Annotated in this window: 60 protein-coding genes (2 of these 60 only partly in view); 32 read left to right on the top strand and 28 right to left on the bottom strand. The window is 64.9% G+C overall.

All coding sequences use genetic code 11. The features are described 5' to 3' along the window. The 11 genes from B5D62_RS26880 to B5D62_RS26930 all read left to right on the top strand — a co-directional run. Positions 1 to 351 carry the 3' portion of a thiolase family protein gene (locus B5D62_RS26880; RefSeq protein ID WP_085937142.1) on the top strand. The gene continues 810 nt to the left of window position 1, outside the view, so 351 of the gene's 1161 nt are visible here — the last part of the coding sequence; its start codon lies off the left edge, out of view; it ends in the stop codon at positions 349 to 351. Then, positions 348 to 773 carry a Zn-ribbon domain-containing OB-fold protein gene (locus B5D62_RS26885; RefSeq protein ID WP_085937143.1) on the top strand — a complete coding sequence of 142 codons (426 nt, stop codon included), beginning with the start codon at positions 348 to 350 and terminating at the stop codon, positions 771 to 773. The genes B5D62_RS26880 and B5D62_RS26885 overlap by 4 nt, the downstream gene beginning before the upstream one ends. A gap of 163 nt (positions 774 to 936) precedes the next feature. After that, complete coding sequence (gene soxA, locus B5D62_RS26890; protein WP_218191332.1) at positions 937 to 2187, top strand: sulfur oxidation c-type cytochrome SoxA; 1251 nt, start codon at positions 937 to 939, stop codon at positions 2185 to 2187. Between the two features lie 36 nt (positions 2188 to 2223). After that, on the top strand, positions 2224 to 2658 hold the full coding sequence (gene soxY / locus B5D62_RS26895; RefSeq protein ID WP_419188821.1) for a thiosulfate oxidation carrier protein SoxY: 435 nt from the start codon (positions 2224 to 2226) through the stop codon (positions 2656 to 2658). A gap of 13 nt (positions 2659 to 2671) precedes the next feature. Next, positions 2672 to 3001, top strand: coding sequence for a thiosulfate oxidation carrier complex protein SoxZ (gene soxZ / locus B5D62_RS26900; RefSeq protein WP_085937145.1), 330 nt, complete (start codon positions 2672 to 2674; stop codon positions 2999 to 3001). Between the two features lie 4 nt (positions 3002 to 3005). Beyond that, positions 3006 to 4715 carry a thiosulfohydrolase SoxB gene (soxB, locus tag B5D62_RS26905; RefSeq protein WP_085937146.1) on the top strand — a complete coding sequence of 570 codons (1710 nt, stop codon included), beginning with the start codon at positions 3006 to 3008 and terminating at the stop codon, positions 4713 to 4715. A 345-nt stretch (positions 4716 to 5060) separates the two neighbouring features. Next, the gene (locus B5D62_RS26910; protein WP_085937147.1) at positions 5061 to 5942 is read left to right on the top strand and encodes an ABC transporter permease; all 882 of its coding nucleotides are present in this window, start codon (positions 5061 to 5063) and stop codon (positions 5940 to 5942) included. After that, positions 5939 to 6754, top strand: coding sequence for an ABC transporter permease (locus tag B5D62_RS26915; RefSeq protein ID WP_085937148.1), 816 nt, complete (start codon positions 5939 to 5941; stop codon positions 6752 to 6754). The genes B5D62_RS26910 and B5D62_RS26915 overlap by 4 nt, the downstream gene beginning before the upstream one ends. Before the next feature lie 24 nt (positions 6755 to 6778). Beyond that, on the top strand, positions 6779 to 7825 hold the full coding sequence (locus B5D62_RS26920; RefSeq protein ID WP_218191333.1) for an ABC transporter substrate-binding protein: 1047 nt from the start codon (positions 6779 to 6781) through the stop codon (positions 7823 to 7825). Between the two features lie 91 nt (positions 7826 to 7916). Next, complete coding sequence (locus tag B5D62_RS26925) at positions 7917 to 8894, top strand: ABC transporter ATP-binding protein (protein ID WP_085937150.1); 978 nt, start codon at positions 7917 to 7919, stop codon at positions 8892 to 8894. A 9-nt stretch (positions 8895 to 8903) separates the two neighbouring features. Further along, on the top strand, positions 8904 to 9575 hold the full coding sequence (locus B5D62_RS26930; RefSeq protein ID WP_085937151.1) for an AroM family protein: 672 nt from the start codon (positions 8904 to 8906) through the stop codon (positions 9573 to 9575). 27 nt (positions 9576 to 9602) lie between these two features. Here the strand turns inward: B5D62_RS26930 and B5D62_RS26935 are convergent, their stop codons facing one another. After that, the gene (locus B5D62_RS26935; protein ID WP_085937152.1) at positions 9603 to 10172 is read right to left on the bottom strand and encodes an NADPH-dependent FMN reductase; all 570 of its coding nucleotides are present in this window, start codon (positions 10170 to 10172) and stop codon (positions 9603 to 9605) included. An 87-nt stretch (positions 10173 to 10259) separates the two neighbouring features. Here B5D62_RS26935 and B5D62_RS26940 point away from each other — a divergent pair, with 87 nt between their 5' ends. From B5D62_RS26940 to B5D62_RS26950, 3 genes are read left to right on the top strand one after another with little or no spacing between them, the layout of a single operon-like run. Next, complete coding sequence (locus B5D62_RS26940; RefSeq protein ID WP_085937153.1) at positions 10260 to 11339, top strand: DUF917 domain-containing protein; 1080 nt, start codon at positions 10260 to 10262, stop codon at positions 11337 to 11339. A gap of 10 nt (positions 11340 to 11349) precedes the next feature. Then, positions 11350 to 12432: a DUF917 domain-containing protein gene (locus B5D62_RS26945; protein ID WP_218191336.1), complete on the top strand. Its 1083-nt coding sequence runs from the start codon at positions 11350 to 11352 to the stop codon at positions 12430 to 12432. Continuing rightward, the gene (locus B5D62_RS26950) at positions 12429 to 13967 is read left to right on the top strand and encodes a hydantoinase/oxoprolinase N-terminal domain-containing protein (RefSeq protein ID WP_085937155.1); all 1539 of its coding nucleotides are present in this window, start codon (positions 12429 to 12431) and stop codon (positions 13965 to 13967) included. The genes B5D62_RS26945 and B5D62_RS26950 overlap by 4 nt, the downstream gene beginning before the upstream one ends. A gap of 12 nt (positions 13968 to 13979) precedes the next feature. Here the strand turns inward: B5D62_RS26950 and B5D62_RS26955 are convergent, their stop codons facing one another. Then, on the bottom strand, positions 13980 to 14948 hold the full coding sequence (locus B5D62_RS26955) for a cation diffusion facilitator family transporter (RefSeq protein WP_085937156.1): 969 nt from the start codon (positions 14946 to 14948) through the stop codon (positions 13980 to 13982). A 233-nt stretch (positions 14949 to 15181) separates the two neighbouring features. Here B5D62_RS26955 and B5D62_RS26960 point away from each other — a divergent pair, with 233 nt between their 5' ends. Beyond that, positions 15182 to 15616: a CHRD domain-containing protein gene (locus B5D62_RS26960; protein WP_085937157.1), complete on the top strand. Its 435-nt coding sequence runs from the start codon at positions 15182 to 15184 to the stop codon at positions 15614 to 15616. A 16-nt stretch (positions 15617 to 15632) separates the two neighbouring features. On the opposite strand, the gene B5D62_RS26965 is transcribed toward B5D62_RS26960, so the two are convergent. From B5D62_RS26965 to B5D62_RS27000, 8 genes are all read right to left on the bottom strand, one after another. Continuing rightward, positions 15633 to 16733, bottom strand: coding sequence for an ABC transporter permease (locus B5D62_RS26965; RefSeq protein ID WP_085937158.1), 1101 nt, complete (start codon positions 16731 to 16733; stop codon positions 15633 to 15635). A gap of 4 nt (positions 16734 to 16737) precedes the next feature. Then, on the bottom strand, positions 16738 to 17856 hold the full coding sequence (locus B5D62_RS26970; protein ID WP_085937159.1) for an ABC transporter permease: 1119 nt from the start codon (positions 17854 to 17856) through the stop codon (positions 16738 to 16740). After that, complete coding sequence (locus B5D62_RS26975) at positions 17853 to 19598, bottom strand: ATP-binding cassette domain-containing protein (RefSeq protein WP_085937160.1); 1746 nt, start codon at positions 19596 to 19598, stop codon at positions 17853 to 17855. Before B5D62_RS26975 ends, B5D62_RS26970 begins: the two co-directional genes overlap by 4 nt. A gap of 4 nt (positions 19599 to 19602) precedes the next feature. Continuing rightward, complete coding sequence (locus tag B5D62_RS26980) at positions 19603 to 20601, bottom strand: HlyD family secretion protein (protein ID WP_085937161.1); 999 nt, start codon at positions 20599 to 20601, stop codon at positions 19603 to 19605. Positions 20602 to 20745: 144 nt separating this feature from the next. Next, positions 20746 to 21165, bottom strand: coding sequence for a eukaryotic release factor 1 family protein (locus tag B5D62_RS26985; protein WP_085937162.1), 420 nt, complete (start codon positions 21163 to 21165; stop codon positions 20746 to 20748). Between the two features lie 86 nt (positions 21166 to 21251). Beyond that, a complete protein-coding gene (locus B5D62_RS26990; protein ID WP_085937163.1) occupies positions 21252 to 21653 on the bottom strand; it encodes a GNAT family N-acetyltransferase in 402 nt (133 codons plus the stop codon). Then, positions 21650 to 22348 (bottom strand): alpha/beta fold hydrolase, encoded by a 699-nt coding sequence (locus tag B5D62_RS26995; protein WP_085937164.1) that lies wholly within the window; start codon positions 22346 to 22348, stop codon positions 21650 to 21652. The genes B5D62_RS26990 and B5D62_RS26995 overlap by 4 nt, the downstream gene beginning before the upstream one ends. 1 nt (position 22349) lies before the next feature. Continuing rightward, entirely contained in the window at positions 22350 to 24212 is a 1863-nt protein-coding gene (locus B5D62_RS27000; RefSeq protein WP_231714959.1) for a potassium transporter Kup, read from the bottom strand. A gap of 379 nt (positions 24213 to 24591) precedes the next feature. Between B5D62_RS27000 and B5D62_RS27005 the strand changes: the two genes are divergently transcribed. Both B5D62_RS27005 and B5D62_RS27010 read left to right on the top strand, forming a co-directional pair. Beyond that, on the top strand, positions 24592 to 25218 hold the full coding sequence (locus B5D62_RS27005) for a glutathione S-transferase family protein (RefSeq protein ID WP_085937166.1): 627 nt from the start codon (positions 24592 to 24594) through the stop codon (positions 25216 to 25218). Between the two features lie 46 nt (positions 25219 to 25264). Next, positions 25265 to 26245: an NAD(P)H-dependent flavin oxidoreductase gene (locus B5D62_RS27010; RefSeq protein WP_085937167.1), complete on the top strand. Its 981-nt coding sequence runs from the start codon at positions 25265 to 25267 to the stop codon at positions 26243 to 26245. Here the strand turns inward: B5D62_RS27010 and B5D62_RS27015 are convergent. Continuing rightward, entirely contained in the window at positions 26228 to 26494 is a 267-nt protein-coding gene (locus B5D62_RS27015) for an usg protein (RefSeq protein WP_085937168.1), read from the bottom strand. The genes B5D62_RS27010 and B5D62_RS27015 overlap by 18 nt on opposite strands. A gap of 280 nt (positions 26495 to 26774) precedes the next feature. On the opposite strand from B5D62_RS27015, the gene groES reads away from it, so the two are divergent. The 3 genes from groES to B5D62_RS27030 all read left to right on the top strand — a co-directional run bounded on the left by groES (position 26775) and on the right by B5D62_RS27030 (position 29309). Continuing rightward, the gene (groES, locus tag B5D62_RS27020) at positions 26775 to 27092 is read left to right on the top strand and encodes a co-chaperone GroES (RefSeq protein ID WP_085937169.1); all 318 of its coding nucleotides are present in this window, start codon (positions 26775 to 26777) and stop codon (positions 27090 to 27092) included. Positions 27093 to 27145: 53 nt separating this feature from the next. Continuing rightward, positions 27146 to 28786: a chaperonin GroEL gene (groL, locus tag B5D62_RS27025; RefSeq protein ID WP_085937170.1), complete on the top strand. Its 1641-nt coding sequence runs from the start codon at positions 27146 to 27148 to the stop codon at positions 28784 to 28786. Between the two features lie 100 nt (positions 28787 to 28886). Continuing rightward, the gene (locus B5D62_RS27030) at positions 28887 to 29309 is read left to right on the top strand and encodes an NUDIX hydrolase (RefSeq protein WP_139374113.1); all 423 of its coding nucleotides are present in this window, start codon (positions 28887 to 28889) and stop codon (positions 29307 to 29309) included. Here B5D62_RS27030 and B5D62_RS27035 read toward each other — a convergent pair. From B5D62_RS27035 to B5D62_RS27050, 4 genes are all read right to left on the bottom strand, one after another. Then, complete coding sequence (locus B5D62_RS27035; RefSeq protein WP_085937172.1) at positions 29246 to 30316, bottom strand: hypothetical protein; 1071 nt, start codon at positions 30314 to 30316, stop codon at positions 29246 to 29248. The two genes, B5D62_RS27030 and B5D62_RS27035, sit on opposite strands and share 64 nt — an antisense overlap. Further along, positions 30300 to 30593 (bottom strand): DUF1330 domain-containing protein, encoded by a 294-nt coding sequence (locus B5D62_RS27040; protein WP_085937173.1) that lies wholly within the window; start codon positions 30591 to 30593, stop codon positions 30300 to 30302. The genes B5D62_RS27035 and B5D62_RS27040 overlap by 17 nt, the downstream gene beginning before the upstream one ends. Positions 30594 to 30606: 13 nt before the next feature. Further along, positions 30607 to 31470 carry a sulfurtransferase gene (locus B5D62_RS27045; RefSeq protein ID WP_085937174.1) on the bottom strand — a complete coding sequence of 288 codons (864 nt, stop codon included), beginning with the start codon at positions 31468 to 31470 and terminating at the stop codon, positions 30607 to 30609. 73 nt (positions 31471 to 31543) lie between these two features. Next, the gene (locus tag B5D62_RS27050; RefSeq protein ID WP_085937175.1) at positions 31544 to 31918 is read right to left on the bottom strand and encodes a hypothetical protein; all 375 of its coding nucleotides are present in this window, start codon (positions 31916 to 31918) and stop codon (positions 31544 to 31546) included. Positions 31919 to 32037: 119 nt separating this feature from the next. Between B5D62_RS27050 and B5D62_RS27055 the strand changes: the two genes are divergently transcribed. Both B5D62_RS27055 and mscL read left to right on the top strand, forming a co-directional pair. Beyond that, complete coding sequence (locus tag B5D62_RS27055; protein WP_085937176.1) at positions 32038 to 32982, top strand: AEC family transporter; 945 nt, start codon at positions 32038 to 32040, stop codon at positions 32980 to 32982. Positions 32983 to 32997: 15 nt separating this feature from the next. Continuing rightward, positions 32998 to 33420, top strand: coding sequence for a large conductance mechanosensitive channel protein MscL (mscL, locus tag B5D62_RS27060; RefSeq protein ID WP_085937177.1), 423 nt, complete (start codon positions 32998 to 33000; stop codon positions 33418 to 33420). Here the strand turns inward: mscL and B5D62_RS27065 are convergent. Both B5D62_RS27065 and dapA read right to left on the bottom strand, forming a co-directional pair. Continuing rightward, complete coding sequence (locus tag B5D62_RS27065; RefSeq protein WP_139374114.1) at positions 33417 to 33878, bottom strand: GNAT family N-acetyltransferase; 462 nt, start codon at positions 33876 to 33878, stop codon at positions 33417 to 33419. The two genes, mscL and B5D62_RS27065, sit on opposite strands and share 4 nt — an antisense overlap. After that, entirely contained in the window at positions 33875 to 34759 is an 885-nt protein-coding gene (gene dapA, locus B5D62_RS27070) for a 4-hydroxy-tetrahydrodipicolinate synthase (RefSeq protein ID WP_085937179.1), read from the bottom strand. The genes B5D62_RS27065 and dapA overlap by 4 nt, the downstream gene beginning before the upstream one ends. An 82-nt stretch (positions 34760 to 34841) precedes the next feature. Between dapA and B5D62_RS27075 the strand changes: the two genes are divergently transcribed. After that, positions 34842 to 35729, top strand: a complete 888-nt coding sequence (locus B5D62_RS27075) for a LysR family transcriptional regulator (RefSeq protein ID WP_170921158.1) — start codon at positions 34842 to 34844, stop codon at positions 35727 to 35729. Between the two features lie 65 nt (positions 35730 to 35794). Then, complete coding sequence (locus tag B5D62_RS27080) at positions 35795 to 36007, top strand: hypothetical protein (RefSeq protein WP_085937181.1); 213 nt, start codon at positions 35795 to 35797, stop codon at positions 36005 to 36007. A gap of 72 nt (positions 36008 to 36079) precedes the next feature. Here the strand turns inward: B5D62_RS27080 and B5D62_RS27085 are convergent, their stop codons facing one another. Further along, positions 36080 to 36847, bottom strand: a complete 768-nt coding sequence (locus B5D62_RS27085; protein ID WP_085937182.1) for a fumarylacetoacetate hydrolase family protein — start codon at positions 36845 to 36847, stop codon at positions 36080 to 36082. A 94-nt stretch (positions 36848 to 36941) separates the two neighbouring features. Between B5D62_RS27085 and B5D62_RS27090 the strand changes: the two genes are divergently transcribed. Next, a complete protein-coding gene (locus B5D62_RS27090; protein WP_170921159.1) occupies positions 36942 to 37421 on the top strand; it encodes an invasion associated locus B family protein in 480 nt (159 codons plus the stop codon). 39 nt (positions 37422 to 37460) lie between these two features. Continuing rightward, complete coding sequence (locus B5D62_RS27095) at positions 37461 to 38990, top strand: CYTH and CHAD domain-containing protein (RefSeq protein ID WP_085937184.1); 1530 nt, start codon at positions 37461 to 37463, stop codon at positions 38988 to 38990. Positions 38991 to 39035: 45 nt separating this feature from the next. On the opposite strand, the gene B5D62_RS27100 is transcribed toward B5D62_RS27095, so the two are convergent. The 9 genes from B5D62_RS27100 to B5D62_RS27140 form a co-directional block, all read right to left on the bottom strand. Beyond that, on the bottom strand, positions 39036 to 40367 hold the full coding sequence (locus tag B5D62_RS27100; RefSeq protein WP_085937185.1) for an MFS transporter: 1332 nt from the start codon (positions 40365 to 40367) through the stop codon (positions 39036 to 39038). 88 nt (positions 40368 to 40455) lie between these two features. After that, a complete protein-coding gene (locus tag B5D62_RS27105) occupies positions 40456 to 42120 on the bottom strand; it encodes a SulP family inorganic anion transporter (protein WP_085937186.1) in 1665 nt (554 codons plus the stop codon). A 24-nt stretch (positions 42121 to 42144) separates the two neighbouring features. Further along, complete coding sequence (locus tag B5D62_RS27110) at positions 42145 to 42576, bottom strand: GNAT family N-acetyltransferase (RefSeq protein ID WP_231714960.1); 432 nt, start codon at positions 42574 to 42576, stop codon at positions 42145 to 42147. Positions 42577 to 42578: 2 nt separating this feature from the next. After that, a complete protein-coding gene (locus B5D62_RS27115) occupies positions 42579 to 42779 on the bottom strand; it encodes a hypothetical protein (protein ID WP_085937188.1) in 201 nt (66 codons plus the stop codon). 62 nt (positions 42780 to 42841) lie between these two features. Continuing rightward, the gene (locus B5D62_RS27120; protein WP_085937189.1) at positions 42842 to 43177 is read right to left on the bottom strand and encodes a hypothetical protein; all 336 of its coding nucleotides are present in this window, start codon (positions 43175 to 43177) and stop codon (positions 42842 to 42844) included. A 107-nt stretch (positions 43178 to 43284) separates the two neighbouring features. Beyond that, positions 43285 to 44424, bottom strand: coding sequence for an FAD-dependent monooxygenase (locus B5D62_RS27125; RefSeq protein WP_085937256.1), 1140 nt, complete (start codon positions 44422 to 44424; stop codon positions 43285 to 43287). Positions 44425 to 44472: 48 nt separating this feature from the next. Further along, a complete protein-coding gene (locus B5D62_RS27130; protein ID WP_170921161.1) occupies positions 44473 to 46725 on the bottom strand; it encodes an exo-beta-N-acetylmuramidase NamZ domain-containing protein in 2253 nt (750 codons plus the stop codon). Positions 46726 to 46753: 28 nt separating this feature from the next. Next, positions 46754 to 48013 (bottom strand): putative glycoside hydrolase, encoded by a 1260-nt coding sequence (locus B5D62_RS27135; protein WP_085937191.1) that lies wholly within the window; start codon positions 48011 to 48013, stop codon positions 46754 to 46756. Beyond that, the gene (locus tag B5D62_RS27140; protein WP_085937192.1) at positions 48010 to 48831 is read right to left on the bottom strand and encodes a polysaccharide deacetylase family protein; all 822 of its coding nucleotides are present in this window, start codon (positions 48829 to 48831) and stop codon (positions 48010 to 48012) included. The genes B5D62_RS27135 and B5D62_RS27140 overlap by 4 nt, the downstream gene beginning before the upstream one ends. 124 nt (positions 48832 to 48955) lie before the next feature. Between B5D62_RS27140 and trhA the strand changes: the two genes are divergently transcribed. The 5 genes from trhA (at position 48956) to B5D62_RS27165 (ending at position 53214) form a co-directional block, all read left to right on the top strand. Continuing rightward, positions 48956 to 49597: a PAQR family membrane homeostasis protein TrhA gene (gene trhA, locus B5D62_RS27145; RefSeq protein ID WP_218191340.1), complete on the top strand. Its 642-nt coding sequence runs from the start codon at positions 48956 to 48958 to the stop codon at positions 49595 to 49597. Between the two features lie 254 nt (positions 49598 to 49851). Beyond that, positions 49852 to 50616 carry a hypothetical protein gene (locus B5D62_RS33530; RefSeq protein ID WP_218191341.1) on the top strand — a complete coding sequence of 255 codons (765 nt, stop codon included), beginning with the start codon at positions 49852 to 49854 and terminating at the stop codon, positions 50614 to 50616. A gap of 161 nt (positions 50617 to 50777) precedes the next feature. Then, positions 50778 to 51593 (top strand): energy transducer TonB family protein, encoded by an 816-nt coding sequence (locus tag B5D62_RS27155; RefSeq protein WP_139374116.1) that lies wholly within the window; start codon positions 50778 to 50780, stop codon positions 51591 to 51593. Positions 51594 to 51656: 63 nt separating this feature from the next. Continuing rightward, positions 51657 to 52046: a hypothetical protein gene (locus B5D62_RS27160; RefSeq protein ID WP_085937195.1), complete on the top strand. Its 390-nt coding sequence runs from the start codon at positions 51657 to 51659 to the stop codon at positions 52044 to 52046. A gap of 118 nt (positions 52047 to 52164) precedes the next feature. After that, positions 52165 to 53214 (top strand): LLM class flavin-dependent oxidoreductase, encoded by a 1050-nt coding sequence (locus tag B5D62_RS27165; protein WP_085937196.1) that lies wholly within the window; start codon positions 52165 to 52167, stop codon positions 53212 to 53214. Positions 53215 to 53269: 55 nt separating this feature from the next. Here the strand turns inward: B5D62_RS27165 and B5D62_RS27170 are convergent, their stop codons facing one another. Then, complete coding sequence (locus B5D62_RS27170) at positions 53270 to 53623, bottom strand: hypothetical protein (RefSeq protein WP_085937197.1); 354 nt, start codon at positions 53621 to 53623, stop codon at positions 53270 to 53272. A 248-nt stretch (positions 53624 to 53871) separates the two neighbouring features. Between B5D62_RS27170 and B5D62_RS27175 the strand changes: the two genes are divergently transcribed. Then, a protein-coding gene (locus tag B5D62_RS27175; RefSeq protein WP_085937198.1) for an SGNH/GDSL hydrolase family protein crosses the window boundary here: on the top strand, positions 53872 to 54224 show its start. 748 nt of this gene lie beyond the right edge of the window; 353 of the gene's 1101 nt are visible here — the first part of the coding sequence; its start codon is at positions 53872 to 53874; its stop codon lies beyond the right edge, outside the window.

Here is a 54224-nt window from a genome sequence, read left to right on the forward strand (position 1 = left end):
TATGCGATGGCGGGCGTCGGACCGGGCGACATCGATGTCGCCGAGATCTACGACTGCTTCACCTTTACGGTCATCAACCAGCTCGAGCTGCTGGGCTTCTGCAAGCGCGGAGAGGGCGGACCGTTCGTGATGGACGGACGCATCGCGCTCGGCGGCGAGCTGCCGATCAACACGCATGGCGGGCTGCTGAGCCAGGGCCATGTCGTCGGCCTCAACCATGTGATCGAACTGACGCGCCAACTGCGCCGCGAGGCGGGCAAGGCGCAGGTCGCCGATGCGGAGGTGGGGCTGGTCACCGGTTACGGCGACATGGGCGATGGATCGCTGGCGATCCTGAGGAGGGCGGCATGAGCACGACCGCGGTTCCACCGGCCCCGGAAAGGCCGCTGCCCACGCCGACGCGCGAAAGCCAGCCATACTGGGACGGGCTGCGCGAGGGCCGCTTCATGCTGCAGCATTGCTCCGCCTGCGGAAAGGTCCGGCACTATCCACGGCCGGTTTGCCCGCATTGTTTCTCGATGGAGAGCGACTGGCGGGAGACGTCGCCGGAGGGCACGGTCCATAGCTGGACCGTCTGCCACCATCCGTTCAATTTCTTCTTCAAGCAGATGACGCCCTACACCGTGGTTCTTGTCGACATGGCGGCCGGTGTGCGGGTGAATGCGCCGCTGCGTGGCATTGCCGCCGAGGATCTCCGGATCGGCACACGCCTGCGGTTGGCCTTCGACCCCGTAAGCAAGGAAGTGACGCTCCCCTATTTCGTGCCGGCCTGATCGCGAGATCGTTACGGGCGCCGGAGGCGCATTTGGTGGAATAATTTGCTCTGCTCTACGAGTTCGGCAATGGCTTCCTGCTGCCGATGGAAATTCGCTTGAAACCCGGCGGAGGCTCGGCCATGTCGCGCTGCCCCTCGGGCGGAAAGGGATGCAGCGTCGGATGAAAGCGATACTTCTGGGCTTTGCGCTGAGCGCCATGGCTGCGCAGGCATTTGCCCAGACGCCCGCTCCTGAGACGCCCGCTCCCCGGGCACTGGCACCGCTGCAGCTCGAGGGCTCCGCAGCACCGCAGCCGTGGCAGCGCTATCGCGACTGGAACCAGGCGCATTGGGACAGCTACAACAGTCTTGCGAGGCCCAACGTGACCCCGCCGGCCGGCGGCGAGATCGAAGTCAAGGAAGTCACTGGCGACGCTGTGACCGGCCGCAAGCTCGCCTTCGATCGCAGTCGTGGCGGCGGATGTCTTGCCTGCCATGTCATGGGATCCAGTACGCAGGAAGTGCCGGGCAATGTCGGGCCCGATTTGTCGGAGATCGGCAAGGCGGGCCGCAGCGACCAATGGCTGTTCAATTACGTATTCGATCCGCGAGTCTACAATCCGCAATCGGTTATGCCGCCGTGGGGCAAGCACGGCTTCTACAACGAGGCCGAGATCCGCGACATTGTCGCCTTCCTCAAGACGCTCAAGACGCCCGCCACGTTTGCCGATCCCCTGGATAATCCCGCGACGCGGCCCCGCCCGGTCGAGGATCGCGATTTCCTCGATCCTTTCGTCAATCCCGCTGCCGATCACATCGACAGCGGCAGCGCGCTGTTCAAGAAGCCGGGGCCGAACGGCAAGGCATGCAGCGACTGTCATGCCGCGCCCGCCACCAGCTTCAAGCGCTGGGCGGCCGAGATGCCGAAGTGGGAGCCACGCCTCAACAAGGTGCTCGGCGCCGAGGAGTTCATCGCCCGCCATGCCAAGGCTACGATGAATGCCGACTATCTGATGCAGTCCGCCGCGAATACCGACCTGTCGATCTACCTGCACAGTCTGGCCAACGGCGAACCGATCAAGGTCGATCTGTCGTTGCCGGCAGCGCAGGCGGCCTACGATCGCGGCGTGAAGCTTTCCCAGCTCAAGATCGGCCAGTTCGACTTTTCCTGCGCCGATTGCCACGGCCAGGGCGCCAACAAGTGGCTGCGCGGCCAGTGGCTGGGCGAGCCGCGGGGCCAATTCGATCATTTCCCGGTCTGGCGCACCAGCCGCAACGAGATCTGGGATATCCGCAAGCGCTTCCAATGGTGCAACGTGCAAGTGCGTGCCGACGAGCTTCCGCCCGATGCCGTTGAATATGGCGAGCTCGAACTCTATTTGCGCAAGATGAACGAGGGGCTGAAAATGGCCGCTCCCAACATCCGGCACTGAAGGCAGGGCAGGGAAAGAGAGAAATCGATGACGGAGATTGCTTCCCTGACCCGCCGGTCGGCGCTTCTGGCGATTGCCGGCGCGATCGTCGCGCGCAACGCCTGGGCGACGCCGGATGCCACGCGCGATTGGCTGGCATCCCAGGCCAAGGGCACGTCCAAGGAAGGCAAGATCACCCTGAAAGCGCCGGAGATCGCCGAGAACGGCAATGCCGTTCCCGTCACGGTGTCCGTCGAGAGCGCCATGACCGAGCAGTCCTACGTGAAGGCGCTTTACGTCGCCGCCGACGGCAATCCCAATCCTGGCGTCATCACCTTCGAGTTCACGCCTGCGAGCGGCAAGGCCGAGGTTCAGTTCCGCACCCGACTGGCGCAGACGCAGAAGCTGGTCGCCGTGGCGGAGATGAACGATGGCTCGCTCTACATGGCGAGCCGAGAGGTGAAGGTCACCATCGGCGGCTGCGGCGGCTGAGCAGGAGAGTTCCATGTCCGACGACATCAAGCCGCGCCTGCGGGTGCCGGCCACCGCCAAGAAAGGCGAGGTGGTCGAGGTCAAGACGCTGATCACCCACCCGATGGAGAACGGCCAGCGCAAGGGCCCCGACGGCAAGATCGTGCCGCGCCTGATCGTCAACTCGTTGAAGGTCACCTACAACGACAAGCCGGTCCTGAACGTGAAGCTGGAGCCGGCCATTGCGGCCAATCCGTTCCTGTCGTTCTTCGTGCGCGTGGAGGAGAGCGGCACGCTGAAATTCACCTGGACCGACGACGAGAACCAGTCCTGGACCGCCGAGAGCAAGATCGAGGTCGCGTGACGTCATGACCGGCCTCGGCCGCCGCGAGCTGCTCCAGGTCGCCACGGCCATGGCGGCACTGGCGGCGACGCGCCCCGGCCTGGCGCAGACCGCCTTCCCGCGCCAGGACGACCTGCTGCGGTTCGACGCCGTCGGGCAGGTGACGCTGCTTAACTTCACCGACCTGCATGCGCAGCTCGTGCCGATCTATTTTCGTGAGCCCTCGGCCAATATCGGTGTCGGCGCGGCGCGCGGACTGCCGCCTCATCTCGTCGGCGAAAGACTGCTCGCCACTTACAACATCACGCGCGGCAGCTACGATGCCTATGCGCTGGCCTGTACCGACTTCGAGGCGCTCGGCCGCACTTTCGGCCGCATGGGCGGACTCGATCGAATGGCAACTTTGATCAAGGCGATCCGGGCGGAGCGCCCTGGCAAGGTGTTGCTGCTCGATGGCGGCGACACCTGGCAAGGCAGCTACACGGCGTTGCAGAACAAGGGCGCCGACATGGTGCGCCTGATGAATGCACTGCAGGTCGATGCCATGACCGCGCATTGGGAATTCACCTACGGCCAGGACCGCGTCCAGGAGCTGATCAAGCAGCTCAATTTTCCGTTCCTGGCGGGGAACGTGAAGGACGCGACGTGGGGCGATCCGGTGTTCAAGCCCTATACGGTGTTCGAGCGCGGCGGCGTGCGGATCGGCGTGATCGGGCAAGCCTTCCCCTATACGCCGATCGCCAATCCCCGCTACATGATCCCGGACTGGTCGTTCGGCATAGAAGAAGAGAAGCTCGCGACCCACATCGCAAAACTGCGCGATGACGGCGTCGATCTCGTGGTCCTGTTGAGCCACAATGGTTTCGATGTCGATCGCAAGCTGGCCGGCCGGGTGAAGGGCATCGACGTGATCCTGACCGGCCATACGCACGATGCGCTTCCCGCGCCCGTGAAGGTCGGCGACACGCTGCTGGTCGCGGCCGGCAGCCACGGCAAGTTCCTGGCCCGGCTCGATCTCGAAATCCGCGACAAGCGCATCCAGAATTACGCCTTCCGCCTGATCCCGGTGCTGGCCGACGTGATCGACCCGGATCCCGATATGGCCGGCCTAATCCGCGAGGTGCGCGCGCCGCACAGCGCCGCGCTGGAGAAAGTGGTCGGCTATACCGAATCCCTTCTCTATCGCCGCGGCAATTTCAACGGCACCTTCGACGATCTGATCTGCCAGGCGCTCATGGCGGAGCGCGATGTCGAGATCGCCCTATCGCCCGGCTTTCGCTGGGGCGCCACCCTGCTGCCCGAGCAGGAGATCAGCGGCGACGATATCTTCAACCAGACCGCCATCACCTATCCGGCGGCATACCGCACCGAGATGACCGGCGCGGCCCTCAAGGAGGTCATGGAGGACGTCGCCGACAATCTCTTCAATCCCGATCCCTACTACCAGCAGGGCGGCGACATGGTGCGTGCCGGTGGCCTCTCCTACACGATCGACATAGGCAAGCCGGCCGGGCAGCGCATTTCCGACCTGACGCTCCTGCGCACGGGCGAAAAGATCGACGTCGGCAAGAAATACACAGTGAGCGGCTGGGCCTCGGTCAACGAGGGTGTCGAGGGGCCTCCCGTCTACGACGTCGTGACCAAGTATGTGGAAGCGGTCAAACGCGTACGGCTCGAACCCAATCGCCAGGTGAAGGTTTTAGGCGCCGATCCTTCGGGCTACGAGCCGCGCTGAAGGGGCTGCGGGCCGTCCTCGCCAGTAGTGACCGGAATCGCGGTGCCGAGCATCGAGGCGGTAAACTCGGCCCCGTTATAGCGGTGCGTTCTGTGCGATTTGGAGGGGTAGTTACCTGGTGGTAATGCTTTAATTTCCGTTTTTTAATGGAGACCCGGCCTTCGCCGCGAATGTCAATATGATCATCGGTGTACCTCGGCGGGAGCGAGGCGATGTGAAGAGAGCCATGGCGCCTCGACGATGGGCCGGCAAATTCGATGCCATCGAGGGAAGCGCGTTCGCGCCTGCTTCACGATGTCCAGCGGGTGGATTTGGACATCGGCTTGCGCCACGATAGGAACGCCTATGTCTTCCGTCGCTTCTCATCGTCCGTCGCCGATTGCCTGGTTGATCGCGCCGGCCCTGCTGCTTTTCCTTCTGTTCTTCATCCTGCCATTCGCCGTGATGGTGGTGATGTCGTTCTTTTCGGGAAATCCCATCAGCAACCCGAATGCCGTTCTGACGACGCGCCATTACCAGCGTTTCATCGAGGATTCGGCAGGCATTTTCCACGATGCGCTCTGGGAAACGCTGCGGATCGGGCTGGTGACGACGGTCGTGTCGCTGCTGATCGGCTATCCGCTGGCGCATTGGATGGCGCGCATGCAGTCGCGGCTGGGCCACGCGCTGGCCCTGATGGCGGTGATCGCGCCGCTGCTCACGGGGATCGTCGTCCGCACCTTTGCCTGGATGACCATCCTGCAGGACAAGGGCGTCATCAATACGACGCTGATCTCCTGGGGCCTGATCAGCAAGCCCTTGCCGCTGATGTACAACGAGTTCGGCACGGTCGTGGCTCTCGTGCACATCTATGTGCCGTTCATGGTGCTGACGCTGATCGGTGTGATCGCGCGCATCGACGAGCGGCTGGAACAGGCGGCGCGCAGTCTTGGCGCCGGCCGCTTCCGGGCCTTCCTCGAGGTGACCTTGCCGCTTAGCCTGCCTGGCATCCTGGCCGGTTCGCTGCTGGTATTCGCCTTGTCGATCAGCGCCTATGTGACGCCGTCGCTGATGGGCGGAACGGACGTTCTGACCTTGCCGATGCTGATCGCCCAGCAGCTCGGCACCAGCTTCAATCCGAGCTTTGCCGGCGCGCTGGGCGTGATCCTGCTGGCGGTCTGCCTGGTGATCGTGATCGCCTACAACGCCATCCTGGGGCGCCTGTCCGGCGAGCAGGGGCTGGCATGAGCGCCGCCGTGAACAAGAAGCCCTTCGACCTGGGCAGGACCGCCTATCTTGGCCTGAATCTGGTGCTGCTGGCGTTCCTGTTGGTGCCGATCGCGATCGTCCTGGTCTTCGCCCTCAATCCGACTCCGTACATCTCGTTCCCGCCGGTCGGCGTGAGTCTGCGCTGGTTCGTGAAGTTCTTCGAGGGCGGCGATTTCATGCGCGCGCTGTGGCTATCGCTGTGGGTGGCCGCCTGCGTGCTGGTCCTGTCGGTCGTGATCGGAGGGGCCTGCGCGCTGGCGCTGGCGCGTGGCAACCTGCCCGGCCGGGCCTTTCTGACGGCCTTCTTCATGTCGCCGCTGATGCTGCCGGCGATCCTGACCGGTCTGGCGCTGTTCCAGGCCTATCTCCTAGCCGGCATCGGCCGCCCCGTCTGGGGGCTGATCATGGCCCATACCCTGGTCGCGGTGCCCTATGTGCTACGGACAACCCTGGCCGTCCTGCACAATTTCGACCGTCGGATCGAGGAGGCGGCCTCCGTGCTGGGGGCCAGCCCGACCCGCGTCTTCTTCGAGGTGACGCTGCCGCTGATCCGGCCCGGCGTCTTCGCGGGCGGCGTATTCGCCTTCATCGTCTCCTTCGATCAGTTCCCGGTATCGCTGTTCCTGGTCGTTCCCAAGGGCGAAACCCTGCCGGTGGTGCTGTTCAACTACATGAAGTTCGACCTCGACGGCGCCATTGCCGCCGCCTCGATGGTCTCGATCTTGCTGGCCCTGGCCGTCGTGGTCGCGCTGGAAAGGCTGATCGGGCTCAAAGCCTACGTTAAGCTGTGATGGGGAATACAGATGGGGTTGATCATGATTTCACGTCGTAAAGCCTTGCGGGCCGGAGCCGGCCTGGCTGCGGCCGCCACGATCGGTGCGCCCGCCATCCTTCATGCCGAGACCAAGACGCTCAAGATCACGACCTGGGGCGGCAAGTGGGGCGACATCATGAAGGACACGCTCCTGCCCATGTTCGAGAAGGAGCACGACTGCAAGGTCTCGGCCGACCAGGCCTTCCCGTTCCTGCCCAAGCTGCAGGCCAGTTCCAAGAACGATCCGCTCTACGACGTCTTCCACACCAACTCGAACGAGCAGTGGAGCGCGGTCGAGCAGGGGCTGGTGTTGGACAAGATCACGGCCAAGGAAGTGCCGAACATTGCCGATGTCTATCCCTGGGCCAACAGCGACAAGATCGTCGGCGTCGCGATCTTCACCAGTGCGATCGGCCTCGGCTACCGCACCGACAAGGGCATCACGCCGCCGAAGTCTTGGAAGGATCTCGCCGATCCCAAGCTGGCCGGTGCCCGGGGTGGCTACCTCATTCCCGTCAACAGCCTCGGCCAGTGTCATCTGATGATGCTGGGCAAGGTGTACGGCAAGGGACTCCAGGATCTCGACGCCGCCTACAAGGCGCTCGAGCAGCTCAAGCCGATCAAGCTGGTCGACTTCACCGGCCAGATGGAAAAGATGCTGCTGTCGGGCGAGGTGAGTGAAGGCGTCATCCATGATTCCGGCGTCTATCGCTATGAAGGCGCCAATCGTCAGCCGGTCGACTTCTGCAGCCCGACGGAAGGGGTGATGGCGCTGGAGCAGGTGCTCAACGTGACTCCGGGGTCGAAGGTAAAGGAACTGGCCTTCGCCTTCGTGAACTTCATGCTCCGTCCCGAGGTGCAGAAGCTCCTGGCCGAAGGCGTGTGGTATTCGCCTGCCAACAAGAAGGTGAAGCTCGACGCCAAGTACGACGCCAAGCTGCTGACGACACCGGAAAAGGTCGCAACGCTGATCCAGCCGGATTGGAAGTGGTACAACGCCCGCAAGGACGATATCGACGCGCGGGTTACGAAGATCCTGAAGGGCTGAAGCGAACGATGTCACCCAAGGGTGGTGCGGGACCTTTCAAGATGCAGGAAAGGTCCGTCGGCGACCGAGCTTGGGATGACAAGGTGCGTGTATGACATCCGCTTCCATCAAACTCGAGTCCGTCACCAAGTCGTTCGACGGTAAGGTCGTTGCCGTCGATGGCGTGACCCTGGAGATCAAGGCCGGCGAGTTCTTCTCGCTCCTGGGCCCATCGGGCTGCGGCAAGACGACGTCGCTGCGCATGATTGCGGGCTTCGAGAGCCCGGATTCTGGCCGCGTCCATGTCGGCGGCCAGGACATCACCGACGTGCCCGTGCACCACCGAGACATGGGCATGGTGTTCCAGTCCTATGCGCTCTTCCCGCACCGGACCGTGGCCGAGAACGTAGCCTTCGGCTTGCGCATGCGGGGCGTGTCCAGATCCGAGATCGACCGTCGCGTCGCCGCGGCGCTGGCCCAGGTGGCGCTGACCGGGTTCGAGCATCGTCGTCCGGCACAGCTTTCCGGCGGCCAGCAGCAGCGCGTCGCACTCGCCCGCGCCATCGTGATCGAGCCGCGTGTGCTCCTGTGCGACGAGCCGCTGGGTGCGCTCGATCGCAAGCTGCGCCAGCAGATGCAGTTCGAGCTGAAGGAATTGCAGCAGCGCTTGGGCGTGACCCTGGTGTTCGTGACGCACGACCAGGAAGAGGCGCTGGCGATGAGCGATCGCATCGCCGTCATGAACAGAGGCAAGGTCGAACAGGTCGGCTCACCGACCGAGATCTACGAGCGTCCGCGCACCCGCTTCGTTGCCGACTTCATCGGTGAGATCAATCTGCTGGACGACGGATCGAAGCCGCGGGCGCTGCGGCCGGAGAAAATTCGTCTCGTGCCGACGGCGCAGGCGCGGCTGGCCGGTACCGTCGAGACCGCCAACTTCCTTGGCGGCGCCACGCTCTATCGCGTGAGCGCCGGTGGGCGCACATATCTCGCGCGCGAAACCCATTCGGGCGAGCGCAGTCCGAGAGCGGCCGGCGATGCCGTCGGTCTGGCGTGGAACGACACCGATATCGTTACCTTGGAATCCTAGGAGCGTGCCATGGCTCGCACTCTTGGCGTCATCACCATCGGCCAGTCGCCCCGCAACGATATTGCCGCCCTCTTTGCCCAGCATGCTCCGCCGGGGACCAAGGTCGTTCTGCGGGGCGCGCTCGACGGGCTGAGCGACGCGGAGGTCGATAGGCTCACGCCGGAAAGCGGCGCCGATACGCTCTACACCCGCCTGCGCGGCGAGCGCGACGTGAAGATTTCAAAGAAGGCCGTGATCGCCCGCTCGCCGGAGACCATCGCCAAGCTGCGGGCCGACGGCTGTGATGCCATCGTCTATGCCTGCACCGGCGACTTCCCGCCGATGGAAGGCGATGAAGGCATCCTGTTTCCATCGCGCGTCCTGAACGGCCTTGCGACGGGCCTGTTGCCGCGCGGCAGGCTGGGCCTGCTGATTCCCCTGATCGAGCAGGCGGAAAAGCTCACGTCGAAGTGGGTCCGGCCCGGCCTCGAGATCGTGGCAGAGGCCCTGGCGCCCAGTGCGGATGCCGGGGAGGCCGAGGCGGCGGCGCGTCGGTTGGCGGCGCGCCAGCCTGACCTGGTGGCCATGGACTGCATGAGCTACACGCCGTTGACCAAGCAGCACGTAAAGCCGGCACTCGGCGTGCCGACGCTGCTCGCGATCACCGCGACCGGCCGCGTGCTGCGCGAGATGCTCGACTGAAGACGCGGCCCGGCTGGAATGATCCGTTTACTTCACCGCAGCGGCGGCCTTGGCCTGTCGCACCGCAAGGGCCAGCGCCGCGCCGAGATCGGTCAGCATCTTGCTGGTCGCTTCGTCGGTCAGCTTGCCGTCGGTGAAGCGGTTCTGCGCCTGGCCGATCATGACCTCGGGCTTGTTCAGCGGGCGTCCGTCGAGGAACACCAGCGTCTGACGCAACTGGTACTGCGCCCGCGCCGTGCCCAGCAGGCCCATCGACGCACCGAACAGCGCGATCGGCTTGGCGGCAAACGGCTGCGGCGTCATGCGCGACAGCCAGTCGATGGCGTTCTTCAACACGCCCGAGATGCCGTAATTGTATTCCGGGCTCACCAGGACGAGGCCGTCGGCCGCAAGCATCGTCTTCTGCGCGGCCTGGATCTTGTCGGGAAATCCCTTGGCCTGAATGTCGGCATCGTAGAGCGGCCAGTCGCCGATCTCGATCGTCTCCACCGTCACCCCGGCCGGCACGCGTTCGATGAACGCATTGAGCGACAGGCGATTGAACGACGCTTTACGCAGACTGCCGCAGAACGCGGCCAGCTTGATCGGCTCGGACATTGCGTATGGTCTCCCTTGAGGGCCGTTCCTTTGTCAGGCGGCAGGCAGACGGCTACATAGAAGGCGCTGAAGGAGTTGGCAAACGCAATGCCGCTACGCGACATCACACTCGACGACATCGAATCGCTCGCCGTGGGCGCCTGGGTGCTGGGAACCGGCGGCGGCGGCAGCCCGTATCTCGGCCTGCTCAACATGCGTGCCCTCTACAAGGAGGGCCATCGCGTCCAACTGATGCCGGCGTCGGAGCTGGCCGATGACGATTGGGTTGCGGCCGTGTCCAACATGGGCGCGCCCCTGGTGGGACAGGAGCGCCTGACGGACAGCCGCACGATCGCGCGCGCGGTCGACCTGATGGAACGTCACACCGGCCACAAATTCCGCGGCATCATGGCGCTCGAGATCGGCGGCGGCAATTCGATCCAGCCGTTGATGGCGGCGGCGCATCTCAAGCGCCCCGTGATCGATTCAGACATGATGGGCCGCGCCTATCCCGAGGCGCAGATGACGTCGGTGGCCGTGGGCGATCTGCAGCCTTGTCCACTGACCACCGTCGACGTGCGCGGCCTCGAGTCAGTGGTCGAGAAAGTGCCGACCTGGAAATGGATGGAACGGGTCAGCCGCAAGATCTGCGTCGAATACGGATCGATCGCCTCGACCTGCAAGGCGCCGCGCACCGGCGCCGAGGTGAAGAAGTGGGGCATCCACGGCACCACGACCAAGGCGATCGCGATCGGCCATGCCGTGCGCGAGGCGCAGCGCAAGCACGAGGATCCGGTGGCAGCGATCCTCGTGGTCGAGCCGGGCAAGATCCTGTTCCGCGGCAAGGTGGTCGATGTCGAGCGTCGCGCCACCGAGGGCTTCCTGCGCGGACGGACCCGGTTCGAGGGCATGGACGAGGATCGCGGTTCCAGCCTCGAGATCAACTTCCAGAATGAATGGATTGTCGCCTGGCGCGACGGCAAGCCGGTGGCAATGTCGCCGGATCTCATCTGCGTGCTCGATTCCGTGGCAGGAGAAGCGGTCGGTACCGAGACGATCCGCTACGGCCAGCGCGTGACCGTGATCGCCCTGCCGCCGCCGCCGGTGTTCCTGAGCGAGAAGGGCCTGCAGCATGTCGGGCCGCGCGCCTTCGGCTACGACATCGACTTCAAGAGCGTCTTTGCGTGAGGAGTTGGGCGTGAGCCGGCGTGAGATCACCGAAGACGACGTCGAATCGCTGGCCGTCGGCGCCTGGGTGCTGGGCACGGGCGGCGGCGGCAATCCGTATCTGTCGCTGCTGAACATGCGCCTGCTTCACCGTGAGGGAAAGCGGGTGCATCTCATCGACGCCGAGGACCTGGCCGATGACGCCTATGTCGCGGTGATCGCCGGCATGGGGGCGCCGCTGGTGGGCATCGAGCGCCTGACCGACCATCGTGTCTTCGCCCGCGCGGCGCGGCTGATGGAGGAGCACACCGGACGCAAGTTCGATGCCGTCATGGGCATGGAGATCGGCGGCGGCAACGGCGTGCGTCCGCTGCTGGTGGCCGCCAATCTTGGCATCCCCGTGGTCGACAGCGACACGATGGGCCGCGCCTACCCGGAGGCGCAGATGACCTCGGTGGCAGTCGGCGGACTGAAACCCTGTCCGATGACGGTCGTCGACGTACGCGGGCTGGAGTCCGTTGTCGAGACGGTGCCGACCTGGAAATGGGCCGAGCGCGTCGGCCGCAAGATCGTGGTCGAATACGGCTCGACCGCTTCCACCTGTCAGCCGCCGCGTACCGGCGCCGAGGTGAAGAAGTGGGGCATTCACGGCACCACCAGCAAGGCCATCGCGATCGGCCGCGCGGTGCGCGAGGCACAGCGCACGCACGCCGATCCCATCGTGGCCATCCTCGCGGTCGAGCCCGGCAAGCTGCTGTTCCGCGGCAAGGTGATGGATGTGGCGCGCCGCGTCACAGAAGGCTACCTGCGTGGCATCACGCGCTTCGACGGGCTCGACGACTATTCCGGCTCGACGCTGACCATCGATTTCCAGAACGAATGGATCATCGCCTCGCGCGACGGCAAGCCGCTAGCCATGACTCCCGATCTGATCTGCGTGCTCGACTCGGTGTCGGGCGAAGCGGTGGGCAGCGAGACGATCCGCTATGGCCAGCGCGTGACCGTGATCGCACTGCCGCCGCCGGACGTTTTCTTGACGCCGAAGGGCCTGGAGCATGTCGGCCCGCGCGCCTTCGGCTACGACCTCGATTACAGGAGCGTGTTTTCGTCATGAGACGTATCGGCATCGACGTGGGCGGCACAAATACCGACGCTGTCCTGATCGAAGAAGGCAAGGTAATCCGCGCGGTCAAAGCGCCTACCAGCGAGGACGTGACGACCGGCATCCTGGACTCGCTCAGGAGCCTCGGCTCGACTGGCGCCTTGAAGGACAAGAAGATCGATGGCGTGATGATCGGCACCACGCACTTCATCAATGCGGTGGTGCAGCGGCGTCATCTCACCAAGGTCGGGGCGCTGCGGCTTGGCATGCCGGCCGCAGCGTCGCTGCCGCCGTTCTGCGACTGGCCAGACGATCTCGCGGCGCTGGTGCGCGGCGGCGTCTGGATGGTCGAGGGCGGTCATGAGTATGACGGCCGTCCCTTCATGCTGCTCGACGAGGCGGCAGTCCTCAAGGCGGCGGAAGAGATGAAGGCGGCCGGACTGAAGTCGGTCGGAATCTCGGCGATCTTCTCGCCGCTCGATCCCAGCCACGAGAAGCGGGCGGCGGAGCTGGTGGCGAAGGTGCTGCCGGACGCCTCGATCACCTGCTCGTCCGATCTCGGCCGTATCGGTCTCCTGGAGCGCGAGAATGCGGGGCTGCTCAACGCGGCGCTGGCCGATCTGGCGCGGGATACGATCGCTGCCTTCGAGAAGGCCATCCACGATTCGGGCATCGATGCACCGCTCTTCATCACTCAGAACGACGGCACCGTTGCCGAAGCAAGCCAGGCGCGGCGGCTGCCGGTCTACAGCTTCGCCTCCGGCGCCACCAACTCGATGCGCGGTGCGGCCTATCTCTCCGGGCTGAGCGACGCGATGGTGGTCGATGTCGGCGGCACGACCACCGATGTCGGGCAGCTCAAGCACGGCTTCCCGCGCGAGGCGAACTCGGTGGTCCAGGTCGGCGGCGTGCGCACGTTGTTCCGCATGCCCGATCTGCTGTCGATCGGCCTCGGCGGCGGCAGTCACGTGCAGCTCGATCCGCTCAAGGTCGGGCCGGTGTCGGTGGGCTACCGGCTGCTGAAGGAAGGCATTGCCTTTGGCGGCAGCCAGTTGACCACGACCGATATCGCCATTGCCGCCGGCGTTCTGAAGCTGGGCGACAAGTCGAAGGTCGCCAACATCGACGCAGCCACCTGCAAGAGGGTCTTCGCAGAGGCGGCGAAGATGGCCGAGGAGGCGATCGACCGCATGAAGACCGAGGCTGGCGATGTGCCCCTGATCGCGGTCGGTGGCGGCGCCTTCCTGATCCCGGAGAAACTCGCGGGCGTCTCCAAGGTGATCCATGTCGAGCACGGCGATTGCGCCAATGCGGTCGGCGCGGCAATCGCGCAGGTCTCGGGCGAATGCGATCAGATCTTCAAGGATATGACGCGGACCGAAGCCTTGGCGGCGGCTCAAGGCATTGCGAACGATCGTGCCGTGGCGGCCGGCGCCGACCGCACGACGCTCAAGACCATCGAGAGTGAGGACATGCCGCTCGCCTACCTGCCGGGCAACTCCGTGCGCGTGCGGGTGCGCGTCGTGGGCGACGTCGCTGCAAGCTGAGCTGTCGGCCGGTCAGACCACCTCGGCCGGCGCGAGCTGGCAGGGGTGGTTGGGATCGCCCGATTCGATCTGGATGGTGCTGTGGACGATGCCGAAGCGGTCGGCCAGCTCCCGCGCGACGCGGCCAAGTAGGCCATCGTCGAGCGGCGCGCCTGGTCGCACCAGATGTGCGGTGAGGGCGACCTCGGTCGTGCTCATGCCCCAGATGTGCAGATCATGCACTTCGGTCACGTCTGGCAGGCTCGCGAGATAGGTCTCGATCGCTGGTCGGTCGATCGTATCGGGCACGGCATCGAGGGCGAGGTTGAGCGATCCGGTCAGCAGCGACCAGGTGCCCAGCGTGATCACGATCGCGATCGCGATGCTGACCACCGGATCGAGCCATAGCCACCCCGTGGCCATGACCGCGAGGGCGGCGATCACCACGCCGAGCGACACTGCGGCATCCGCCGCCATGTGCAGGAATGCACCCCGGATATTGATGTCGTTCTTGCCGCCGCGCATGAACATCAGGGCCGTGGCGGTGTTGATGACGATGCCGACGATCGCCACCCACAGCACCGTGATCTCGGCCACCGGCTCAGGCCGGCTCAGGCGCTGCACGGCTTCCATGACAATCATGCCGACGGCGACCAGCAGCAGGATCGCGTTGGCGAGCGAGGCCAGGATCGAACTCCGCTTCAGGCCATAGGTGTGCCGTGCGGTCGGACGGCGCTTGACCAAAGCGGCGGCACCCCAGGCGAGAAGCAGGCCCAGCACGTCGCCGAGATTGTGGCCGGCATCGGCCAGCAGGGCGAGGGAGTTGGCGACGAAACCGTAAGCGGCCTCGATGACGACGAAGCCGGTATTCAACGCCACGCCGACCGCGAAGGCACGATTGAAGTCGCGCGGCGCATGGGTGTGACCATGATCGTGGCCGTGGCTGCCATGGTTGGGGCCGCCATGGTCGTGGTCATGGGCGTGAGAGTGGTGGTCGTGCATGGGCGTCACGCAGCGTTATAATGTTCCGTGGGTTCGGACATTCGAATGATCGTTTGACTGCATAGGCGGCGCGGACGCGACGGTAAAGGGCCGGAACAGGCGCGCCTCAATCCTTTGTGAGCCTGTCGAAGCAGGCTTCATTTCACGCCCAAGCTGCTACAGTCACCAAGGCCGTCGCCCGAGCGGGGGCCGACAATGTGCTGCCATTGTGTCATTTGGACAGGAGGATCGCCATGATCACTTTGCCTTCCCGCGTTGCGAGCTTGAGCGTCATTGCCATGCTGGCTTTCACATCAGCGGCATTTGCCGAATCCCAGCATTATTCTGCCGATCTGAAGGCGTCCTCGGAAGTGCCCGCCAACGACAGCAAGGGGACTGGCAAGCTCGATGCAACCTATGACACGTCGAGCAAGAAGCTGACCTACACGGTGACCTATATGGGCCTGACCGGGCCAGCGACAGCGGCTCATTTCCATGGTCCGGCCGAACCGGGCGCCAATGCCGGCGTGCTGATTCCCATCAAGGACGTCCATACACCGATCAAGGACCAGGCGACGCTGACCGATGCGCAGGCGGCCGACCTGCAGGCCGGCAAGATGTACTTCAACGTTCACACGGCGGCTCATCCGGGCGGAGAGATCCGCGGCCAGGTGACGAAGGCGCCGTAGAAGCCGCCCGTAGCGCTCACTGCAGCTTGCGCGCGAACAGCCAGGTCGAATAGGCCTGGGTGACGATGCCGATCACCAGCATCGGCCAGAGCTGATCCCAAGCGAGGGACCAGCTCACATCCTGAAGGAAAATGCCGCGCGTCAACCTGATCATGTAGGCGATCGGGTTGATGCGCGTGAGTTCCTGGCTCCATTGCGGCATGTTGGCGATCGGCGTGGCGAAGCCGGACAGCACGATCGCCGGTGCCAGGAAGATGAAGACACCCAGGATCGCCTGTTGCTGGGTGCGGGCGATCGACGAGATCACCATGCCGATCCCGATCGTCGAAACAGCGAATGCGGCGACCGCAACATGGAACAGCAGGATGTTGCCGATGAAGGGAACGCCGTAGAAGACGACCGCGATGGTCGCGATCACGTTCGCCTCGACGAAGCCGATGCAAGTCGGCGGGATCGCCTTGCCGAGCAGGATTTCCATCGGTCGCAGCGGCGTCACCAGCAGCTGCTCGAAAGTGCCGAGCTCGCGCTCCCGTGCAACCGACAGCGCCGTGATCAGGATCGTCGCCACTGCCGTCAGCAGCACCGTGAGTCCCGGCAGGATGAACCACTGGCTGTCGTAGTTGGGATTGAACCAGGCGCGCGTCTCGAGTTGCAGGCCGGCCTCGGGCCGGATCGAGCGCTGGCGCTGGAAGCTCTCGAGGATAGTGGCGGCGTAGTTCTGGACGATGAGCGCGGTGTTGGAGCGCCGGCCATCGAGCAGGAGCTGCACCTTTGCCGGTCGACCGGCGAGAACATCGGCGGAGAAGGTCTGACCAAGATGCAGGATCGCCTTCACGCGCTGCGCCGACAGTGCTCGCTCGACGTCGCCGGGATTGTCGAAATGCGCGACGACATCGAATGCCGTCGATCCCTCGAAGCGGCTCACCAGTTCGCGCGCGGGATGCGCGCTGTCCTCGACCCACAGGCCGAGAGCGACGTGGTTTACGTCGAAGGTGGCGGCGTTGGCGAATAGCACCAGCTGGATCAACGGTGGCGCGATGATCACGAACCGGCTCTTGGGATCCTTCCAGAGTGTCAGGAACTCCTTGATGATCAAGGAGAGGATGCGACGCAACATGACGCTACTCCAGGCTGCGGCGCGTACGGGCGATGGCCGCCGCAAGGAGAACGGCCGCGAAGACGGCCAGTATCAGGACATTGGGCAGCAGGATCTCGTGCACCGTTCCTGCCAGGAACAGCGTCTGCAGGCAGGAGACGTAGTAGCGGGCCGGGAAGATGAAGGTGATGGCCCTGACCCAGACCGGCGTGCTCTCGATGTCGAACAGCAGCCCCGACAGGATGAGGGCGGGCATGAAGGTGACGAGGAAGGCGAGCTGGGCGGCGACGAACTGGTTGCGCGCCACGGTCGAGATCAGCAATCCCATGGCCAGAGCCACGACGAGGAAGACCGCCGAGATGCCGATCAGCGCCGCCGGCGAGCCGCGGAACGGGACCTGGAACAGGAAGATGGCGAGACCCATCGAAACCGCCAGGCTGCCCATGCCGAGCACGAAGTAGGCCGCGAGCTTGCCGACGATGATCTCGGCCATGCTGGCCGGCGAAACCATCATCGCTTCCATGGTGCCGCGTTCCCATTCGCGCGCGACGACCAGCGCGGTCAGCAGGGCGCCGATCATCGTCATGATCAGCGCAATGAGGCCGGGCACGATGAAGTTGGTGCTGCGGATCTCGGGGTTGAACCAGTAGCGATTCTCTAGGGTGACGGCACCGGGTGCGACCAGGGCGCGCTCGGCCCGTCGTCCATTCGCCCAGACGGCCACGGCGCCTTGGGCATAGCCGCTGACGATGCGGGCGTTGTTGGCATCGACGCCGTTGACCACGATCGCGATGCGCACGGCGTGACCTGGACTTGCCAGCTCGCGGGAGAAGTTGGACCGCAATACCGCGAAGCCCATGATATCGCCCCGCATCAGGGCCGCCTCGGCCTGGCGGCTGTCGACGAAATCCGTCGGCTTGAAGTAGGGCGTGGTCGCGAAAGCCTCGAAGAATCCCGCCGATTCGACGCTGCGGCTTTCGTCTACGACACCGAAGGTGACGCCGCGGGCATCGAGCGACACGCCATAGCCGATCAGCACCAGCAGCACGATCGGCATCACCAGGGCGATGGCGATCGACGAGGGATCGCGGATGATCTGCAGGAATTCCTTGCGCAGCAGGCCGAGAAGGCGCGTTCTCCTCATGGCGCCGCCTTTGTGCCCTGGGTCTCGATCAGCGCCACGAATGCATCCTCGAGTGTCGGATCGGGCAGGGTGTCGCTGACGAAGCGTCGCTTGAGATCGTCGGGGCTGCCCATGGCGATCATCCGGCCGCCATAGACGATGGCCAGACGATCGCAGTACTCCGCTTCGTCCATGAAGTGCGAGGTGACCAGCACGGTGACGCGCTGCTCGGCGAGGGCGCCGATGCGGGCCCAGAATTCGCGCCGCATCAGCGGATCGACACCCGAGGTCGGTTCATCGAGGAACAGCACGCGCGGCTCGTGAAGCAGGGCGCAGGAAAGCGCCAGCCGTTGCTTGAAGCCGAGCGGCAGGCTCCCCGAAGTTTGCCGGGCGACCGGTCCGAGCTCGAAACTCTCTAGGGCCCAATCGATGCGTTGCCGGCGCCGCGTGCTGCTCAGGCCGTAGACGCCGCTGAAGAAGTCGAGATTGTCGCGCACCGAAAGCTCGCCATAGAGCGAGAAGCGTTGCGACATGTAGCCGATGCGCTCGCGTGCGGCTGCCCGCGCCGTGCCGAGATCGACGCCCGCCACGCGCGCGCTGCCGGCGCTCGGCTCCAGCAGGCCGCACAGCATGCGGAAGGTCGTCGATTTGCCGGCGCCGTTGGGGCCGAGCAGGCCGAAGACCTCACCCGGTGCGACGGTGAAGGTGACATTATCGACGGCCCGGAACGCGCCGAAGTCACGCGTGAGATCGTGCGCTTCGATGGCCGCGCCGTCGGTGACGGCGGTGCTTGTCGACTCTTCGGGGACGGCCGGGCTCGACCGAGGGGCCGTGCGTCCATGCAGCAGGCTGACGAAGGCATCCTCGAAGCGCGGTCGTACCGGCTGCGGCAAGCCTGTTCCGCCGAGCACGGCCGCATCGGGAAGCGTTGCGCCGTCGTTCAGGACGATGCGGATCCGCTCGCCCTGGATGATGGCATCGGCAATAGCGGGATCGGCGGCGGCGCGCCGTTGTACACGGTGCTTGTGGCCCGGCGGCACCGTGATCAGGAACGTGCGGCCGTCGACCCTGCGGCTGAAATCGGTTGGCGATCCAGAGGCGAGCAGCCGCCCATTGGCGAAGAGCAGAAAGGAGTCGCACCGTTCCGCTTCGTCCAGGTAAGCCGTGCTCCAGATCACCGCGACACCTTCGCCGGCCATGGTCCGCACGATGCGCCACAATTCGCGACGCGAGGCAGGATCCACGCCGGCGCTCGGCTCGTCGAGCAGCAGGAGCTTGGGCCGGGAGAGAAGCGCGCAGGCAAGTCCGAGTTTCTGCTTCATGCCGCCGGAAAGCTTGCCGGCGAGGCGCTCGACGAACGGGGTAAGGGCGGTAAAGGCCAGGAGCGAGGCAAAGCGCTCCTGCCGCACGGTCCCGTCGAGTTCGTGCATGTCGGCGTAGAGGTCGAGGTTCTCCGCGACCGTGAGATCTTCATAGAGGCCGAAGCGCTGCGGCATATAGCCGATGTCGTGCTGGACCGTCGTGACGGCGGTGACGCTGTCCTGGCCGAGGACGGTGATCTTGCCTTCGTTCGGTTTGAGCAGGCCGGCAATCAGGCGGAGCAGCGTCGTCTTGCCGGCGCCGTCCGGCCCGACCAAGCCGGTGATCTGACCGGGGCGGATCTCGGCCGATACGTGGTCGAGCGCAATGGTCGCCTGCGGTCCCTTGCCGAAGCGCTTGGTGACGGCGTCGACGACGACGATAGGCGGCGCGGCGGGCGCCATGGCCCTAAGGCCCGAGCGCGATATGCACGGTCACCGGCATACCCTGACGCAAGCGCTCGTCCGGATTGCGGATGAAGACCCTGAGCCGGTAGACGAGCTGGGTACGAAGTTCCGTCGTCTCGACCGTCTTGGGCGTGAACTCGGCGGTCGGCGAGACGAATCCGACCCAACCGTCGTACAGGCGACCAGGGTCGCCGTCGCTGCTGACCTTCACTTCGAGGCCCGGATGGACGCGGCCGAGGTCGGGCTCGCCGATATAGGCGCGCACCCAGACCTTGTCGGTCAGCGACAGCGTGTAGACCGGATTGGTCGCGCTCGCCATGGTCCCGGGTTCGACGATGCGGCTCAGGATGATGCCGTTTGCTGGCGCCTTGAGTTCCGTCTCGGCCAGACGCCGTTGCGCCAACGCCAGGAGGGACTCCTCGGCACGCAACGTGGCCTTGGCCTCGTCGATATCTTCCTGGCGCGGGCCGATATCGGTGAGGCGCGAGACTTGCGTGGCGACCTTGAGGCGCGCCCGCGCCATGTCGTCGGCCGCCTTGGTCTCCTCGTAGATCTCGCGTGATACGCCGCCGCTTTTCAGCAGTTCGGTTCGGCGCGTCAGGAGAAGATCGGCATTGACCAGATCGGCTTGGGCCGACTCGACAGAGGCGCGATCGCGGGCGATCTCCTCGGGCCGGCTGCCGGTGACAAGGCGTTGCACCGCCGCGCGCTGGGCATCGACGCGGGCTTGGCTGAGCGAAACGAGATCGGCGTAGGTCTGCGGTTCGATGCGCGCCAGGAGCTCGCCCGTCGTGACATGGTCGCCTTCTTCCTTGCGCATCTCGATGACGCGGCCGATGTCGTTGAAGGCGAGGTCGACCTGGCGGATATCGATGTTGCCGTAGAGCGTCAGGACAGTGGGCGGTTGCCGAGGCCATTCACGCCAGGCGACAGCCGCAACGGCCGCGAGCACGAGGAGGCTCAGGAACAGCGTGCCCCAACGACGTTGCGTCTTCGTCATACCCGGTACTCACTTGCAGGATGGGTTGTGCAAAGCTATGCAAGCACACGACCGCCTGCATTGACCAGCGTCAATCCAGGCGGAGGTATGGTCGCCCGCACTGCTTCGCCGGCAACAGCGCGATCAAGGGGGCGCGCGGAACCGCTAGCGCAAGGGCTGGCCGGGAGCCGGCGGCGAGTTTGGCAGCATGCGGTCTGCGGCCTTGAAAAAGCAGCGCGCGCTTTCGATGAGCTCGCCGTCCGTCGGATGATCCATCGGTTCGACCGCGACGAGACTGTCCTTGAGCGCGGGCTCGTGCGCCTCGACATGATGCAGGAAGTCGTTCTTGGCATAACCTGGCCCGACCAGAAGCCACTCGGTCGCGCCATCGAGCACCTGGGCGATCTCCTTGAAGAAGTCCTGGTCGGAGTGCGCATGTCCAGCCCCGATGGCACCGGCCTTGTGGTGGACCTTGCGATAGGGATTGTGCGCCCGGATACGCTCATGGTGCACGTCGTCGGGGTCGAAGCGGAAGATGTGCGCTTCCTTGAAATCAAGCCAGACAACGGCATGGCTATGCGGCATCGAACTCTCCTGACCAGGTTCAGCAGCAGCTAAAGTCCTTTGCTGACGCTTGCGGAGCATTGATTCAGGTCAAGGTACCAGGGCGCCTATCTTTCCCGTCGGTACAGGAAGCAGTTGTCAGCGCGCGGCATCTCGATGCGATCGTAGAAACTGACCGCTGTCGGCGCCGCCAGAAGCAGCGTCGTGGTCAGTGCTCCACCGGCCTGGGTCCGCGTTTCCTCGATCAGGCGCTTGCCGATGCCTTGTCCCTGACAGGCCTTGTCGACAGCCAGATCGGAAAGGTAGCAGCAGTAACAGAAGTCGGTCAGCGAGCGGGCGAAACCGACCAGCCGGCCGTCCTGCCGCGCCGTCACGATGAGATTGGCGTGGGCAAGCATGCGCTCGATGCGACCACGATCCGCGATCGGCCGGTTGAGGCCGGACTTCCTGACGATGTCGATATAGTCGTCCGCGGCGAGGTAATCCTCGCGGGCATAGACCGTGGTCATGAGGTCAACCATCTCCTGAGCACCTGATTCAATTCGTCCGGTTTCTCGAGCGGCGACATGTGTCCGCATTGCTCGAGGACGACCAGGCGTGCGTTGGCAATGTCCGCCGCCATTTCCTGGGAGCGCGACAGCGGTGTCATCTGGTCCTGACGGCCGACGACCACCACGGTCGGAATGTCGATTTGCGCCAGCAGCGGCCGGCTGTCGGGGCGCGCCATGATGGCCGTTTGCTCGCGCACGAATCCTTCGGCCCCCACCTCCTGAGCCATGTCGAGGATCGGCTGCACGACATCCATGTCCTTGAGACGCGCCGGATGTACGATCATCGGCAGCAGCGAGGGTTGTACGCCGCGAAAGCGACCGATCCTGGTCTGGTCGATGAAGCCGCGGCGGCGAGCCGTGGCGTCGGGCGAATCCGGCGAGGCCTGGGTATCGATCAGGGCCAACCTCTCCACACGCTCCCGTGCTTGCCGAAGGATCTCAAAGGCGACATAGCCGCCCATCGAGAAACCCGCCACGGCGAAGCGCTGCGGCGTCAGGGCCAATGCTGCCTGTGCCATTGCCGGGATGGAATCGTAGAGGTGGAGTTCCGGCACCACGATGTCCGCAACGTCTCCGAGGTCGGCGATCTGGCGCTCGAACAGGCGGGCCGTATTCAGCAGCCCCGGCAGCAGCACAAGAGTCGGACGCGGCATCTCAGACCTGGATCTGGTTGCCGAGCTCGATGGCGCGGTTGGGCGGGATGCGGAAGAAGGTCTTGGATGCCGAGGCGGTGTGCGAGAGCGAGATGAAGAAGTCGCGACGCCAGCGACCAAGCCTGGAGCGCTGGGCCGGCACCAGGGTCTCGCGACCCAGGAAAAAGCTGGTTTCCATTTCGTCGTAGGCGATGCCATGCGGCCGGCAGGCGCGCAAGGCCGCCGGCACGTCCGGCTGCTCCATGAAGCCGTAGCGCGCCTTGACCGAGTAGAAGCCCTTGCCCAACCGTTCGACTTCGACGCGCTTGCTGTCGGGAACGCGCGGCACGTCCATCGTATCGACCTCGAGAACGATGACACGCTCGTGCAGGATCTTGTTGTGCTTGAGGTTGTGCAGGAAGGCAGGAGGTGTCGTGGAGGCATCGGCGGTAAGGAATACGGCGGTGCCGGCGACGCGATCCGGCACCCGTTCCATCCGATCGAGGAACTGGTCGAGCGGCAGCGCGCTTTCCACCAATTCGGCGCCAACCAGTTCGCGGCCACGGCGCCACGTGGTGATCGTGTAGAAGATGAGGCCCGCGACCAGCAGGGGCAGCCATCCACCTTCAGGAATCTTGAGCGCATTGGCGACGAAGAAGGCCAGATCGGGTATGGCCAGAGCGCCGAATACCAGGGCGGCAACAGGCCAGCGCCAACGCCATACGAGTATCGCCACCACCAGGGCGAGGGTGGCGTCCACCAGCATGGCGCCGGTGACGGCAAGGCCATAGGCACCGGCCAGCCGATCCGATGAACCGAAACCGATCACGAGGGCCACGATCGCAGCCATCAGCAGCCAGTTCACGCGCGGCAGGTAGATCTGGCCGATTTCCGTCTCCGATGTGTGCTTGATCTCCATGCGCGGCAGATAGCCGAGCTGGATGGCCTGTCGCGTCAGCGAGAACACACCGGAGATGACGGCTTGCGAGGCGATCACCGTGGCCAATGCCGACAACGCCACCAGGGCGACGATCATGTCCTGCGGCACCAGCTTGAAGAAGACTTGCTTGACGACGCTGGGGTCGTCGAGGATCAGGGCTCCCTGCCCGAAATAATTGAGCATGAGACCGGGAAGCACGATCGCAAGCCACGCCAGGCGGATCGGCCTGCGGCCGAAGTGACCCATGTCCGCGTAGAGCGCTTCGGCACCGGTGACGGCCAGAACGATGGAGCCGAACGCCCAGAAGATCCCCAGTCCACGATCGGCGATCAGCTCGAGGCCGTAGATCGGATTGAGGGCCAACAGGACGGCAGGATGCCGAATGATCTGCCAGAGTCCCAGCACGCCCAGCACGCCGAACCAGATCAGCATGACGGGGCCGAACAATCGTCCCACGCCGGCCGTGCCGCGCGCTTGAAGAATGAACAACAGGACGAGAATGAGCAGCGAGAGTGGAACGACGTAGGCGCTGAACCCAGGCTCGACGGCGGAAAGGCCTTCGACCGCGCTCATGACGGATATGGCTGGCGTGATCACCGCATCGCCATAGAACAGCGACAGGCCGATCACGGCCACCGCCGTGATCAGGCGACGGAGCCGCCGTGTGCCGCCTTCGATGTTAACGTTGCGGCCAGCCAGTCCTTGCGAGGCGAGTGTCGCAAGGGCGAGCACACCGCCTTCGCCTTTGTTGTCGGCGCGCATGATCAGCGTCACGTACTTGATGGTGACGGTGAGGGTGACCGCCCAGAACAGGATCGACAGGACCCCCAGCACATGCTCGGCCGAGGGGCGCATGCCGGAGCCGTGCACGAAGGTTTCGCGCAGCGTGTAGAGCGGACTTGTGCCGATGTCCCCGAAGACCACGCCGAGCGCGCCCACGACCATGGCGGCTGCAGCGCCTTTGGGAGCTGGCGGTGACAGCGATACACCGTTCGAATCGGCTGCAGGCGCTGATGGCGGCAGGCCGGACGGTGGCGAAGGACGAGGATCGTCGGGCGTCATGATGCAACCCTCCGCTCTTGTCAGCGCCAGCCCAGGGCCGTCAACGCCGTCGTGTAAAGGCGGTTGCTGCTGCTCGTCCCGACCTCGACAGGCGGTTCGACCGGCTCCGTGCCTGCTCCGGCAAGTCGTTCGCTGTGCACGTCGAAGAAACCTCAATCGCGGTGGTGGCTTTGTCCGGGACGCCGGTGTCGTTGTTGCAGCACGGAGAGAGACACACTAGCGTTCGCCGTCCGCGTAGAAAACTTTTTCAAGGGAGTGAGCAATGAAGCTCTATTACATGCCGGGTGCCTGCTCGATCGGCATCCATGTTCTTCTCGAGGAGATCGGCAAGCCGTACGACGTGTATAAGGTCGATGGGCAGAAGCAGGAGCAGTACGGGCCCGATTTCGTGAAGATCAATCCGAAATCCAAGGTGCCGACGCTGGTACGTGACGACGGCTCGGTCCTGACCGAATTCCCGGCGATTGCGACATGGCTCGCCCGCAAGAACCCGGACAAGGCGCTGCTGCCTGCCGATGCGGATGCCGAGGCACGCGTGCTCGAGGCGATGGATTACGTCGTCTCGACCATGCACATGCAGGGCTTCTCGCGCATGTTCCGTCCTGGCAATTATGCGCCGAGCGAAGCTGACCACGACAAGGTCAAGGCACGGGGCAAGGAGATCATGGAGAAGGGCCTCGCGCTGATGGACAAGGCGCTCGAGGGCAAGGAGTACGTCGCGGGCAAGTTCTCGATCGCCGATGCGGCGCTCTTCTATGTCGAGTTCTGGGCGGCCGCGCGCATGAAGATGACACTGCCCAAGAATTGCGCCGCGCATTATGAGCGGATGAAGGCTCGGCCTGCCGTGAAGCGGGTTCTGGAGCAGGAGGGATTGGCTCAAGCCGCCTAGCATTTCGGTCGGGATCGCGGACCTTTCGGTCCGCGATCCAGAACCCATGGCACTTCCCGCTGCTCTCAGGTCGCGGCTGCGACTTCCCTTGATCGCCGCGCCGATGTTTCTGGTATCGGGGCCGGCGCTGGTGAAGGCGGCATGTCGCGCCCGCATCATCGGTTCGTTTCCGACCGCCAACTGCCGTACGGTCGAAGAGCTCGACCGTTGGCTGGCCGAGATGCAAGAGGACCAGAACCGGGCTGCCGATGAGACTGGGGCCATGCCGGCGCCGTTCTGTCCCAATCTGATCGTGCATCGCTCCAATCCGCGCCTGGCCGACGACCTCGCCGCCGTGTTGCGCGCAAGGGCCGAACTGGTGATCACCAGCGTCGGTTCGCCCGAACCCGTCGTGAAGCCGCTGAAGGAAGCCGGTTGCCTCGTGCTGGCCGATGTGGCGTCGGTGCGACATGCGGAGCGTGCCGTCGCCGCCGGCGTCGACGGGCTGGTGTTGCTGACGGCTGGCGCCGGGGGCCAGACGGGCTGGGCCAATCCCTTTGCCTTCGTCCGTGCCGTCAGGGCTTTCTGGAAGGGCATCGTGGTCATGGCTGGCGGCATGTCGGACGGTCATGCGATCGCCGCCGCCGAGACGCTGGGCTGCGATCTCGCTTACATGGGCACCAAGTTCATCGCCACGACCGAAAGCCTGGCGAAGGATGCCTACAAGACCATGCTGGTGAACAGCCGACTGGATGACGTGCTGCTGACGCGCGCCTTCACCGGCCTCGAAACCAATATGCTCCGGCCGTCGATCGTCGCTGCCGGTCTCGATCCCGAGCATCTGCCGGTGCGCGGCGCCATCGATATCGCCAAGGATATCAATGCCGCCGAACGCGCGAAGCCAGAGGCGAAGCGCTGGCGAGACATCTGGAGCGCGGGCCATACGGTTTCCGGCGTGGCCGATGTGCCATCGGTTGCCACGCTGGTCGAGCGCACGGCCCGCGAATACGAGGCGGCGAAGCGGCCGGGATCAGTGCAGGTGATATAGGCCGCAGGCGAAGCCGAATTCTGCCGGCTTGATGAGCTGCGCGCTGGCGACCCGGACGCGGTGGAGCTTGCCTTCGAGGTTGCGCTCCCAAAAGTCGAGGAATTTGCTCAGGTTTGGAAAGCGGGGAGCAAGATCGAGGTTCTGCCAGATATAGCTCTGCAGAACGTGCTTATGATCGGGCATCCAGTAGAGAATTTCGGCGGTCGTTATGCGGTAGTTGTTAAGCTGCGCGACGAAAGAACGATCCATCGAGTCACTCCTTGACACGACAAACACAACACAATAGTCACGCGTTCTTAACGAAAAACCAATAAAAATCGTTCCATATCAATGGATTAGCAGCAATCACATGAGATTGCTGCTAGTGCGAAACGACTTTCGGAACCTTTTTGCCTTCGCCTTGACTCGAACAACCCACGATCCTAAATCCGGTGCGCCGTTGGCACTCACCACATGAGAGTGCTGATAGGTCGAATTCGCGGTCGTTGCTCGACCGTGTAAGCGAAACCAGGGATATGGAGGCAACAGCATGAAGTTCCGTCCGCTTCACGATCGCGTCGTGGTCAAGCGCGTCGCGGAGGAAGAGAAGACCAAGGGCGGCATCATTATTCCGGACACGGCCAAGGAAAAGCCGATGGAAGGCGAAGTCATCGCCGTCGGTCCGGGTGCCCGCGACGAGAAGGGCACGCTCGTCCCGCTCGACGTCAAGGCTGGCGACCGCATCCTCTTCGGCAAGTGGTCCGGCACTGAGATCAAGCTCGACGGCGTCGAGTATCTGATCATGAAGGAAAGCGACATCATGGGAATCGTCGAAGGTTCCCCGGCAGCCAGCAAGAAGGCCGCCTGATCGCTTCCCGTCATCGACACAATCAAACACATCCATCCAAGAGGGATTGAACAATGGCAGCCAAGGAAGTCCGCTTTAGCGGCGACGCCCGCCAGCGCATGCTGCGCGGTGTCGACATTCTCGCCGACGCGGTCAAGGTGACCCTGGGCCCGAAGGGCCGTAACGTCGTGCTCGACAAGAGCTTCGGCGCCCCGCGCATCACCAAGGACGGCGTGACCGTCGCCAAGGAGATCGAGCTCTCCGACAAGTTCGAGAACATGGGCGCCCAGATGGTGCGCGAAGTGGCCTCGAAGACCAACGACATCGCCGGTGACGGCACGACGACGGCGACCGTGCTCGCCCAGGCGATCGTGCGCGAGGGCGTGAAGTCGGTCGCGGCCGGCATGAACCCGATGGACCTCAAGCGCGGCATCGACCTCGCGGTCGAGGCGGCTGTCGAGGAGATCAAGGGCCGGGCCAAGAAGATCACCGGCACCGACGAGGTCGCGCAGGTCGGCACCATCTCGGCCAACGGCGACAAGTCGATCGGCAAGATGATCGCCGAGGCGATGAAGAAGGTCGGCAACGAGGGCGTGATCACGGTCGAAGAGGCCAAGAGCCTCGAGACCGAGCTGGATGTCGTGGAAGGCATGCAGTTCGATCGCGGCTATCTCTCGCCGTACTTCATCACCAACGCCGACAAGATGATCGCCGAGCTCGACAGCCCGTACATCCTGCTGTTCGAGAAGAAGCTCTCGGGCCTGCAGGCGATGCTGCCGGTTCTCGAGGCGGTCGTGCAGTCGGGCAAGCCGCTGCTGATCATCGCCGAGGACGTCGAGGGCGAGGCCCTGGCGACCCTGGTCGTGAACAAGCTGCGTGGCGGCCTCAAGATCGCTGCCGTCAAGGCGCCGGGCTTCGGTGATCGCCGCAAGGCGATGCTCGAGGACATGGCGATCCTGACCGGCGGTCAGCTGATCTCCGAGGACCTCGGCATCAAGCTCGAGAACGTGACGCTCGACATGCTCGGCAAGGCCAAGAAGGTCATCGTCGAGAAGGAGAACACCACGATCGTCGACGGCGCTGGCAAGAAGGCGGACCTCGAGGGCCGCATCAGCCAGATCCGCGCGCAGATCGAGGAGACCACCTCGGACTACGACCGTGAAAAGCTCCAGGAGCGCCTGGCCAAGCTCGCGGGCGGTGTTGCGATCATCAAGGTCGGCGGCGCCACCGAGGTCGAGGTGAAGGAGAAGAAGGATCGCGTTGATGACGCGATGCACGCCACCAAGGCGGCCGTGGAAGAGGGCATCGTCGCCGGCGGCGGCTCTGCTCTGCTCTACGCCACCCGTGCGCTCGACAAGATCCGCACCGCCAACGACGACCAGAAGGTCGGTGTCGAGATCGTGCGTCGCGCGCTGCAGGCGCCGGTCCGTCAGATCGCCGAGAACGCCGGCTTCGACGGCGCGGTGGTCGCGGGCAAGATGCTCGACCAGAAGGACGCCAGCTTCGGCTTCGACGCCCAGAAGGGCGACTATGTCGACATGGTGAAGGCGGGCATCATCGACCCCGTCAAGGTCGTGCGCACCGCGCTGCAGGATGCCGCTTCGGTGGCTGGCCTGCTGGTGACCACCGAGGCGATGGTTGCCGAGAAGCCGGAGAAGAAGGCGCCGATGATGCCGCCGGGCGGCGATGGCGGAATGGGCGGCATGGACTTCTAAGTCCGTCCGTTTTCGAAAATGCGGAAAGGCCGGGAGCGATCCCGGCCTTTTCTTTTTGCTTCTTTCCAGGCCATCCTTGGCGTCCGGGACGATGGGGAAAATGACGGCCTATCCAGTTTCGATCAAAGGCGTGCTGATCGACGGCGGCTGCGTGCTGCTGCTGCGCAACGCGCGCGGCGAGTGGGATCTGCCGGGTGGGCGGCCCGATACCGGGGAGGATTTCCCGGCGGCCTTGAAGCGGGAAGTGTGCGAGGAGACCGGGCTCGATGTCGAGGTCGGGCCAAAGGTCGACGAGCATCTTTTCGAGGTGATACCTGGCGCCGTCGTGCGCATCGTCGCCTACGCCTGCCGGCTGACCAGTGGCCCTGCGATGCGGCTCAGCCATGAGCATCTCGAGGCGCGCTGGATCCCTGTTGCCGAGCTGGGAGAGAGGATCGCCGGCTACAGGCTGCCGGCGGGCTATCTTGGCGCTATACGCCAGGCGATTTCCCAACCGCCTGTACCCAGCGACCGCGTGGTCTGAACCTTCAGGAAGCGGTCGCAGGCGGCGGCCGCGCCCAGCCACAGCTCGTTCCAGGCGTCGAACGCTTTCAACGGATCGGCAAGCAGGAGCTCGCGCGCAATGCGCCATCCCGTGGCTTTCACTGTGACAGCGTCATCCGCATCGATCACCTCGATCTCCTCACCCTGTGCGACCAAGATGGTGGCGAGCCAGCGCGCAAACAGACGGGCGCTCTGCAGGTCGCCGCGTTCGAGGTCGGTCGGCAGGTCCATGTCGCGCGCCGTTTCCTCGTGGAATTGCAACCCCACCAGATGCGCGACGCGGCCGAGTTCCTTCCGGGCGTCGTCCGGCCCCAGCAAGTCCTGCAGTGTCGGTAGAATGGTGCGCAGATACTCGACCGCGTAGGCGCGGAACGTCTTGAGTCGTCGTTCCTCGGGCCAGCTTGCCGTCTCGAGCTTGGGCTGGCTGGCCCAGTCGATGCGCGGCATTCGCTCCTCGCCATAAGCGAAGCGCACCCGCTCTTCCTGCTTCAGCGGGCGATCGTACTCGTAGTAATAGCCTTCGAGGCCCGGCAGGCCGTCCACCGTCATGCCGGTGCAGACGAAGCCGAGATTAGGCTTTCCCAGTGACTGGCCGTTATGGCCGTGCCAGCCGTGCAGCATCGCCGCCGATACCGAATGGGGAATGGCGGCAATAGCCGTCCCGCGCCAGATCCAGCGAGGCGGCGGATAGCGCACCCAGGCCTTGCGATCACTCTCGCGCAGATAGCCAGTCTTCACGCCGCCGAGCGCATTGGAGTGATAATGATACAATGCGCAGGCTGGGGCCGGCGGCTCGTCCGCCAGGCCGAGCTTCTTCAGGCCGGGCAGGAACTTCTCCAAATGCTGACGGCGGAAATGCCGGAACACATAGTCCCGCGCCGTCTCTTCGCCACGCCGGGTCACGAGGCCCAGCACCAGCGACGTCATCAGCGCGTTGTAGAGCGTTCCGACGGCCCGGTAGGCGGCGAGCTCAGCCGTTGTGGCCATCGACCAGGATCGCCTTCGACTTCCCGGCTTTCAGGCGCATGTCGAGAAGCGGCTTGTAGTGGTCGGAATGGTAGAATTCCTCCGCCTTCTCGAAACTCGGAAATTCGATCACCACGACTCGCGACGGGGTCCAGCCACCCTCGAGCGTCCTGGTCTTGCCGCCGCGGACGATGAACTTGCCGCCGAACTTGGCGATCGCGCCCGGCGTGTGCTTGCGGTATTCGGTCATCAGCGCCTCGTCGGTCGTTTCGACTTCGACGATCATATAGGCGGCCATCGCTTCCTCCTCGTTAGCCGGTTTCCATCGGCAGGCTTTCGTCGTTCGACCATTCCTGCATGGAGTTGTCGTACACCGAGACGTTCTTGTGGCCGAGAATCGCTGTCAGCACAAACGCATCGAGCGTGGCGGCGATGCCGCCGCCGCAATAGACCAGCAGCCGCTTGTCCGGTGCGGCGCCGATGCCCTCGAACGCGGTGCGCAGCGCGGCGATCGGCTTCAGGGTCTTGTCCGGGCCGAACAGGCTCGCCGCCGGCACGCAGGAGGATCCGGCGATGCGGCCGGGCCGGCCATAGGTGACGCCGCCACTGCCTTTGTGCTGTTCCTGGCTCAGCGCGTTGATGGTGAGGGTGTCCGGCCTGCCGATCGCGGCCTTCACCTCTTCCTTGCCGACGAAGATCTCCGGCCGGGCACGCAATGTCAGTGTCGCTGGCGGATAGACGGACGGCGTGTCCGACAGCGGGCGGTTCTCCGCTCGCCATTTGTCGAGACCGCCATCGAGGATGACGGCATCATCGAAGCCGATGGTGCGCAGCATCCACCAGATGCGCGTCGCCCAGACCGGCGAAGCGTGGCTGTAGAGCACCACGAACGTGCCGTGCCCGATGCCCTTGGCAGCGAAGGCGCGGGTCAGCTCCTCGAGTGGAGGCAGCGTGAAGCGCAGCGGCGATTTCTTGTCGGACAGGTCGGCGGCGAGGTCGAGATAGGCCGCCCCTGGAACATGGCCGTTGTCGTAATTGGCGCGTCCGCTCTCGGCGATATAGCGCCCATCAGGCCCGGGTTTCAGGTAGGTCGTGCAATCGAAGATCCGAAGCGCGGGCGCGCCCAGGCGGCGCGCGAGGTCTTCGGTGGAGATCAGGGCAGCGGAATCTGTCATCAGGCTCTCCCGGAGGCGGGGGAGCCGAGACTAGCCGGTGACGCGCGTCACCGCGACGATCACGCGATGCGGATCAGATCGTCTTCTGCGGCAGCGGCGGGACCGCAACCGACTGGGACTGCGACGCGCCGCTGGCCGCAGGCGCCGGTTCGGAGGCGGGGGCCAACTGCTGCGAAGAGCTCGGCTGCTTGGCCGCGGCGACCTTCTTCGTCGGCTTGTGGGGAGTCTTGGTGGCGTGCGCCGTATGGGTGGCGCGCTTCTGGCAGGCCGCCTTGGCGCTATCGCTCTTCAGCGCGCTGCAGGAGCTGGCCGTGCTCTTGTGCTTGGTGGTCTTCGTGGCGGGCGTCGGCGTTGCCGTGGGGGCTGCCGCCGGATCATCCTGGGCGAAGGACGGGGCGGCGAACGCGACCGCAGTCACCGCCATCAGGCTGGCGAACAATAGACGCATGCGAACATCTCCTGGGCCGCTTCGGATAGGGGGAGCGGTGCGGCCTCGTTTGGACAAAAAATATTATTTTATTTACGTCTGTTGTGTCAAATTCTTAATCTTCTACGAAAAGTACGCAGTTGCAGGCTATCCTTGACGTCGCCGCGCCGATCTTCGCGGTCATTCTCGCCGGTTACCTCGCCGGGCGCTTCCGCCTGCTCGGTCCGGAAGCGACGACGGCATTGAATGCCTTCGTCAGCATCTTCGCGCTGCCCCTTCTTTTCTTCGGGACGCTGGCGCGCACGCCGGTCGGGTCGGTCCTGAATCCTGCCTTGCTCGCCGGCTTCGGTCTGGTCGTGCTGGCGACCTTCGCGCTGGGCATGCTGTCGACCCGCATGGCGAGCCGGGGACGGGCCGGCCTGGCGGGCATGAGCCTGCAGGGGATCGCGGCCTCCTGGGGCAATGTCGGTTATATGGGCGTGCCTCTCTGCCTTGCTGCTTTCGGGGAGGCTGGTCTGCCGCCGGCCATGCTCTCTGTCATCGTCACGGCCATCATCTCGATGGTGTTCGGTGTGATGATGATCGAACTCGAGGTGGCGGCCGGCCATGGACCAGTAAAGACCTTCCTGCGTGCGGCCTGGAACGTCGCCCGCAATCCGCTGCCGCTGTCGATTGGACTTGGCCTCGTCGCTTCCGCAGTCGACCTGCCGATCCCGGTGCCGGCCGCGAAGTTCGTCGATCTCCTGGGCGCTGCTGCGGCACCCTGTGCCTTGTTCGCCATCGGGCTGTTCCTGGCCGACAAGTCGATCAAGCAGGGACTGCTCGAGGCGGGACTGGCGACGCTGATCAAGCTCCTGCTCCAGCCGCTGCTGGCCGCCTTGCTGCTGCCCTTCTTCGTCGATCTGCAGTCGGTTCCCGGCAAGGTGGCGCTCATGATGGCGGCGCTGCCGACAGCGGCCAATGCTTTCGTGCTCGCCAAGCAGTTCGACATCTCTGTTGAGCAGAACACGGCGGCCGTGTTGTTATCGACCGCCTTCTCAGTGTTCACGGTATCGGCCGTGTTGGTTTGGCTGCGGGTCACCTGACCGAGGAGAGGATAGATGCTCCAGGAATTCAAGAAGTTCGCGATGCGCGGCAATGTCGTCGATCTCGCCATCGGCGTGATCATCGGTGCGGCCTTCGGCAAGATCGTCGACTCGCTGGTGAACGACGTCATCATGCCAGTGATCGGCCGCATCTTTGGCGGACTCGACTTCACCAACTACTTCATCGGTCTCACTCCGGCGTCGAGTCAGGCGTCGACCTACGACGCGGCCAGGAAGGCAGGTGCCACGCTCGGCTACGGCACCTTCATCACCGTGACGGTGAACTTCGTCATCATCGCCTGGGTGATGTTCCTGGTGGTGCGCGGCATGAATCGGCTGTTCAAGAAAGAGGAAGCCGCGCCTGCGCCGCCGGCTCCGCCAACCAGGCAGGAAGAGCTGCTGACGGAGATCCGCGATCTGTTGAAGGCGCGTGCCTAGCTCAAGAGGCGCTGTAGGTAGCGCACCGTCTTGGTGCCGCCCGGCAGCGTCGCCGCGCCGACCTCGGCGAATCCCAGCGTGGCATGGAAAGCGTCCGAGGCTGGGTTCGGCGGCTCGGCGTTCACTTCGCAGACGATCCGATCGTGGCCCGCCCGCGCGGCCTGGTCGAAAAGGTCGGCATAAAGACGCCGCGCATGGCCATGGCCGCGCGCCTCCGGCGCTACGACGATGCGGTCGACATAGACGAAGCGGCTGTAGCGTGCGCGGAACCACAGGAAGTTCGGGTTGTCGTAGTCGGCATCCTGGTCGAAGGCGAGCAGGAAGGCGTCGATATCGCCGATGCTGCGCGTGAAGAAAGCGCATGCCAGCAGCTTCTTCAGGCGCGCGGCATCGAGCCAGGAAAGTTCCACGGCGTGGGCGTTGTTCAATTCAAGAAGACGTCCGTGATCGAGTTTCATGCGGCAAGTCTGTCGAGCGATAGCGCGTCGAGCCGGTGTGCCAGCGTCTCCGAAATGCGCGTGAGAGGCAGGCGGCATTCCGGCGACGTGATCAATCCCTGTCGCCACAAACAGTACTTGATCGGCATCGGGTTGGCCTCGGCGAAGAGCAACGGCACAAAGGAGGCGAGCGGTGCCCAGGCCCGGCGCGCACCGTCGAGATCGTTGCCGGCGAAGCATCGGCCGACCTCCACGAAGCGCTCGGTCATGAGATGGCTCGCCGCCAGGATACCGCCATCCGCCCCATTGGCCATCATGGTGAAGTAGAGTGCGTCTTCTCCGGTCAGGACCGAAAATCCCGCTGGCTTGCGTGCCAGCAGGTCGAGCGATTGGGCGATGCTGCCGCTGCTGTCCTTGACGCCGACGATGTTCGGCACCTTCGCCAGTTCGAGCAGCGAGTCGTTGGAGAGATTGACCGCGGTTCGATAGGGGATGTTGTAGATCAGCACGTCGCGATCGGTGGCCTCGGCGATGGCGCGGAAATGCGCGATCAGGCCGTCCTGGCTCGGCCGATTGTAGTAGGGGCAGACCGAGACGATGCCCTCGAACGGCAACCGCCTGAGCCGTTCCAGTGTCCGTTCGACCTTGCGCGTAGCATTGCCGCCGATGCCCACAAAGACCGGCACTCGACCGGCCGCAATGGCCAGCGTGCGCTCGATCAACGCCTCGACCTCGTCTTCGTCCAGTGTTGGCGATTCGCCCGTGGTTCCGAGCGGAAAAAGCCCGTCGGCACCGCAGGCGATGTAGTGCGCGACCAGGCGCTCGTAACTGGCAAAGTCGACGGCGCCATCCTTGAACGGCGTCACCAGAGGGACCCACAGGCCCGAGATCCTTGTGCTCATGAAGGCCAGATTAACCGCGCCAGAAAATAAGAATATCGAATGTTTTTGATATATCCGTTCACATTTGTTTATGTATTTCTCCATGGAACACAATCTCGACGTAGGCCTGTTGCGCGCTTTCCTGACGGTGGTCGAAACGGGCGGCGTCACGCGTGCGGCTGCCGTTCTGTCGGTCAGCCAGGCCGCGGTTTCACAGCAGGTCAAGCGCCTGGAGGAGGTTCTTGAATGCCGCATTTTCGAGCGGCAGGGCCGTCACCTGGTCCTTGCGCCTGCAGGTGAACGCCTGCTGGCCCAAGCCCGACGGCTGGTGGCGCAGAACGACGAACTGCTCGCGACGATGCGCACGCCGCCGTTCGAAGGCGAAGTACGGCTCGGCGTGCCCTACGACATCATCACGAGCATCGTGCCGGCAATCCTGCGTGGCTTCGCGAAGGCCCAGCCGCGCGTGCGCGTGAGCCTCGTATGCGAGGATTCGCGCGTCGTGCGCGAGGCGCTACGCCAGCCGATCGATCGAGGCGGCGTCGATCTCGCGCTGACGACCGAACTCGACTGCGGGCGCCACGGCGAGACCTTGCGAACCGATCGCCTGGTCTGGGTGGGCGCCGCCGGTGGTGACGCACATCTCAAGGACCCGCTGCCGGTATCGCTCGGGGCGCCGACTTGTGTCTTCCGACCGATCGCGATCGAGGCCCTGGGCAAGGCGCGACGGAACTGGCGCGCCGTCTGCGAGGTCAGTCGGCTGGAGCCGGTCCATGCCGTGCTCGAAGCCGGCCTCGCCGTCGCCCCGCTGTTGCGATCGTCAGTGCCGGACCGGTTCGAGATCCTGGGGCGAGACGCGAAACTGCCGCCATTGCCGGAATTCCGCATCAATCTGTATGTGCCACCGGGACTTAGCCCCGCCGCCCGCATCCTGGCCGAGCATGTGCGAGCAGCCTTTTCGGGACCCCGAAAGTCGCTTCACAACAATTGATACGATCCGGCGCTGTATGTATCGCGCCGCTGAAACTATCCTCGGCGCGTCGTTTGGAGATTTCGATGCGTACGATCCTCGGCTGGTCCGTAAAACTCTCGATCGCCGGGCTTTTGTACGTCGCTTTGAGTAGCGGGTCGGTGCATTTGCCGGAGACGGTGCTGGGATACAGGGTTCCGGACTCGGCACGTCAATGGGTCGATCGCAACGCACAGATCGCGGACTTCGGTCGCCAGACCCAGGCCAGCTTCAAGGGGTTGGCCGACGCGATCAAGTAGAGTTTGCCGAGGGGGCGTGCGGGCCCGGCCAACGGTCTCAGCGTCGTTGGTCGGGCCCGTTTTCTTTGCGCCTTAACCGTAGGTATTGGACAGGAGTCCCACCCCGTCTATCGCCACCTCGACGGTCGTGCCGGGCCGGATGGGAAGCACGCCGAGCGACGTGCCGCAGGCGATGACATCGCCCGGCTCCAGGGTCATGTCCTGCGAGAGGCGACTGACCAACTCCGCCGGCCGGAAGATCATGTCGTCGCAGCGATAGTTCTGGCGTTCTCGGCCGTTGACCAGCGTGCGCACCACAAGGGTCATCGGATCGACGTCGGTCGCCACCACCGGGCCGAAGGGGCCAAAGCCATCGAAATTCTTGGCACGTGTCCATTGCGCAAAGGCGGCATCGCGCGTGAGCAATTCAGGCGCGGTCATGTCGTTGATGCAGGTGTAGCCGAAGATGAAGTCGACGGCATCGTCGATTGCAACCCCGCTGCAGCGCTTGCCGATCACGACACCCAACTCGCCCTCGTAAACGACGCGGCCGTCGAAGGTGCGCGGCGGCCGGATCGGCTGGCGATGGGCCGCGAAGGCATTGGGCGTCTTGATGAAATAGAGAGGCTCGGCCGGAACCGCCCAGCCATTCTTTTCGGCAGCGGCCCGATAGTTGTTCCACAGCGCCACCATCTTCGTTGGCTGCGTCGGCGTTAGGAACTGCGCCTCGTCGAGGCCGATGGACCTGCCGGTCGGCGCGGAGGTGCCGAACAGGTCTCCCTCATGCAGATGAATGACGTCGCCGTCGACGATGCCGATACGGATATCGTCGTCGAGTTTGATCCGGGCCCATAGAGGCAAAGGCAATCTCCTGTCGAAGCGGCGCTTATACTGTGATGGCCGAGATCCAGGTCAATGCCCTATGCTGAGCGGTCGACACTTGCTTCCGGCCCAAATGCTCCATCGCATCCTCCTTCCGCTTTTTCTTCTGGCTGCCTCCGCTTCTGCGCTTGCCCAGCCCGTTCCAAACATCCGCATTGCCAGCAAGGGCGCCTGGACAGCGGATTGCACGCCCGAGGCCCAGACCGGTGAGAAGTGGTGCCAGGCAGGTACCGTGCTGCGGAGCAGCAATCCGCCTTACTCCTTGGAATTCAACTACGTGCGCGACAGCCGCATGTTCTTCGCCAGAGGTTCGATGCCCCTCTCGGGGGTGCATGCGCAGGTCGAGGGCCATTCAGTCTTCGATTTCGACAGATGCCTGGCGGGCATGTGCCTCTTGAAGGGGGCGCCAGCCGATCAGCTCCTGACCCAGATGCGAGCGGGAGGGCGGCTGATGCTGCGGTTTGATACGCGTGCTCAACTCCCGGGACCGCTGACGGTCGATCTGGCCGATTTTGATGCCATGTATCGGGCCGCACTTGCTGCACCGAAATAGGCACGCGTAACCCTCTCTGGGTCTCTGCGTTGCTTTGGCATGGAGACCGAACTCAAATTCTCTCTTTCACGCGATGCGCGCCGGGCGCTCGAGCGGCATATGGCGCTTCGCGGCAACGTTGCCGGCGAGGCGGCGACGCGCACCGATCACACGACCTACTTCGACACGTCGGACTTCGCCCTGCGCAATGCCGGCTTCAGCCTGCGCATTCGGCGTTCGGTCGACGGCGATGGTGGTGACACGTTCGTGCAGACGGTCAAAGCTGCCCAGAATGGCGCCGGCAAGGACGGGTCGGGTTGGCGGCGGCAGGAATGGGAATGGCCGGTCGCGCGCGAGGAGCTCGATCTCGAGCATCTCGACGAGGTGCCCGGACTCCTTCCGGCATTGCAGAAAGGACTCGCTGACCTTCAGCCGGTCTTCTGCACCGAGGTGCAGCGCTGCCGTCAGGTGCTGCAACCGCCCGGCGGCGGTCTGATCGAGCTGGCGCTGGACGACGGCATGATCGTCGCGAGCCGGCAACGCGAACCTGTGAGCGAACTCGAGCTCGAGCTGAAGGAGGGGTCGGAAGACGCGCTGCTGCGCCTCGGGCTGGATTTGGCCCAGGCTGCGCCATTGTCGCTGCAGGTGGAGAGCAAAGCCGACCGAGGCTACCGTCTGCAAGAAGGCGATCGACCGCGCGCGCGCAAAGCCGGCAGGCCGGCGATCGACGGTGACGCAACGGCGGCGCGGGCTTTCGCTTCCCTGTCGGACTCGGTACTGGATCATCTTCTCGTCAACCAGCCGGCCGTGCTGCGCGGCGAAGAGAGCGAGGGCGTGCATCAGATGCGCGTGGCCGTTCGGCGGCTGCGGTCTCTGCTGGTGCTCTATACCCCGCTGCTGGAGCGGACCAGCGGGGCGCGATTTGAAGCCGAGCTTCGTCGTCTCGGCAACTGCCTGGGGGCGGCACGCGACTGGAGCGTCTTCCTGGAGCAGACATTGCCGGCCGCGGAAAAGGACGGCGTGGATGCCAACTGGATCGAAATCCTGCGCCTGGCTGCGGAGTCCAAATATCACGCCGCTCTTCAGGCCGCGAAGAAGGCCGTCGGCGTTCCGGAGTTCGCGCGATTCATTCTGTCCTTTCGCACCTGGAGCCGTTGCCCACCCGCTGCCCTGGCTTCCGCGGCCGAACAGCCCGTGAAGCGGATCGCGCCTTGGCTGCTCGATCGCCTCGAGGGGAAGTTCGACAAACGGCTCAAGCGTAGCGACGGCCAGGAGCCCGGGACGCTCCACGCCGTGCGCAAAAGCGCCAAGAAACTCCGATACAGCATCGAATATCTCGATGCGTTGTTCGGGTCCAAGGCGGCTCGTTACGCCAAGGCCTGCAATCGGCTGCAGAAAAAGCTGGGTGTGCTGAACGATCTGGAGACGGCAACGGCACGTGCTGCTGAGCTGGCGGGCAACGATCGCCTCGATCTCGTCCCCGCCGTCGGCGCATTGTCGAACTGGGCCGACGCCAGGCGACCGCCGCTCTTGAAGAAGGCCCTGAAGGCGTGCGCGACCTTCGCCGAGCAGGACCCATTCTGGCAATGACGTGCGAATGAGGTGCGGCGGCCGGCCTGAAGCGTGCTGTGCTGCTCAATCCAGCCCTTCATATTCAACCGAAACGTCCTGGCCGGTGTAATCGGGCATGAGCGCGGTGGCGATCAGGCTGACCACGCTGCACAGGGCGATGTAGATCGCGATCGCGTAACCCGTATGGTAGGCGGCGAACAGTGCTGTTGCGATCAACGGTGCCGGCCCGCCGGCAACGATCGATGCCAACTGGTAGCCGAGCGAAGCACCGCTGTAGCGCAGGCGTGGCGTGAAAGCCTCAGCGATGAGGGCTGCCTGCGGGCCGTACTGCATGTCGTGCGGAATCAGGGACAGCACGATGGCGATGAAGACGGCCCATGGGATCGCTGTGTCGATCATGCCGAAGTAGAGGAATCCGAACAGGCCGGTCACCGCGGCCCCGATCAGGTACATCTTGCGACGGCCGATCCGGTCGGAGATATGGCCGAACAGCGGAATGCTGATGAAGGACAGCAGCGATGCCACGAGCACGGCCGTCAGCACGAAGTCGCGCGACATCTTCAGTGTGCCGGTCGCGTAGGCGAAGATGAAGGCGGTGAAGATATAGAACGGTGCCTGCTCGGAGATCCGCAGCAACGCCGACAGGATGATCTCCTTCGGTTGCTTGGCGATCACTTCGGCAAGAGGAGCGCGGACGATCCGGTTCTCGGCGACGAGGCGCCGGAACACCGGTGTTTCCAGGATGCCGAGCCGGACCCAGAGGCCGATGGCGACCAGGACGATGCTGAGCAGGAAGGGGATGCGCCAGCCCCACGTCAGGAAATCTTCACCGGACCAGGCGCTGAAGGCGAGAATCACGAGATTGGACAGGAACACGCCAGCGGGGACGCCGAATTGCGGCCATGAAGCGATCAGCCCGCGATTGCCGTGGCTGCGCGCCCACTCCATCGAAATGAGGACGGAGCCACCCCATTCGCCGCCGACGCCAATGCCCTGGATCACCCGCAGGATCGTCAGGATGACGGCGCCCCATATTCCGATCGTCTCGTAGCTGGGAACGAGGGCGATCGCGAAGGTGGCGAGGCCCATGCACAGCAGTGTGGCGATCAAGGTCGCCTTGCGTCCGATCCGGTCACCGTAATGACCGAAGATGGCGGCACCGATCGGACGACCAATGAAGCCGACGAAGTAGGTGCCGAAGGCCGCCAGGGTCGCGGTCAACGGGTCTTGCTGGGGAAAGTACAACTTGCCGAAGACAAGGCCGGCCGCCGTGCCGTAGATGAAGAAATCGTACCACTCGATGGTGGTACCGACGGTGGCGGCGACGACCGCTCTTCGCAGCTGCGAACGGTGCTCCGACTCGGACAGCATTCCGAAGCTTTCTACCGCCGCCATGGCGTTGCCTCCCACGTTTGGTGGAACGCGTAACGCCGTTGGCGCTATCGAGTTCCTGCCGCCCGGAAAGCCATTGCAGATGTCAGGTCTATTTTTGCAAAGCCGAAATCGCCTCGGCGACGCTGTGGAAGACCTTGTCGGGGCCGAGTTCCGACAGGATGCCGAACTGCTGCAACGCAGCCTGGGCACGCACCGACACTAGCCGTGCGATGGCGAACTGAATGTGACGGGCGCGGCATTCCTCCATCACGGAGCGCAATGCCTGTGCCGCGGTATAGTCGATGTCGGCGATTGCCCCGCCTTCGAGGACGACCAGGGAGAGCGGTTGGCGCGCAGCGATGATGTCATGGATGCCGCGTCTGAAAGTCTCCGCGTTGGCGAAAAGGAGCGGGGCCTGAAAGCCGACCACCAGCACTCCAGGCGTGCTTTCTCCCGTCACACCGTTCTCCGGCCACCAGATGGTGGTGCCCGGCACGTTCTTGAATTCGCTGACACGGGTCTGCGTGCTGATCCATACGCCGTGCAGCAGCGAAAGGCCGATGCCGATGGCGACGCCGGTTGGAATGGGCAATGCGATGACGGCAATGGCCGTCAGGAGAATCAGCGCGAATTCGACTGGGGCCTGTCGCGCAACGGCGTTGATGACGGGCACGCGCACGATCCGGACCGCCACGAACAGCAATACCCCGGCCAGAGCGGCCTCCGGCACATCCCGCATGAGGCCGCCCCCGCCCAGCGCAAGCGCGGCGACAAGGCCGGCGGAGATCATTGCGCCAAGCTGAGAGGTTCCGCCGGCGGCCCGAACGACCGCCGTGCGCGGCGGGCTGGCGTTGACGGGAAAGGCACCGAGCAGGGCGGCGCAGAGATTGGCCGCGCCGACGCCGATGAAATCGCGGTTCACATCGGTCGGCTCACCGTTCGAGTCGGCGAAGGATCGGGTCACGGCGGCCGTCTGCATCATGACCACGAGCGCGAGGATCAGGGCGAGCGGCACGAGCTGCCTCAAACTGTCGAGATCCCAGGCCGGTACGACCGGCTCCGGTAGTCCGGCAGGCAGGTGGCCCAGAACGGCGACCCCTTTGGCATCGAGAGAGAAGAATTGGGCGGCGAGGGTGGCGACGGCCACGGCGATCAACGCTCCGGGCAGGCGCGGATTGATGACTTCCGTTGCGAGTGCCGTCGCTAGCACGACTGCGGCGATTGCAACGGACCAGGGATTGATGTCAGCGATATGGGCAGACAGACCGTGCAGCTGATCGAAGATATTGCCCGCCTGGGACGGGACGCCCAGCGCGTCGGGAAGCTGCGAGACCACGATGTGAGCGGCGATGCCGGCGAGAAAGCCTGTGACGATCGGCGTCGACAGAAGGTCTGCGATCCAGCCGAGACGCAGGATACCTGCTGCGATGAGCGCGGCCGCCAGCAGCAGGGCCAGAGTCACCGAAGCCGAAGCCAGCGAGGCTGTGCCGGAGGTTGCCAGCAAGGCCAAGCTGGCCGTGAAGATCGGGGTGATGGTCGAATCCGCTCCGGCAGTCAGGATCCGATTCGCACCAAGGAGGGCAAAACCGACAGTCGCGCCGATGAAGGCATAGAAGCCGATCTGGGGTTCGAATCCGCCCAGTTTGGCGGTAGCCATCTGCTCGGGAATGGTGATGGCGGCCAGCGTGACGCCTGCGAGGGCGTCGCCAAGCAGCCCAGAGGCAATGGTGCGCCGTGGGACGGACGGTTTGGTCGGAAGATGTGACGCAGCCATGAAGGGCGACCGCCGGCGCCTTCGCTACAATCCCAGTATGACCGTGTAGGCCTGGGTCTGTACCGGTCTGAAACCCAGCCGCTTGTAGAGTGCCAGCGCGGGATTGTTCTTGATCACGTCCAGAGTGAACTCCTTGCCCTTGCGTCGTGCCCGATCGCTCATCCAGGTCAGGAAGCTGGTGCCGAGACCCTGGTTGCGCTTGTCGGGCGATAGATAGAGATGGCCCAGGTGGATGGCGAAGCGCGTCTCGGTGCAGTGCAGCCAGCCTGCGTCGTCGCCCGCCGCCTGGAGGATCGAGGCGCCTTCGTCGGCCAAGGCCTCGCGCACGCGTTGCTGCTGTGTGGGGTCGTCCCAAACGAAGAGGCCGACGCTCAGCGGCTGAAGCGCATCGCGATAAAGGGGCCAGCAGAAAGCGAAGTCGTCGCGCTGCACGCGACGGAAATCGAAGGGATGCATCGTCACCGCAGGCGCCGCGAAATTACGATTGCGGCCAACCCGGCAGCGGCCAGCAGCAGGCCACGCCAGATCCATGGTCGCTGATCGATCATGAAACTGCTCTTGGGGTAGGGGAAGTACCCGCTTCCCTGGCCCATCCACACCACGCCCGTAAAGGCAGCGAGGATGCCCAGGATCAGCAGGATCTTTCGGGTCAAAGGCATGACACAGCCTATCGCGTCGCCGGCGCAATGGCCAACCGGGATCGGGCAGGCTACGTCGCGCCTCAGGCGACCTTCAGCCGTTCGAAGCGCCGTCGCAGGGTCGCGATCGATATCGGCAACCGGCGGAAGTCCCGCGGTGGAAGCGGGCGGGACGGCGGTCGCTGCACGGCGGCTACGAAGGCGGAGGCAAGCTCGAATTCGCCGATGCACGCCGCGCCGAGCGAGCTCAACAGATTCTCCTCCTCCCAGGCATCGAGTTCGCGGCCGGTGCCGTCGAGTCGCCGCAGTTCGCCCTCGAAGCGGGCCTCGAAAGCCGCTCGCTGCCCGGTCCCCTCCGCTGGAGAGGACGCCGAGTCCTTCAGGATGTCCTCGATGGTGTGACGAGAATTGGCCTGCATGGGGATACCGCGCTTGGACAGAAGCTAAACGGCAGGTACCGTCCTCGGTTGCAGGATCAGTTGGATGTCCAAATTCGGCCCCGAGACGATGGTCAGAGCGGGGATGGTCAGAGCGAGGCGAGGGGGGCTTCCCACGCATTGTAGCCGTAGACCCAATCGACATCGGTAACGCCCTTGCCCCAGCGATTCTGCCGTGATGTCAATTGCACCCGCGCCGTGCGCTCCTGCCGGGTCTGCTGGTAGCGTCGCAGGGCCCGCTCCACAGCGTCGCGATCGGTGCCGGCCAGGCAGCGCGACAAGATGGCGGCATCCTCGATCGCCATTGCCGCGCCCTGCGCCATGTATGGCGTCATGGGATGGCAGGCGTCGCCCAGCAACGCGACGGGCCCGTCGACCCATTGCGGCAGGGGATCGCGATCGACCAGCGGACGCTTGTGAACCTCGGGGGCCGCCGCCAGCACCCGCTGGACTTCAGGATGGAAGCCGTCGAACGCGGCACGCAGCACCTTCACGTCTCCGGTCGTCGACCATGACTCGATCTCGAAACCGGGCTCGGGCTGGCTTGTCACGAAATAGATTTCCGATCGGTCGGGCTTCACGGGATAGATCACGATGTGCCGGTCCGGGCCCCACCACTTGGTGCAGTTGGAGATCGGGTAGCCGTCGAGCCGCGCGGCGGGATAGACCGTGCGATAGGCAATGCGGCCGGTGAAACGCGGCTCGTCCTCTCCGAACAACGCCGACCGTACGACCGAATGTACGCCATCGGCGCCAATCACCGCATCGGCGGTCGCGACCGTATCATTCTCGAAAGCGAGACGGACGCGGCCATCGCCCTGCGGCTCGAGACCGACCAGCCGATGCTCGAGCCTGACGATCTCGTTGGGAACCGCACTTGCGAGCGCGGCATGAAGATCGCCGCGATGGGCAAGAAGGTAAGGTGCGCCGTATTGAGCCTCCGCTTCGGGCCCAAACATCATGTCGAACAGCACCTCGCCCGTGGCGGCATCGCGATTGTTCCAGGAGCGGGGATAGAAGGTCTCGGCGCGCAAGGCAGTTTCGAGCCCGAGGCCGCGCAGCACATGCATGGCATTGCAGCCGATCTGGATGCCGGCACCGAGACGGGTGAAGCGGCGCGCCTGCTCATAGACAGTCACCTCGTGTCCGGCCTTACGCAGGGCAGCGGCGGTGGCCAGCCCACCCATGCCGGCGCCGATGACGGCGATGTCGAGACGGGATGCGCTCATGGCATCAACGATGCCGAGGCTCGCCTCCAGTCGCAATCGCGGTGGCGGTCAATAGATCAGATATGTTTCGCGTCGCAGTCGGAACCCGTCGAGCGCCGGCTGCCAGGTGCTTGCGATCTCGCGCGGGTCGACATTGGCCTTGATGGCGTCGAGAGATTGGCGCGAGCCCAGCAGGCCCAGGATGCGGTCGATGGCGAACCTGTCACCGTAGAGCCGATGGAGCGCCGCCGCGAGCTCGACGCCCAGCAGCGGCGTGTCGAGCCGGTTGCGGTCGGTGATGTGCAAGCGCACGCCCTGGCAGCTCTCGCCGGCGAAGGCCGATTCGGTCGGTGTGAAGGTCGTGGCCTCGAAGCGCACGCCCGGGATGGCGCGGGCGGTAAGCTCCGCTGCAAGCGTCTTGCCGTCGATCCAAGGCGCGCCGAGCAGCTCGAACGGCGACTCGGTGCCACGGCCGACACTGACGTTCGCGCCCTCGACCATCGCCACACCGGGATAGAGCACTGCCTCGTCGAGCCGCCGCAGGTTGGGTGAGGGTGGCACCCACGAGAAGCCCGTCTGGTCGAACCAGGCCCGGCGATCGTAACGCCGCATGCGGACAAGATGCAGGTGCGTGCCGAGCTTCTTCTCCGCGTTGAAGAGACGGGCCAGCTCGCCCATCGTCATGCCGTGCCGGGTCGGCAAGGGCATGTAGGAGACGAAGGAGGTCAGGCCGGGATCGAGCACCGGCCCCTGGACGGTACTGGCCGTGATGGGGTCGGGCCGATCGAGGACGTAGAAGTCGAGCTTGCGCTGGGCCGCCGCCTCCATCGCATAAGCCATGGTGGTGGCATAGGTGTAGTAGCGCGTGCCGACATCCTGCATGTCGAACACCAGCGCATCGAGGCCGGCCAGCATGGCGTCGGTTGGCCGGCGTGTGTCGCCATAGAGGCTGTAGACGGGCAGGCCCGTTGCGCGATCGGTACCCGATGCGATCCGCCCTTCCGCTGACGCGTCGAAGCCATGTTCTGGGCTGAACAAGGCAACCAGGTTCATGCCGCTGCCCTGACGCAGCACATCGGCGGTGCGCCGGCCGGCGGAGTCGCGCGCCGCCCCGTTGCTGACGAGGCCGATGCGACGTCCGGCGAACTGGCGAAAGCCGTAAGCCTCGACCACGTCGATGCCCGATTGCGTCTGCGGCCGCGCGCCCGCTACGGCCATGGCACCGGCAACGCGGGCGATCCGGCGCAGCATGGGCAGGATGTCACCCCGCCCATCGGGATGCAGGCGATTGCTGAGCACGATCAGGAAGCTCCGTGTCTCGGGGTCGATCCAGATCGCGGTGCCGGTATAGCCGGTATGGCCGAAGGAGCGGGTCGAGAAGAACGGCGAGAACCGGTCCGAGTAGGGCGAATCGATATCCCAGCCCAGGCCGCGCAGTGCCGGCTGTCCGGGCGGGCTCTGAGGGCGGGTCATCGCCGCGATCGACTCCGGTCGCAGCACCGCCTGACGGCGCATCGACTCGTCTCCGATCATCATGCGCGCGAACCTGGTGAGATCGTCCGCCGTGGTGAAAACACCGGCATGACCGGCGACGCCGCCCATGCGATAGGCGGTTGGATCCTGCACCTGGCCCCAGCGCAGCTCGCCGCCTTCGACGTCGGCCGGCGCGATACGCTCGCGCAAGTTCGGCGACGGCAGGAATCCGGTATGGCTCATGCCGAGCGGGCGGAAGATGTGTTGCTCGCTGTAGGTTTCGAGCGGCTGGCCCGAGACACGACGCACGATCTCGCCCAGCACGATAAAATCGATATCGCTGTAGAGGAAGCGCGACCCTGGCGGCGCGACGGGCTTCACCGATGCCGCGGCCTCGAGCGCACCCTCGCGATCCGACCAGCCGCGAGACGACAGGCCAGCCGGCAGGTCGGCATAGTGCGTGAGAAGCTGCCGCACCGTGATCTCCGCCTTGCCGTTGGCGGCGAAGGCGGGCCAGTAGCTGGCTGCGGGACGATCGAGGGAGATCTTGCCCTGCTCGACGAGCTGTTCGATCGCCACCGCCGTCGCCATCACCTTGGTGAGCGAGGCGGCATCGTAGATGGTATCGAGCGTGGCGGGCTGACGCTCCGGCATCACCGAACGGTCGCCGTAGGCTTGGCGCAGGACGATCCTGTCATGCACACCGACGACGATGACGGCGCCGGGCAGATGTCCCGCGGCGATCTCCTCGCGCACGATGCTTGAGATCTCTTCGGCGCCAGCGGTCACAGTAGGGGCGGCGGCGACCGGCGTCGTCGGAGCCGCGCAGGAGATCAGGACCTGGCACACCAGGCCCGCCAGCAGGAGCCGGAATGCTTCAGCGCTGCGAGATCTCGGGCTTGATGTCATTGGGCGAGTAAACATTGCGCGGATTCCACAACATCCAGCCGACGCTGCCCGCGTCGCGCGCGGCTCGAGCCTGCTTGGCGATCTCCTCGGCGCCGAACGCCTGGCCGCCAAAGGCGTAGTCGGTGAAGGCCTGCAGCCAGGGCCGGTAACGTGCCGGTGCACCGGCCGTGCGCTTGTTGGCCTCCAGCAGCGAGAGATGAACGATCTCGTAGGGATTGGCGACCGGATTGCGGTAGCCCGGGATGCCGAACTGGAAGCTCGACGGGTAGAGCATGGGCGAGATGTAGTCCACCACGGTCGCCAGATCCTCCAGCCGTTGGCCGATGCCCGTATCGTCGCGATTCCAGCATACGTAACCGAAGATATCGATGGCCAGGAAGACGTTGTAGGGGGCGAGGCGCCGCTTGGCTTCACGCAGGAAGCCCGTGATCGTCTCCACCCGCGAGGTCTCGTTCGAGGGCTGGCTGAACACCAGCCCGACAGCGTCGGGGAAGCGCACGTAATCGAACTGGATCTCGTCGAATCCTGCCGCCGCTGCTTCCTCGGCGACGCCCAGCGTATAGTCCCAGGCCTCGCGTCGGAACGGGTCGATCCAGGCCAGGCCCTCGCGATCCTTCCACACGCCACCAGCGGCGTTGTGCACCGCCCAGTCGGGCCGCACGCTGGCCAGCGGATCGTCCTTGAACACGACGATGCGGGCGATGAGGTAAATCCCACGCGCCTTCAGGTCGGCCACCAATGCCTTGAGGTCGGGAATGGTGCGCAGCTTCTGGGCGCCGCTCTTGGTCGCCAGCGGCAGGTCGCTGGGATAGGGAATGAAGCCGCGATCGCCCTTGAGGTCGATGACCAGGGCATTGAGGCCGGTGCGGGCGATCACGTCGAGCGCCGGATCGCGCAGGAACGGCGCGCCGATGCCATAGACGGTGAGGTAGAGCGCCTTGGGCTGAAGCGGCGTCAGCTTGATGTGCTGGGCGTCCTGTCCTGCCGCGATCTGCTCGCGCGCATAGCCTGGTGCGCGCGCCTTCGGCGGTGTCGCGCCGGAGAGCCGATACTGGCCCTGCGCGTCGGTGATCACGGTCTGGCTGTCGACAGTGACCGTGGCGCCGGCGATGGGCTTGCCGGTCGTGGCATCGATCACGGTGCCTTGCCAATCCTCGGCCTGCAGCGAGCCGGCCGGGAGCAGCGCCGCGATCAGGAACAGAAAGAAGCGACGAACCAGCGGTTTCATCTTTGACCTGCAACCAAGGCATCGAAGCGGCTGCCCCGATCGGCATCGACGACGATGTAGCGGGGCAGCGCCATGATCTTGTCGGCCGGAGTCACAGGGCGGCGCTCGATGGAGAACGCGGCGGTGTAACCGGCCGCGCGCGCGGCCTGCATCAGCTCCTCGTCGTAGATGCCGAACGGCCAGGCCAGCAGATCGACGGGACCGCCCAGGCGCTGTTCGAGGATCGCCCTCGATCGCGCGAGCTGGTCGTGCACGAATCGCGCATAGTCGGCCGGACTGAGCCGCTTGCGCTCGATGTTGAAATTGGGATGCCAGAACGTGTGGGACTGCACGTCGACCAGGCCGGAGGCCTTCATTTCGGCGAGCTGCGCCCACGTCAAAGCATAGTCAGCGTTCGAGATGGCCGAGGGATAGATGAACAGCGTAACCGGCAGACGGTAGCGTTGCACCAGCGGGAAGAGATCGCTGTAGACCGTGCGATGGCCGTCATCGACGGTCAGCACCACCGAACGCTCCAGCGTCGCATCGGTGCCGTCCAGTGCGGCCAGCAGGGCACGTAGCGGAGCGACGCGATAGCCGCGCTCCCGCATCAGGCTGAGCTGGCCCTCGAACACTGGCGTCGTGACCGTCATCTCGTCGTTCAGTGACGGGCCGAAGCGGTGATAGAGGAGAATGGGGACGCGCAGGGCGTCGGCTCGACGCGGACTGGCGGGCGGCTCGGCCGCCCTTCCCGACGCAGAGGAAAGCAGGAACGCTGCGGGTACGGTCGCCAGCAACGACCGTCGGGAAATCGAGCGCGAACCGGCAAAACGCGACATCGTTCTAAACTAGTCGTCACAGCGCCCGCCGCTTTGATCCAACGCAAGGATCGAATGTCGCGGGATGCCGGCCGCTCTTGCCGCGTATCTCCGTCGAGACCATGTTGACGACGGAATGACCGGGATGGAAGCGACGCATCTGCCGCGGCTGCCGAGCGCGGGGGAGTTGGTGGCGGACGGCGTGGTGCATGCGCTGGGCGTAGGGCTTGGACTGCCGGCCGCGCTCGCGCTGGTCGCCTGGACCGCGTTTCGCGACGGTCATCAGCTTGCACCTATCGTCATCTACGCGGCCGGCCTGTGCGCCATGTTCGTCTGTTCGGCTGCCTATAATGTTTTCCGTCAGAGTCGCCGCCGCGCCTGGTTGCGGCGCTTCGATCATGCGGCGATCTTCGCCATGATCGGCGGCACCTACACGCCCTTCACGGTGCTCGGCCTGGAAAGCATCTGGTCTGCAGCACTGACCGCCGTGATCTGGTCAATCGCGGGCTTCGGCATCCTCGCCAAGCTCGCGCAGCCGCGCTGGATCGAGCCCATCTCCGTCGGCCTTTACCTGGCGCTGGGCTGGATCGGTGTGATCGCGATCGGTCCGTTCCTGGACAGCATGGGGAGCACGACACTCGGCCTGCTGGGGGCGGGTGGCGTCATCTATACGGCCGGCGTCGCTTTCTATCTCTGGCAGCGATTGCCGTACCACAATGCGATCTGGCACGGCTTCGTCTTGGTCGCCGCAGGGCTTCACTACGGTGCCGTGCTGACCGTGGTGTGAGAGTCCAGGGAAGAGCCCACGGCCGGCAGCGGCGCGTTCGGTATGATACCGTGCGGCAACCCCGACGAACGCCGGCCGTTCGCCTCTCACCATGCATGTCCCTCTCCGCTGGGCCGTCGCCACCAGTCTGGTCGCGAGCTGTGGCCTCTTACCCTCGACCTCATCGGCCCAGGGTCTCACGTTGATGCGGCCCGCTGCTCTCCGGCAGGCCGGTCCCCTCTCGCTCATCCATCACCATCAACCGCGCTCGCGAGATGATCTTGTGCTCTGCCGCGGCGGAGGCGGTGGCGGAGGCGGAGGTGCCGGTGGCGGCGCCGGAGGAGGAGCGGGTGCCGGTGCCGGTGGTGCCGGGGCTGGAGCAAGTGGCGGAGCTGGAGCGGGAGCCGGCGGTGCTGGAGCTGGCGCAAGCGCCGGTGCTAGTGCGGGCGGCGCCAGTGCCGGGGCAAGCGGCGGAGCCGGCGCGGGAGCCGGCGGTGCCGGAGCTGGTGCAAGCGCTGGTGCCAGTGCGGGTGGAGCGAGTGCTGGAGCAAGTGGTGGCGCCGGAGCGGGCGCTGGCGGTGCCGGGGCAGGCGGAAGTGCCGGCGCCAGTGCGGGAGGCGCCAGTGCCGGGGCAAGCGGCGGTGCCGGAGCGGGAGCCGGCGGCGCTGGAGCCGGTGGAAGTGCCGGCGGTAGCGCCGGTGGCTCCAGTGCTGGGGCGAGCGGAGGAGCCAGTGCCGGAGCTGGCGGAAGTGCTGGTGGAGGTGCCGCCGGCAGTGCCGGTGGTGCGAGTGCCGGAGCGGGTGGCGGAGCTGGGACGGGCGCGGCAGGAACGGGCGCTGCTGGCACGGGCGGAGGCGGAGCTGCAGCGGCCGCGCCTGGCGCCGCTGCGGCGAGTTCGGGCTTGGGAAGCGCAGCCCCAAGCGCGGGCGACGCCGGCAACGGGGGCGGCGCAACAGGCGCCGCCAGTGCCGGCTCAGGCACAGCAGGGGGTGCATCGAGCGACGCTTCCGGAAGCAATGCCGCCGAAGCGACCGGCGTAGGCTCGACGGGGACTTACTCGCTGCGCGGAGTCTATTTCCGCCGCGAGGCGTTCCGGAGCACCGCCGATTGCCTGACGGCTGCCTACGCCAAACATCTGCCGCTCGACCTCTGTCGCTAAGCCGTTCAGGAGCCAACCGCACAGCGAAGGGTACCGGTCACCGTGCCATTTCCGGAGACCACCTCGTTCCTGTTGTTCAACCGTATGTCGCCGGCTGCGGCGACACTGTCGGCGATGGTTCACGCTGCGGTCGCTGCGGCCTTTCTGTCCGGGTGGTCGCGGGCCGACCGTGTTCACGTCGATACGCCGCCGATCGAAGTCATAGTCGAGCATCCGACGCTGCCGACAGCGGAACGTACGCAACTGTCGGTGCCGTCGGCAGTCGTGCCGGCAACGTCCGATGCCAACCAGACATCCGATCCGGACGTCCCACCGACAGTCGATGCGCAGGGAGAGTCTTCCGCACCGTCGGTAAGCGAGGCGACGCTGGAACAGGCGTTGCCGCCGCTGCAAGCGCCGCCGCCTCCGATCGAAGCGCGCGACTTCGCGGCTCTCGTGCCGTCCAGGCCGGCCTCGCCTCGATCGCCCCCTCCGCTCTCCAAACCGATGTCGGCGTCGTCGCGAGCGGTGCGGCAGCAACCGGCGGTCTCTCAGGCGCCGGCCGTGCAGGGCGGCAATCAGCGCAAGGCTGAAGAGGATTATCTTTGGCAGATCATCCGCAAGCTTTCCCAGTACCGGTTCCGGGAGAAGACCCGACAGGCGGGAGAGAATGGGCTGGTGGTGGCACGTCTCACGCTCGCCCGCGATGGTCGGGTGCTGGATGCGGCCCTCGCGCAGTCCAGCGGGTTTGCCGACCTCGACCGCGGAGTGGTCGAGACCATACGGCGGGCTTCGCCGTTTGCGCCTCTGCCCGCGGACATCCCCGACGACCGCCACACCTTCATCGTTCCGCTGAGCTACAGCCAGGATCAGGAGTGACCGTGGTTGTTCTTTCGCATCAGATGTGATGCATTGCTGACCTCAAAGGGGGAGGGGCAAGGGATGAAGTGCTGGGCTGCTGCGGCCGCCGGTGCGGCCGTGACGATCGTCGCTTGGGGGCTGGATCCCGCGCACGCCGCCGCTGCGGAGATCTACAGCGCCGCCACGACCAACAACCAGGGCACCAGCTTCACGCTGGTCGTACAGAAGAACGGCACCCGCTTGACCTTCGATATCACGGCGGAAGGCGGCAGCAGCATGGTCAACGGCATTCCCTACTGCGATCCTGCAGAGTTGAAGCCTGACGGCAGTTTCCTGACCTATTGCAAGAAGTTCATCCCCGGCGCCAGCGTGCAGCTTGCGGGCACGCTCGAGCAGGCGACGATGAGCCCGATCTATGGGCTGGGAGGCGCCGTCTTCAAGTTCCAGCCCGGGCCGCTGAAGAAGAGATAGCTGCGCGGGGCTTGGCGCGCGCAATCGTGAAGCGGCGCCATTTGAGCGTCGGCCTCCGCTGGGTCTATCCTCGTGCCAACACTAGCGCGGCATCCAACGCCGCCGGCAGGAGGAAACGATGGAATTCGGCATGTTCCACGAGTTCCAGCAACCGCCCGGAGCCTCGGCAGCCGAGGCCTTCGCCCAATCCTTCGCCCAGGTCGAGGCGGCCGAGCGGCTGGGGCTCGACGCCATGTGGCTGGCCGAGCTGCATTTCGCGCCCGAACGGTCGGTGCTGGCCTCGCCCTTGATCCTGGCCGCCGCCATCGCCGAACGCACCACGCGCATGAAGATCGGCACCGCGGTCCAGGTCCTGCCGCTCTGCCATCCGCTCCGCCTCGCCGAGGAAGTGGCCACCGTCGATCAGTTGAGCGGCGGTCGTTTGATCTTCGGCGTCGGTCGCTCGGGATTCGCCCATACCTACGCCACGTACGGCGTCGAGTACGGCGAGTCGCGCGAGCGATTTTCCGAAACGCTGACGATCGTGAAGCGCGCCTTCACGGAGGAGCGCTTCTCGCACAAGGGCAAGTATTTCGCTTATGACAATGTCCGACTGGCGCCCAAGCCGCTGCAGCGGCCCTGGCCCGAGATTCGTATCGCCGCCGCCAGCCCCGACACCTACGAGGAGGTTGGTTCGCTCGGCCATCCCATCTTCATCGCCGCGCGCACCGGCAACCTCTCCGAACTGGCGCCGCTGGTGAAGAGCTACCGCGCTGCTTGGATCAAGGCTGGCCATCCGGGCCGCGGTGCCGTCTATCTGCGCGTGCCGGTCTATGTGGCGAACAGTGACGAGGCGGCGCGCGAGGAGCCGCGCGAAAGCATCATGCATCTTCTTCATTATATCGGTGATCGTCTCGCTGCCTCCGCCACGGCTACCGGCGCGCGCGCTATCGAGAATCGTGCCGAACGCGGCCAGAAGATGCAGTCGATCGACTACGAGGAGGTGCTGCGCGAACGCATGATCGTCGGCACACCGGAACGTGTGACCGATCGCCTGCAGGAGGTTCGCGACGAGCTCGGCCTCGATGGCATCCTTGCCGAACTGAACCCCGGCAGCCTGATCCCGCATCCGCGCGTCATGACCGCACTGACGCTTCTTTGCGAAGAGGTGATGCCGAGGTTCAAGTGAAGGCGCTGGACACTGTCAGCGCCACACCGTGATCCAGACGCGAGGGATGTCGCTCCTACGCCGAGCGCCACAGGCCGAAGCCGCGGCGAAGCCAGTCGATGCTGAGCGCGATGCCGCCGGCCATGGCCCAGATCAGCATCAGCGCCACGGCCGCGTAGATGGTCGGTCCCCAAGTGGGAGACAAGCGCACGATCGGGTCGAGGGCGGCATCGAAGGCAATGGCGCTCAGGCGCTTGCACTCTATGCCCGTCGTATCTTCGACATGGGCGGCACGGCAGTCTGCGAGTGCCGTGTCGGCGTAGGTCGTCGCGATGGAGACCTGTCGGCGATAGACATAGTCCGGCACCTGGCTCATCCACACGGTGGACAACGCCAGCGCCACGGCAAGAGCGATCCAGATTGGCCGCATGCGTGTTCTCTTCGTCCCTGCGCGGCGGCACGAGCCGCCGACCCCCGGGACGCAGTGTAACCCCAACCGTTGCGCTTTTCTGCAGGGATCCTGTATCGGATGTAGCCTGTCGCCCACCGCGCGTATTTGGCCCATAGGGATATCTGGTCGCGCGAATCCCCAGTGATTTTCTGCTATTTGGTGGAAAAAATTGGGGAATACCGGTGCCTTAGGCTTCGGTGCTGCTGGTCGATGGAAACTCATAATCAATGAAAAAGGCCCTTGGCATCGCGGGGCAGGTCCTTGTCATCCTCGCCATCACCCTGGGACTGGATTACGCGCTGACCGCCACCCTGTTCTCGGACCTGAAGCATCGCTGGGAGAAAGCCGACGCGGCCAATCTCGGCACCTACATCAGCACGCCCTGGCATCACGACCTCATGCCTGACCGCACCTCGACGCGTGTCTGGGGCAACGTCCTGTTCCCGTGGCGGACGGACAGCTATGGCTTCCGCACCGGTCGCTGCGCGCCGGGCGAGGCGGAGAAGGATCGGCCAGCGATCTTCGTGATCGGCGACTCGTTCGTCGAAGCGCTGGGCTCGAGCTACGAGCAGAGTTTTGC

This window comes from Enhydrobacter aerosaccus, assembly GCF_900167455.1.
Lineage (GTDB): Bacteria > Pseudomonadota > Alphaproteobacteria > Reyranellales > Reyranellaceae > Reyranella > Reyranella aerosaccus.

What these genes read in the sequence shown, in the direction of transcription:
- B5D62_RS26885 (WP_085937143.1), top strand. Translation starts at nt 348, where the DNA reads ATGAGCACGACCGCGGTTCCACCGGCCCCGGAAAGGCCGCTGCCCACG.
- soxA (WP_218191332.1), top strand. Translation starts at nt 937, where the DNA reads ATGAAAGCGATACTTCTGGGCTTTGCGCTGAGCGCCATGGCTGCGCAG.
- soxZ (WP_085937145.1), top strand. Translation starts at nt 2,672, where the DNA reads ATGTCCGACGACATCAAGCCGCGCCTGCGGGTGCCGGCCACCGCCAAG.
- soxB (WP_085937146.1), top strand. Translation starts at nt 3,006, where the DNA reads ATGACCGGCCTCGGCCGCCGCGAGCTGCTCCAGGTCGCCACGGCCATG.
- B5D62_RS26910 (WP_085937147.1), top strand. Translation starts at nt 5,061, where the DNA reads ATGTCTTCCGTCGCTTCTCATCGTCCGTCGCCGATTGCCTGGTTGATC.
- B5D62_RS26915 (WP_085937148.1), top strand. Translation starts at nt 5,939, where the DNA reads ATGAGCGCCGCCGTGAACAAGAAGCCCTTCGACCTGGGCAGGACCGCC.
- B5D62_RS26920 (WP_218191333.1), top strand. Translation starts at nt 6,779, where the DNA reads ATGATTTCACGTCGTAAAGCCTTGCGGGCCGGAGCCGGCCTGGCTGCG.
- B5D62_RS26925 (WP_085937150.1), top strand. Translation starts at nt 7,917, where the DNA reads ATGACATCCGCTTCCATCAAACTCGAGTCCGTCACCAAGTCGTTCGAC.
- B5D62_RS26930 (WP_085937151.1), top strand. Translation starts at nt 8,904, where the DNA reads ATGGCTCGCACTCTTGGCGTCATCACCATCGGCCAGTCGCCCCGCAAC.
- B5D62_RS26935 (WP_085937152.1), bottom strand. Translation starts at nt 10,172, where the DNA reads ATGTCCGAGCCGATCAAGCTGGCCGCGTTCTGCGGCAGTCTGCGTAAA.
- B5D62_RS26940 (WP_085937153.1), top strand. Translation starts at nt 10,260, where the DNA reads ATGCCGCTACGCGACATCACACTCGACGACATCGAATCGCTCGCCGTG.
- B5D62_RS26950 (WP_085937155.1), top strand. Translation starts at nt 12,429, where the DNA reads ATGAGACGTATCGGCATCGACGTGGGCGGCACAAATACCGACGCTGTC.
- B5D62_RS26955 (WP_085937156.1), bottom strand. Translation starts at nt 14,948, where the DNA reads ATGCACGACCACCACTCTCACGCCCATGACCACGACCATGGCGGCCCC.
- B5D62_RS26960 (WP_085937157.1), top strand. Translation starts at nt 15,182, where the DNA reads ATGATCACTTTGCCTTCCCGCGTTGCGAGCTTGAGCGTCATTGCCATG.
- B5D62_RS26965 (WP_085937158.1), bottom strand. Translation starts at nt 16,733, where the DNA reads ATGTTGCGTCGCATCCTCTCCTTGATCATCAAGGAGTTCCTGACACTC.
- B5D62_RS26970 (WP_085937159.1), bottom strand. Translation starts at nt 17,856, where the DNA reads ATGAGGAGAACGCGCCTTCTCGGCCTGCTGCGCAAGGAATTCCTGCAG.
- B5D62_RS26975 (WP_085937160.1), bottom strand. Translation starts at nt 19,598, where the DNA reads ATGGCGCCCGCCGCGCCGCCTATCGTCGTCGTCGACGCCGTCACCAAG.
- B5D62_RS26980 (WP_085937161.1), bottom strand. Translation starts at nt 20,601, where the DNA reads ATGACGAAGACGCAACGTCGTTGGGGCACGCTGTTCCTGAGCCTCCTC.
- B5D62_RS26985 (WP_085937162.1), bottom strand. Translation starts at nt 21,165, where the DNA reads ATGCCGCATAGCCATGCCGTTGTCTGGCTTGATTTCAAGGAAGCGCAC.
- B5D62_RS26990 (WP_085937163.1), bottom strand. Translation starts at nt 21,653, where the DNA reads ATGACCACGGTCTATGCCCGCGAGGATTACCTCGCCGCGGACGACTAT.
- B5D62_RS26995 (WP_085937164.1), bottom strand. Translation starts at nt 22,348, where the DNA reads ATGCCGCGTCCGACTCTTGTGCTGCTGCCGGGGCTGCTGAATACGGCC.
- B5D62_RS27000 (WP_231714959.1), bottom strand. Translation starts at nt 24,212, where the DNA reads ATGGTCGTGGGCGCGCTCGGCGTGGTCTTCGGGGACATCGGCACAAGT.
- B5D62_RS27005 (WP_085937166.1), top strand. Translation starts at nt 24,592, where the DNA reads ATGAAGCTCTATTACATGCCGGGTGCCTGCTCGATCGGCATCCATGTT.
- B5D62_RS27010 (WP_085937167.1), top strand. Translation starts at nt 25,265, where the DNA reads ATGGCACTTCCCGCTGCTCTCAGGTCGCGGCTGCGACTTCCCTTGATC.
- B5D62_RS27015 (WP_085937168.1), bottom strand. Translation starts at nt 26,494, where the DNA reads ATGGATCGTTCTTTCGTCGCGCAGCTTAACAACTACCGCATAACGACC.
- groES (WP_085937169.1), top strand. Translation starts at nt 26,775, where the DNA reads ATGAAGTTCCGTCCGCTTCACGATCGCGTCGTGGTCAAGCGCGTCGCG.
- groL (WP_085937170.1), top strand. Translation starts at nt 27,146, where the DNA reads ATGGCAGCCAAGGAAGTCCGCTTTAGCGGCGACGCCCGCCAGCGCATG.
- B5D62_RS27030 (WP_139374113.1), top strand. Translation starts at nt 28,887, where the DNA reads ATGACGGCCTATCCAGTTTCGATCAAAGGCGTGCTGATCGACGGCGGC.
- B5D62_RS27035 (WP_085937172.1), bottom strand. Translation starts at nt 30,316, where the DNA reads ATGGCCACAACGGCTGAGCTCGCCGCCTACCGGGCCGTCGGAACGCTC.
- B5D62_RS27040 (WP_085937173.1), bottom strand. Translation starts at nt 30,593, where the DNA reads ATGGCCGCCTATATGATCGTCGAAGTCGAAACGACCGACGAGGCGCTG.
- B5D62_RS27045 (WP_085937174.1), bottom strand. Translation starts at nt 31,470, where the DNA reads ATGACAGATTCCGCTGCCCTGATCTCCACCGAAGACCTCGCGCGCCGC.
- B5D62_RS27050 (WP_085937175.1), bottom strand. Translation starts at nt 31,918, where the DNA reads ATGCGTCTATTGTTCGCCAGCCTGATGGCGGTGACTGCGGTCGCGTTC.
- mscL (WP_085937177.1), top strand. Translation starts at nt 32,998, where the DNA reads ATGCTCCAGGAATTCAAGAAGTTCGCGATGCGCGGCAATGTCGTCGAT.
- B5D62_RS27065 (WP_139374114.1), bottom strand. Translation starts at nt 33,878, where the DNA reads ATGAAACTCGATCACGGACGTCTTCTTGAATTGAACAACGCCCACGCC.
- dapA (WP_085937179.1), bottom strand. Translation starts at nt 34,759, where the DNA reads ATGAGCACAAGGATCTCGGGCCTGTGGGTCCCTCTGGTGACGCCGTTC.
- B5D62_RS27075 (WP_170921158.1), top strand. Translation starts at nt 34,842, where the DNA reads ATGGAACACAATCTCGACGTAGGCCTGTTGCGCGCTTTCCTGACGGTG.
- B5D62_RS27080 (WP_085937181.1), top strand. Translation starts at nt 35,795, where the DNA reads ATGCGTACGATCCTCGGCTGGTCCGTAAAACTCTCGATCGCCGGGCTT.
- B5D62_RS27090 (WP_170921159.1), top strand. Translation starts at nt 36,942, where the DNA reads ATGCTCCATCGCATCCTCCTTCCGCTTTTTCTTCTGGCTGCCTCCGCT.
- B5D62_RS27095 (WP_085937184.1), top strand. Translation starts at nt 37,461, where the DNA reads ATGGAGACCGAACTCAAATTCTCTCTTTCACGCGATGCGCGCCGGGCG.
- B5D62_RS27100 (WP_085937185.1), bottom strand. Translation starts at nt 40,367, where the DNA reads ATGGCGGCGGTAGAAAGCTTCGGAATGCTGTCCGAGTCGGAGCACCGT.
- B5D62_RS27105 (WP_085937186.1), bottom strand. Translation starts at nt 42,120, where the DNA reads ATGGCTGCGTCACATCTTCCGACCAAACCGTCCGTCCCACGGCGCACC.
- B5D62_RS27110 (WP_231714960.1), bottom strand. Translation starts at nt 42,576, where the DNA reads ATGCATCCCTTCGATTTCCGTCGCGTGCAGCGCGACGACTTCGCTTTC.
- B5D62_RS27115 (WP_085937188.1), bottom strand. Translation starts at nt 42,779, where the DNA reads ATGCCTTTGACCCGAAAGATCCTGCTGATCCTGGGCATCCTCGCTGCC.
- B5D62_RS27120 (WP_085937189.1), bottom strand. Translation starts at nt 43,177, where the DNA reads ATGCAGGCCAATTCTCGTCACACCATCGAGGACATCCTGAAGGACTCG.
- B5D62_RS27125 (WP_085937256.1), bottom strand. Translation starts at nt 44,424, where the DNA reads ATGAGCGCATCCCGTCTCGACATCGCCGTCATCGGCGCCGGCATGGGT.
- B5D62_RS27135 (WP_085937191.1), bottom strand. Translation starts at nt 48,013, where the DNA reads ATGAAACCGCTGGTTCGTCGCTTCTTTCTGTTCCTGATCGCGGCGCTG.
- B5D62_RS27140 (WP_085937192.1), bottom strand. Translation starts at nt 48,831, where the DNA reads ATGTCGCGTTTTGCCGGTTCGCGCTCGATTTCCCGACGGTCGTTGCTG.
- trhA (WP_218191340.1), top strand. Translation starts at nt 48,956, where the DNA reads ATGGAAGCGACGCATCTGCCGCGGCTGCCGAGCGCGGGGGAGTTGGTG.
- B5D62_RS33530 (WP_218191341.1), top strand. Translation starts at nt 49,852, where the DNA reads ATGATCTTGTGCTCTGCCGCGGCGGAGGCGGTGGCGGAGGCGGAGGTG.
- B5D62_RS27160 (WP_085937195.1), top strand. Translation starts at nt 51,657, where the DNA reads ATGAAGTGCTGGGCTGCTGCGGCCGCCGGTGCGGCCGTGACGATCGTC.
- B5D62_RS27165 (WP_085937196.1), top strand. Translation starts at nt 52,165, where the DNA reads ATGGAATTCGGCATGTTCCACGAGTTCCAGCAACCGCCCGGAGCCTCG.
- B5D62_RS27170 (WP_085937197.1), bottom strand. Translation starts at nt 53,623, where the DNA reads ATGCGGCCAATCTGGATCGCTCTTGCCGTGGCGCTGGCGTTGTCCACC.